Raw genomic sequence first — 57671 nt, forward strand, 5'->3', positions numbered from 1 at the left:
CAGGTGTTGCACTTCAATTTTAAATCGAGGTTATTATTTCACTATTAATCTTGATCATTATTCCAAATTTAACTCATCAAAGAAAGCATGCCCAATCTGTCCACACAACGGCGATGAGTTCTGTCGTTCAAGCACAGGTAGATGCTTATACTAGCCAGCACCCAACAATTAAATCAGTGGGTTTTGCTGAGCTCACCCGAGAAGGTTATCTTACTAGAAAACAGGTAAACCAAGCCAAAGATGAAGGCTTGAAGATTACAAACAATGAAGTCACGGAATAAATCAGCGTTTACCATGATTGAATTGATTGTTTACCTTGGAATCGTTATTTCAGTTTTATTATTGAATCTTGCCTTAATTAAGGTCGTCAATTTGAGTAACCCAGCAGAAAACGCGTTTTGGGATTCAATGGCGGACTGTTGGAATGAAATGACGGTCAAATCCCAAATCTATCACACCAGTTATCGGGTTGAGCTTAATTCTGATCGAGTGGTCTTTGTTCCAAAAAATCGACAACTAAAGGTAAAATCTTTAAGATACCCGCGTGATCTTCAAATTGCCCAATACGTTCAAATTAACGTTGCCGATGACGGCTTCGTGAGCCCCAGAACGATTCATTGGTATTCTAAGGACGGTCGGGAAAAATACCAACAAAAAATTCAATTAGGATGGAGTGGTTATCGTCTTAAGAAAATGGAATAAAAAGGGGTTTACCGCAATTGATTCATTAATTGGCCTGACAATCATTTCTGCATTTAGTTTATTTTATATTCATGTAACTACCCAAATGAATCAGAACATAGATGATTCCCAACGAACAATGATTGTGGAACGGAAAAATTATGAAAAAACGATCCAACGATAATCATTTCAAAAAAAGAAGTGGCTATTTATTAATTGAAAGCTTAGTAAGCTTGCTAATCTGTGTGTTAGCTGTTTGGACAATTACGGTAATGATCAACTACATGGGTCGGGCTAAAAATAAGCAGGTAATCGCCTTTTATGAGTATATTCAATTACTTGAATCTAGTCGCTACCAGTTTCAAATCCGGGGAATCCATTCACGAGATGTCAAGCTTTACAGTTCTGAAACCCAAAAAATTTATCATATGCAACAATATGATGACATGATCAGGATTACCGGGGCGAAGTTGGGTCATGTTCGGCTACTAAGCACAATAAAAAACGTCAATTGGTCTTATGATAGGAGGTGTCTCAAAACTATTGTTACTTTTGAAAATGGTCAGCGGTGTCTTGCGTATTCCGATCTTTCGACCAAGTAAAGGTGGCTCACTAACCGTTGTTGCCGTTATCTTTACGGGAATTCTGTTAACCTGCCTTGTTTTCCAATGTGTTTCGTACAATAAAGAAATATCGACGATTTCTGAAATAACCAATAATTACCGAAATAAACGACTTACCAGACACCCCCATAAGCAACGCAGTCATTTTCATGATGAAAAAATTGCAAATGCCCGGAACTAGGATGATGTGTGTCCTTCTATGATTGCTGATCACCATCTGCGCATCGATTAACGCTATAACAAACCGTAAAGCTCAAAATGGCTATTCAGATCTCCAACCAGCATAACGCTCCCATCGCAGCAATTACTTAGCGGAATATATAAGGGCAAACAACCGGCTGCAATCACTTCTTCGGAACTTTAGATTGGTCACTTGAGCCGGCGTGTAAAGCTTACTTGGTTTCCACAATATTTGGCAACCCGCGTTCTAATGTTTTTATAAACTTACTTGAATTGTTAAAGCCTTTTCTGGTAGTATCTAATAGTGTCCAAGTGTTGTGAAAAGGAGTTGAGAGTTCTGACTGAAGCACAAATTGAGCGTTTCTTTAACATCTTGAATCAAGCTAGTGAGCTTATTCAAAAGGCGAAGGACCAATCGTATTTAGACTCACTGATTGAAACGTTATCTGTTGTTCAGGATCAAGATGCCACAAATTTAGAGTTGTCAGATGCTGATACCCAGAAGTTGACTCATATTTGCTCAGGTTTTAATCGATCGGATTATGACTCAGAAACATTACGTAAGGGAATACAGATGGCGATACTAAAGGCCACCCGGGTAGATAATATTCAGGCGAATTACCAAATCACACCGGATACAATTGCTAACGTGATTGGGTATATCATTTCTGGAATTTTTCGGGGAACTGATACAATTAGTTTGTTGGATCCGGCGATGGGAACTGGCAATTTGCTAACCGCGCTCTACAATCAATTGCATAATACATTGAATCTAACGCCATCAATTTCTGGAATTGAAAACGACGATGCCATGTTTGAGTTGGCGGCTGATTCTGTTGAGATTCAGCACATTCATGCCGAATTATTTCACGAGGATACCATCCAAAACGTCTTAGCGCCAGTTGTTGACGTTGCAGTTAGTGATCTGCCAATTGGTTACTATCCAATTGATGAAAATGCCAAGGGCTTTGCTACCCATTCTGAGAACGGCCATTCCTATGTTCACCATTTATTAATTGAATTTGCGATGGATCACGTTAAAAAGGGTGGCTTTGGATTGTTTTTAGTTCCAAGCCAACTTTTCCAAACCGATGAGGCCAAACAGTTGTTAAAGTGGATGCAAGGCAAGGTTTACCTACAGGGGTTACTTAATCTCCCAGGAGAGTTATTTCAGAATACCGCTGCTCAAAAGGCAATTTTAATTTTGCAAAATGCTGGTCATGATGCCAAACAAGTTGACCCGGTTATGCTTGGCGAATTCCCGTCGTTTAAGGACCAAAAGGCGTTTGCACAGTTTTTAACTGAAATCGACGCTTGGGAAGCGCAAGATCTTAAATAAAATATTAGAGGAGTAATAATTTTAATTATGGGAAAATCAATCGCAATTAACGCTGGTAGTTCAACGCTTAAATATAAGTTATTTCAAATGCCGGAAGAAAAGGTCTTGTCAAGTGGGGCCATTGATCGTATCGGTCTTGGTTCTTCCGAAGTTTCAATTAAGTACGGTGATGGTAAAAAGTTTAAGGATACTGAGGACATTGATAATCACGAAGAAGCCATTCAACTGGTTTTGGACAAATTACTCAGTTTAAAAATTATCAAGGACTATAATGAAATTACTGGCGTTGGTCACCGAATTGTTGCTGGTGGTGAGCTATTCCCTGATTCAGTTGTTATCGATGATGATGTGATGAAAAAAATCGAGTCGCTGACTGATTTTGCGCCGCTGCATGAACCTGCTAATCTCTTGGGGATTAAGGCGTTCAAAAAGATTTTGCCTAACGTCATCAGTGTTGCGGTTTTTGACACGTCATTTCATACAACCCTCCCAGAAGTTAACTATATGTATAGTTTGCCTTACGAATATTACCAAAAGTATCAAGTTCGTAAGTATGGTGCTCACGGGACAAGTTATCGGTATGTTTCTCAACGGGCAGCAGCAATGCTTGGCAAGCCACTAGAAGACCTCAAGTTGGTTGTGCTTCACTTAGGAGCAGGTGCTTCAATTGATGCAATCAAGGATGGTAAATCATTCGATACTTCAATGGGATTTTCTCCCGTTGCTGGTATTACAATGGCAACCCGTTCTGGTGATGTCGATCCTTCTGCCCTCCAATACGTAATGGATAAGGCCGGCATCAAGAGTATGGATGAAATGGTTGATATTTTGAACCACAAGTCTGGGTTGGTCGGTCTCTCTGGGGTTTCCGCTGATATGCGTGAAATCGAAGGGGTTATGCACACCAATCATCGCGCAATGTTGGCCCGGGAGATCTTTAAGAACCGGATTATTCGCTATATTGGTAGTTATATTGCTGAAATGGACGGAATTGATGCATTAGTTTACACCGCCGGAATTGGTGAAAATGATATTATGATTCGTCAAGAAGTTGCTGACAAATTAGATTACTTTGGAATCAAAGTTGATCCTGAAAAGAATGATATTCGCGGTGTTGAACGTGATTTATCTGCTGATGGTTCACGAGTTAAAACACTACTGATTCCAACCGATGAAGAATTAATGATTGTTCGAGATATTGAGCGACTGCGAAAAACACAAAAGTAATCATGTATATCTCGTGTTTTGAAGCTTTAAGGATACGTTTTGGCCGTGATATTAGATCACGGCTTTTGTTTTAAAGTAGATTTAAGGCCCACTTGGTTATATAACTTAGTCAATAATGATTACCTGGGACACTGGAACCAATCACACTGCTAAAGCCCAGTCCCTTATCTGACTAAATGTTCTAAAAAGGAGGAATCCCATTGGCCGATCAACAAGATGATCAGCACCTATCTCAAGGATTAAAGAACCGCCATGTTCAACTGATTGCGCTTGGTGGCACGATTGGAACCGGCTTATTTTTGGGGGCTGGCCAATCAATTCACCTTGCAGGGCCGTCCATTATGCTGGCATACCTGATTGCTGGCTTGGCCTGCTTTCTTTTGATGCGGGCCCTCGGGGAATTATTGCTGTCTGATTTAAGCAGCAACTCATTTGTATTTTTCATCAAGAAGTACCTAGGGGATAAAATTGGATTTGCAATTGGCTGGACTTACTGGATGTGTTGGATTGCCATTGCAATGGCTGAAGTGACAGCTTCTGGTCTTTATGTCCAGTTTTGGTTTCCTGGCATCCCAATTTGGGTAACCGGATTAGTCCTATTAACCATCTTATTCGTGATTAACATTGTTGCCGTTTCTGCATTTGGAGAAACCGAGTTTTGGCTGGCAATTGTGAAAATTGTTGCGATTGTTGCCCTAATTTTGATTGGCATTGTGTTAGTGGCCATCCATTTTAAGACACCATACGGGCATGCTGAACTTAGCAACGTTGTTTCGGGTGGCTTGTTTGCAAATGGTGTTAAAGGATTTGTATTGTCATTTCAAATGGTTCTCTTTAGCTTTGCGGGTATTGAGATGATTGGAATGACTGCGTCTGAGACACAAGACCCAATGGTGACGATTCCAAAGAGTATCAATGAGGTTCCAACAAGGGTGTTGTTATTTTATATTGGATCACTCTTGGCATTGATGAGTATTTTCCCTTGGCAACACGTTTCACCAACTTCAAGTCCATTTGTCCAAGTCTTTTCAGGAGTTGGGATTAATTCTGCGGCGATGATTATTAACTTTGTCGTACTAACAGCTGCAATTTCTGCCTGTAATAGTTCATTATTTACGACGGGTAGAATGCTTTTTTCACTCACGTATGGTGGTAAATCAACCTTTAGCCGTACCGTTGGGAAATTATCTCACCGTCAGATCCCATTTAATGCCATCCTATTTTCAACTGGCGTTATTGCTGTCATCGTGTTGCTGAGTATTATGATGCCCGGAAACGTTTTTAGTTTCATATCAAGTGTTGCAACGACTTGTTTTCTGTTTGTATGGGGGATGATTGTGGTTGCTCATATCAAATATCGGAATGAAATTAAGCGAAAGGGCGATACTCCGAAATTGAAGTTTAAAATGCCCTTGTTCCCAATTTCGGATTATTTTGTCTTAGCGTTCTTAATCTTTGTTGGGGTTGTTCTCACTTTAAAAACGGATACGCTAATTGCCCTTGTGGGATCAATTGTCTGGTTAGGAGCTCTATTTGTCGCAAAGGCAATTTCCGACCGGACAAGTCGGAAGTAACTTTTTAATTACTTCATTTTCGTTGGGTGTTATGATTGACAGTATAATTAAATACTGAAAGAAGCTTTTTCATGCAATATTTTACGGCTGATACTCATTTTTTTCACGACCGTCTGCTGGGGATGAGTGATTTTGCTCCCCGGCCGTTTTTAAGCGTTGAAGAAATGAATGAAACGATTATTAATAATTGGAATAAACGGGTGAGTCCGAACGACGTGGTCTATCATCTAGGTGATATCGCTATTTTGCATACTCGTCCCGAAAAGATTGCGTTAGAAAAAATATTTGAAGTCTTAGATCAGTTGAATGGCCGCCTAGTTCTTATTAAGGGTAATCATGATTCGAGGGCATTATTTAAGTATTTGCAGCAGCATAATCATCCCGTTGGTGATCACCAAAAATTTGAATTTCATGACGTGGGCGTTTTAATAAAGATGAATCATCGCCAGTACTATATGACGCACTACCCGATGATGATGGGAATTGTCAAACAAATCATTAATTTGCATGGCCATATTCACCATTATGCAGTGCCAGTAAAGGAAAATATCAACGTTGGTGTCGATACCCCAGAAACGGATTATTTAGCTGAGAAGCCGCCGTTTGGAACACCGTTTTCTCAGGCAGAGATTGAACAAATGGTGACCCAAAAAGCGATTGATTTTGCAAAACGAAAATAGTTATAGGTGGTTATTGAATGACGGAAAAGATCACAATTTTACACACAAACGATATTCATTCCCATTTTGAGAATTGGCCCAGAATAAGACGGTTTATTTTACGAAGACGTGAACAACTTAATAAGCATCCAAACACCACTGTGCTCACTTTTGATCTGGGGGATGCCATTGACCGAGCCCATCCACTAACGGAAGTTACCAACGGGAAGGCAAACGTCGAATTGCTTAACCAAATTCATTATGATGCTGTCACCATTGGTAATAATGAAGGTTTGACTAACACCCATGAACAGTTAAATGAGTTATACACGGATGCAAATTTTGACGTCGTGCTGGCAAATATTTTGGATTCCAAGACAAGGCAGATTCCTAAATGGGCTCAGCCGTTCAAGATGATCACTACCCCGCAAAAAACTCGGGTGCTGGTTATTGGCCTCACTGCCCCCTATATTCTGACCTATCCAATTCTAGGCTGGACACCCTTATCGCCAGACACCGTCATTCCCAAAATTTTGAAGGAAAACCAGGGTCAATATGACGTTGTGGTATTATTATCGCATTTGGGACTCGACGTTGATCGTAGGCTTGCCCGTAAGTTTCCACAATTGGATATCATTATTGGTGCCCATACCCATCATCTGCTGGTTAAGGGCGAACGGGATAATACATCGTTGTTAGCAGCAGCCGAAAAATGGGGCCATTATGTTGGCGAAATTACAATTGAAGTTGATAAAAATCATCGGATAATTAAAGATCGTGCAGTTGTGACCAAGACATCAACACTTCCCGTTGATCCAGCTGACGAGGATGAAATCAACGAGTATCAGCAACACGGTGAAAAATTGTTGGCCAGAAATAAACTTGCTCGAATTAAGGCGCCAATGACGACGACACTTGTTGGCCATTCCAGACTGGTTGATGAAGGGCTCCATGCGATTATGGAGAAGGCCGAGACACAAGCTGGTATCCTTAACTCAGGATTATTTTTAACCGATTTACCGACCGGCATCGTCGACCGTAATGAACTTCATCAGATGCTACCACACGCAATGCACGTTATGCGAGTAACACTTGATGGCTATAATCTTTGGCGGCTAATTAAGGAAATGGAACGGAATCGTAACTTTCTTACTAAATTCCAGCAAAAGGGAATGGGATTTCGGGGCAAATATTTTGGTGAACTGCATTATAATGGCCTGCGTTATGATAAGCAGGCAGGGCAACTCTTCTTTAGGGAGGAGCTCGTTTCGCCAATTAAGAATTACCAAATTGCGATGCCCGATCACTATCTATTCATTCCGTTTTTTCCAACGATTTCAATTGTTGGTAAGAATGAGATTTTATACGATCAAAGTTTACGAGACGTTTTTGGGGATTATTTAACAAAGCACTATCCGCTCAACGGTTAAAAGGAGGGATATTTTGGATCGAAAACAATTAGATGAGCTTGTTGAAGCGCAAGATGAAAAACGCCGCCCCTTGGCAAGAATCTCCCAGGTTACTGAAACGGAATTTTTAATCAATGATCATAAGTATGAATTAGTGACCGATCATGCTAAGGGATTTAATTTTGATGAATTTGTTCGCAGATATAATCCAGCATTGAGTCAATTTGACTATATTGTTGGGGACTGGGGTTATGGTAAGTTGCGACTTCGAGGCTTTTATAACGATGACCGCGATGTATCAGTAGGACCGTTTGTATCTGCATTAAACGACTATATCCTTGAATTTGTTAATTTTGGGGCGCCATACTTTGTGATTCACAACTTAGAGGCCCGACCAATTGTCCGAAAATCTCGCAATACTCGCAATCGACGTCATTCAAGCCGCAATCGTAGTCACAGTAATAACAATCATCATGGTCGTAAGAATCATTCATTTGTTGAACAAAAGGTAACAACTAAACAAAAGCCGGTCCAAAAACGAAAGAAAATGGTGGTTAAAGCTGAAGAGAAATCGAATAAACACCACTTCATTATTCGAGAAAGTAAAAATTAATTGAAGGGATGAAGCTGATGAAGCAGTATAAGGGCTATTTTATCGACCTAGACGGAACGGTATATGCTGGTAAGAAAAGAATTCCAGCTGCTAAAAGGTTTGTTGAACGGCTACAAGCAGCTCAAATTCCGTTTCTGTTTGTGACCAACAACTCAACCCAACTGCCTAAAGACGTGGTTAAGAATCTAGCAGAAAATCATGATATCCATGTTAAACCGGAAAATGTTTATACTTCCGGGATGGCAACCGTTGACTTTATGAATGCAGATAGACAGCAGGATCATTCAACCGTTTATATTGTGGGGGAGCTTGGATTAAAACAGGTTATTTTGGCGAATGGTTATCAATTAGAGGCAGATAATCCGGATTATGTTGTGGTTGGCTTGGATTCTGACTTGACGTATGAGAAACTTGCAAGAGCCGTTTTGGCAGTCCGAAACGGATCAACGTTTATTGGAACAAATCCAGATACTAATATTCCAAAGGAACGGGGCATGATGCCCGGAGCAGGAGCGGTGGTCGACTTTGTTCGGTATGCGACGCAACAAATGCCAATCATGATTGGAAAGCCCAAGGCCAGAATTCTGGATAGTGCGGCGACTAAAATTGGTCTTAGTAAGGATGAGGTTGTCATGGTTGGGGATAATTATCATACTGATATTATGGCAGGAATAAATGCTGGGGTTGATACCATGTTAGTTTATACCGGGCTGTCTACAAGAAGCCAAGTTGCGGATCAACAAGTTAAACCAACCTACCAAATTGATAGTTTGGATGATTGGCGGCTTTAACGTGAAACTAACATTAAAACAAATTAGCTTTTCAATCATCATTATTTTGGGTTGCTTATCCCTTGCAATCTTTTTGACTGTGAACAGTGTTTGGCTGTTTGCGATCAATATTCCGATGTTACATTTGGTTAAAGCAACCGGTTTGGAACCAACGCAAATGTTGCATGAGTATACCCAGATAATCAAGTATCTTCAATTACCGTGGATATCGTCCTTACACTTTCATTATTTTTTCAGCTCTATGAAAGGAATGCAGCATTTTAGCGATGTTCGCCATTTAATTATGTTGAATAATTTTGTTGGTCTTTTTTTGGTTCCAATAACCGGTTATTTACTTCATCGGTTAAATAAAAAATCATTAACATGGCTGTTAATCACGCCAATTAAGGTCGTGGTTACGCTGTCGTTAATGATTATTGTGATGATGTTTCTTAACTTCGATCAGTTGTTTATTTATTTCCATGAGCTATTATTTCGAAATAATGATTGGTTATTTGATCCAAACACTGATCCAGTAATCAATATGTTACCAGACACATTTTTTCTGGAATGCTTTGGCCTGTTCTTCATCTTCTTTTGTGGAGCATTGGGCTTAATTTATTGGCTGGGGCGCCGATCGTTGGCGCGATTTGTTAAATGAAAATCAAGCTGGATCGGCCATTAATATCCATAACACTAGGTAAATGATGATGCCAGGAACGATTGGCGTTAGTCCCAAAATGACAAATAAGATTCTGACCAGGGTGGCATTCCAATTAAAATGCTCACTTAAGCCACCTAATACGCCACCAATGATTCGGTCGTCTTTTGATCTGTGAATGTTGAGCTTCATAAAAATCACTCCCTTTGATTAAAGTTAGGTACTAAGTTCACCATACCTGATTAGCTTTTGAATTTCAATTATGATATATTATGATGTTGTACAAACGAAATTGCTAGGAGAATTGTATGTTAACTATAAACGTGAATGGAAATTTAGGAAATCAAGAAGTTGTTCTTTCAGATAATACAACTGGTACCTTCACTGGCGTCCGGGTATTTGGTTCACCATTAAGTGGTAATCAAGTCGTTCAGTGGACGTTTATCTCTACTGGTCACACCCATGAAGGCTTTGTCTATGCTGGTGATCTTCACGAAGGCTTAGAAATCAAATCCATGAATGGGCATGATACTTACAAAATTCATTTTATGAGTAAATGAGCCCAATTATAACTAGCGTGTTATACATAATGAGACTGAGATGCAGACGTTTATGACGGGCTATCTGAGTCTCATTCTTTATAAAGGAGACCATCAATGACTGTTGGAATTGATAAAATTGGCTTTTTCACATCACCGTACTATATCGATATGGTGGACTTAGCAACGGCACGGAACGTGGATCCAAATAAATACCTAATCGGAATTGGTCAGAAATTACAGGCGGTTATCCCAGAGACTCAAGATGCGGTTACGTTGGCTGCTAATGCGGCGGATAGAATTTTAACCTCAGCGGATAAGGCGGATATTGACATGGTTATTTTTGGAACGGAAACTGGCGTTGATAATTCCAAAGCAGCTGCCATTTATGTCCAGGATCTATTAGGAATATCTAAGCGGGCCCGGGCGTTTGAAATTAAGCAAGCTTGTTATGGTGCGACAGCAGGCATTCAGATGGCCTATGACCATGTCTTACTGCATCCTGAGAGTAAGGTGCTGGTTCTTGCTAGCGATATTGCCAGGTACGGTCTTAACACACCAGGAGAGGTTACTCAAGGTGGCGGGGCAGTTGCGATGCTTATTACGGCTAATCCACGGATTCTGGCATTAGATGGCCAAAGTGCCTTTTATTCTGAAAATATCATGGATTTTTGGCGGCCACTTTATCGAAAGGAAGCCGTTGTTGACGGTCATTATTCAACGGACGTCTATATTGAGTTTTTTAAACGAACTTGGAAGCAATACCAGGATAAAACTGGCCGTTCATTAGCAGATTTTTCAGCTTTAGCGTTTCATTTGCCGTTCACTAAAATGGGATTGAAAGCAATTGACGCCGTGGTTCAAGGAACTGCAAGCGCCACTAAATTATTGCGACAATTTGATTTTTCAACCCAATATAATGCCGTCGTTGGCAATCTTTACACGGGATCGCTTTATTTAAGCTTGTTATCTTTACTATCTAACTCGGATAGTTTAAAGCCTGGAGATCGAGTTGGGCTCTTTAGTTATGGCTCCGGGGCTCAAGGAGAATTTTATAGTGGAACGGTTGCCAAAAACTTTGATCGCCAAGCACTGAAGAAACCGGTTGATAACTTGCTTGATGATCGGCATAAACTCAGTATTCCCAAGTACGAGAAAATGTATCAAGCCGCGATGCCAATTACCAGTGGCGACATTACTTATGACGTCACTGCTGATCAAAGCAGATATGTGTTACGAGGTAGGGCTGCCGACCGATTGGTGTATTTGGATACGGGAAAATCGGCGGAAAATAAAGCTCAATAAAAAAGAGGCTATCAGCTTTTTGCTGTAGTCTCTGCTTGTTACTAATTAATTATGAGATGTCGCTTCGGTACAAACTAACAACTTTACCCAAAATGGCAACTTTTGTTAGAATAATGGGTGGCATGGTATCATTTTCTGGTTGAAGACGATAATGATCGCTCTCTTTGAAGAAACGTTTGCAGGTTGCTTCGTTTTCGTCCGTCATTGCAATGACAATGTCACCATTATCGGCAGATGATTGCTTGCGAACTACCACGTAATCACCATTCAAAATCCCAGCATTAATCATTGATTCTCCCCTGATTTGAAGCATGAACAGCGGTTGATCACTATGGGCTAGTGCTGGTGGTAGTGGAAAATAGTCAGTCGCTTCTTGGACAGCTAGGATTGGTTCTCCAGCCGTAACGGTTCCTAGAACCGGGATCTGCTTCTGTTCTGGAGCAATCCCCAAAACATCTAGCCCGGCTGTCGTTACCTCAAGTGCTCTGGGCTTTGAAGGGTCCTTGACGATATACCCTTTTCGCTCTAAGCGGGAAATATGACCATGAACAGTTGATGTTGATGAAAGATTAACCGCTTCGCCAATCTCTCGAACGGTGGGTGGATATCCTTTCTCGTTAACTTTTTCCCAGATGTAGTGTAGAATTTGATATTGTTTATTTTCGGGATTCTTTGTCATGTTGACACCTCGTAGGTTCGTTTAATGATTGGTTTAATCGTATCATAACCCTATAAACTTTTCAAACACATGTTCGCATATTCTGGTTAAAGACGTTATAATTTCTAATTGGAGGTTTTTTTTATGAATGAAGAAGAAAAGAAAAAGTTACAATCAAAAATTGGTGATCGGGTATTAAAGGAAATTGTTCCGCGAATTAATGAGCTTGCACACAAGGCTAAAGAAGAAGGACTGACCGAGCTTGAGAAGGTTGAACAAGCTGAACTACGCAAAAAGTACGTTGCCCGCTTCCGTGATAACTTCAAGAAACAAATTGAAATGATGAAGGTCTATGACAAAGACGGTAAGGAAGTTACCTCGACGAAGGTTAAGAAGATTCAAAAGCATAAAGGCCTTCGTGATGACTAGCTGTAACCAAGTAAATGGTGCTTTTGTAGATTGGGTCTTTAATTATTACCCATTATTGTGTAGAATTATTAAATGAGATTATAAAGGAGGCCTTGTCTTGGCAACTTGGATTTGGATATTGATCGTTGTGTTGGCCTTGATCCTGGGATTGGTTGGCGGTTTTTATGGTGCTCGTAAGTATATGGAAAAGTATCTTAAGGAAAACCCACCCTTTAACGAAGATCAATTGCGACAAATGATGCTGCAAATGGGTCAAAAACCCTCACAGAAGAAATTGAACCAAATGATGCATTCAATGCAAAACCAAGCTAGTAAAAAGTAGTCGTTAGCTTGCGTAAAAAATTAAGCCCTGACACGTTTAAATGTCAGGACTTTTTTCTTTAATTGTTTTGTTCAGGTTTCTTTGAAACGTCCACGTACTTAAAATTAGGATCCACCGAATAATCTAATGCATCAAACGCGCTTTGCATTTGTTCTTCGACCTTCTTTTGACTATCGTCATCGAGTTTTGATTTCCGATCTAAATAAATTGGATCACCAAATGCAATTTTGACCGGTTTTCGCCTAAAAAGGCGCTTAAAGGTTAAGGGGCCTTGGTAGACAACTGGAACTAATGGAACGTTTGCTAATTTTGCGATTAATGCAGCGCCACCTTTGAGTTCTTCTGAATGGCGCGTTCCCGATGGAAAAAGAATGAGGGATAAGTCCGTTTTTCGGAGTTTCTTTACGGGCGTTTTGATTGCTGATGGCCCTGGGTTTTCTCGGTCAACTGGAAAAGCGTTGGCATGAACTAAAATAAATCTAATAATTGGATTTTTGAATAATTCTTTTTTCGCCATAAACGTAAATTTATTTGGGCTGGCTGCCAATGCAAAATAAATCGGATCAAACCAGGTTCGATGGGGGCCAACTAAAATAAAATTCCCTTTTGGGAGGCGATCCTTGTGTAAATAATGGGCATTTCCGTTAATTAAAAAAACCAGGAATCGAACAATGATTCTGGCAAATGAATAAAACAATCCCATTTCCTTCTTTCATAATCTGATAAAATAATATTAACGTAAACTAGAAGTGTTTGGCAAACTAAATTGCAAAGGAATAATAATGATGCAAGTTAAGTTACGTCCCGATGAGCGGATTGATCAGCTGTACAGTAAAGATATTTCGATAATTCAAAGTGATGCCGTGTTCTCATTCTCTTTAGATGCGGTCTTATTGGCAGATTTTGCTAAAACGACTGGTAAAAGAATTAAAAGAGTTGTTGATTTATGTTCTGGCAATGGTGCAATTGGTCTTTTTTTGAGCGAAAAGACAACTGCTCATATTACCATGATTGAGATCCAAGCTCGTTTGGCTGACATGGCGCAACGAAGTGTCCAGTTGAACGACCTTGAAAGTCAAATTGACGTCGTGAACGATGATTTAAAGAATGCGGCCAAATACATCGAAAAAGATTCGGTGGATGCAGTTGTTTGTAATCCGCCATATTTTGTTAATTATGAGACCAGTGAAAAAAATCCCAATAAGTATCTGGCAATTGCTCGTCATGAGATTACGACTAATTTAAATCAGATTGTTGCGGTTGCTGCTGGCCTTTTGAAAATGAATGCCAAGCTTTTTATGGTTTATCGGCCAGATCGATTAACAGATTTATTGGTAAGTTTAAGGGCTAATCGCCTGGAGCCTAAGATTCTTCAGTTTATTAGGCCACGGGTTGGCGCTGATGCTAATATGGTACTTGTTGAAGCCATTAAGGATGGGAAGCCAGATGGATTGAAAGTAGTCGCTGACGTCCTGACGTATGATGGCGATGATTATACACCTCAAGTAAAGAAGATGCTTTATGGAACCAGTAAATGATTTTTTTATGTATGTTTTATTGTGCAAAGACGGCAGTCTCTATACAGGCTTTAGTACCAACGTCGAACGGCGCTTTAGGCAACACCAGGAAGGAAAGGGAGCTAAGTATACCCGGTCACACTATCCTGAAAAGATTTTGTTTAAGCAAAGGTTCACCAATGAACACGATGCCCTAAGTGCCGAATATCATTTTAAACAGTTAACCCGTCAGCAAAAAATTCACTATCTAATTGACCAGGGAGTTCAAGTTCTGTAAGCCTTGGTGACGGTAATGATCGCCTGAAACTAAGGCGTTCGTGTTATAATTAAAACACGTTTACAAGGAGGTTATAACCGTGAAAATTATTGCTTATGGGATTCGCGCTGATGAAAAACCGTTTTTGGATAAATGGTCAGAAGAAAATTCAGATGTTGAGGTTATTTCTACTGGGAAGTTACTGGATGAAACGACTGTTGATCAAGCGAAGGGTGCCGATGGGGTTGTTACATATCAACAAAAGCCATACACTGCTGATGTACTCGACAAGCTGGGACGCTTTGGAATTAAGTATCTATCACTTAGAAACGTCGGTTTTGATAACGTTGATGTTGATGCGGCAAAGCGAAATAATATTCGGGTGACAAACGTACCGGCCTATTCACCCCAGGCAATTGCCGAGTTTACGGTCACCCAATTAATGAGATTACTTCGACGGACCAATACCTTTGATCGTAAGATGGCCAACGGCGACCTTCGCTGGGCACCAGATATTGCGGATGAATTAAATCAAATGACCGTTGGGGTTTATGCCACTGGCAGAATTGGCAGGGCCGCCATTCAAATATATAAGGGATTTGGTGCTAAAGTAATCGCTTATGACATTTACCACAACCCAGAGTTAGAAAAAGAAGGCATCTATGTTGATACGCCAGCTGAATTGTATGCCAAAGCAGACGTCATTTCACTTCATGCCCCTGCCACCAAAGAAAATGAGCACATGTTAGATGATGCTGCGTTTGCGCAGATGAAGACGGGGATATATATTTTAAATCCAGCTCGGGGAATTCTGATTGACACGGATGCGTTAATTCGCGCCCTTGATTCAGGAAAAGTGGCTGGGGCAGCCATTGATACCTATGAAGATGAAGTAGGTATTTTTAATAGTGATTTTGGCAGTTTTGATAAAATTCCTGACGAACGGTTAAAGAATTTGCTTAAGCGTGAAAATGTATTGGTAAGCCCTCACATTGCTTTTTATACAAAACGAGCCGTCCATAACATGGTCTGTTATGCAATGGATGCTAATAAGTCACTGATTAAAACTGGTAAGTCTGACAAGTTAGTTGATCTTTAGAAATAAAAATTTTAGACAGCAAAATAAAAAGTGAGCGGAGCAAAGCGATTAGAAGTCGGAGCATAAGTCTCCTCGGGTGGGAATTCCGGGTTTTGGAATTTTTACTCGAGGTGCTTATGTGCAGACTTCTGCTTTGTGCAGCTGTCCTATAAAAGAGTGACCATTAGTCGTCTTTATTAATTGTGACGATAATTTTGATTGCTGCCAATAGATGACTAGGTCGTTGATCCCAAGAATTTAAAAAATCCCAACCATTCATTTTGATCTTGGAATGGTTGGGACTTTTTAAATTCTGGAATCAAAGCATCTATTGTCACAATTCCTTGTTTTTTTAAAATAATCAGCTACTTGAAGGTCAATTAATCGACTTGAGCCGCTAAATCTAATAATAAATCTCGTAACTCCTCAGGATTCTTAACCGTTTGATCTGGGATAATATTGGGATCGCTTATTTGGCTATGGTGATTGTTATACCAAACTGTTTGCCACCCAGCTTTTTTAGCCGGGATGATATCATCAAAGTATGAACTACCGACGTACATCATTTCGTTGCCATGCAGATTGAATTTCCGGTTCATCAACGTGAAAATCATTGGATCTGGTTTCTTTGCCTGAGCGTCTTCAGATGTAATAATTTGTTCACGGTCGAACCAATGGTGAAGTTTTAGCTTCATTATTTTCGCAAGCTGAGTTTCGTTTGAACCGTTTGTAATGATTCCCAGCTTGAATTTCGTGACTAACGTATTAAAAACCGTTGTTAAACCGTCAAATAGTTGAATGCCATTACTAAAGTTGTTAAATGCAGCTAAGAAATCATTTGCGAGTGATTGGGTAATCCCAGGTAAATTAAACTCTTTAAACGTGTGGTGCAGACAGTGATAATTAATTTCAGCTGTTGATAGTTTGAACTCCGAATCAGAATTTGATTTAGCGATTGCCAACTGTTCTTGGCGGGTGTAGTTCGAAAAGACGTTATCCATTTCGTCTGTGGACAGATCGAAAGGAAATGTTTGCTTGAATGCCTTCTCAAAAGGCTGTTGTTTATCGTAAAGTGTGTCGTCAACATCGAAAACGATGGCTTTAATCATATGATTCCCTCCTTGCCACGAATTACAATTTTAACACGTTTTAATATTTTTTGACAATTTAGATAACAAAATGATGACAAATCACGGTTAATGCTTGCGCCAGCAGGAAATATTCGATATACTTTTAAAGGTGTTTTAAATACACACCTAACGTGATGTTTCAGGGAGTGCCAAGTGATTGGTTCTTGAGGCAGCTGATCGTTAGGGAGGAAAAACTATATGGAGGTTTTATTATGTCTGTAATTTCTATGAAACAATTATTGGAAGCCGGAGTTCATTTTGGTCACCAAACCCGTCGTTGGAATCCAAAGATGAAGCAATATATCTTTACTGAACGTAATGGTATTTACATCATCGATTTACAAAAGACTGTTAAGCTGATTGATGTTGCTTACAATTTCATGAAGGAACAAGCTGCCAAGGGCGCCGTTGTTCTTTTTGTTGGAACTAAGAAGCAAGCACAGGATTCAATCGCTGAAGAAGCAAAGCGAGCTGGTCAGTATTACGTTAACAACCGTTGGCTTGGTGGAACCTTGACTAACTGGGAAACTATTCAGTCACGGGTTAAGCGTTTGAAAGATCTTAAGAAGATGGCAACTGATGGGACATTTGATATTCTTCCTAAGAAGGAAGTTTCTCTTCTGATCAAGCAGCAAGACAAGTTGGAACGTTTCTTAGGCGGAATTGAAGATATGCCAAAGATTCCTGATGTGTTGTTCATCGTTGACCCTCGTAAAGAGCAAATTGCAGTTCATGAAGCAATGAAGTTGAATATTCCGATCGTTGCGATGGTTGATACCAACACTGATCCAGATCAAATCGACGTTGTGATTCCATCTAATGATGATGCCATCCGTGCCGTTCGACTAATTACGTCAACAATGGCTGATGCCATCGTCGAAGGCCGTCAGGGTGAAGATGATGTCAATGAAAAGACATTTGAAGACAAAGATGCTGACAAGAATGCTAAAAAAGAAGATTCAATTGAAGACGTTGCCCATGCAGTTGAAGACGACAATTCAAAAAAATAATTAATTAAGCACTAGGCTGACCCTATCGCTCTGGACCAATTTGGCCTTGGTGTGGGGTCAGTTTTTATTGACAATTAAAAGGAGGCCATTATAATGGCAAAAATTTCCGCATCTCAAGTAATGCAGTTACGAAAAAAGACTGGCGTTGGTATGATGGATGCCAAAAAGGCTTTAGTTGCCACTGAAGGAGACTTTGATAAGGCAATCGAAGTTTTACGTGAAAAGGGCGTCGCTAAGGCTGAAAAGAAGAGTGACCGCGTTGCAGCTAATGGATTGACAACCATTGTTACTAATGGTAATACAGCTGCAATTGTGGAAATTAATTCAGAAACTGACTTCGTTGCCAGCAGTGATCCATTTAAGCAACTTGTTAGTCGGGTAAGTGATGCAATTGTTGCTAATAAGCCAGCTGACGTTGATGCTGCTTTAGCACTAAAAACTGATAAAGGGACTGTAAAGGACGACTTGATTGAGACAACTCAGGTAACTGGTGAAAAGGTAACCCTTCGTCGTTTTGCAATTCTTGAAAAGAATGATGATGAAGTATTTGGCTCATATTTGCATAATGGTGGGTTAATTGGCGCTTTGGTTCAATTGAAAGGCGCCGATGAAGCAACTGCAAAGGATGTTGCAATGCACGTTGCTGCCACTAATCCCGAGTACCTCAATAAAGATGAAGTGCCTGCAGATCGTTTGGCTCATGAAAAAGAAGTCTTAACCCAGGAAGCCCTTAATGAAGGCAAGCCAGAGAAGATTGTTGAAAAGATGGTTGAAGGACGCTTACACAAGTTCTTGGCTGAAATTTGCTTAGAAGATCAAGAATTTGTTAAAGACCCAGACCAAACGGTTTCCAAATATGTTGCTTCTAAGAATGGGTCGATTGTTAAATTCATTCGTTACGAAGTGGGTGAAGGAATCGAAAAGAAGCAAGAAAGTTTTGAAGATGAAGTTCGGGATCAATTAAAGTAAAAAAACAAGCCCAAATAAAAGCTGAGACAGGACATTTCGTTTTGATCCCAGTTTTTTTGTATACTTACAAAGGCCCATGTGTTATTTTGGATTACGAAGCATTTTTTGATTAGGATAGCTGCGCAAAGCAGAAACTTGCACCTAAGCCGTCTTGACCAAAAATCCAAAACCGGGATTTCTGATCAAGACAACTTAGGCTCCAGCTTCTAACCGCTTTGCTCCGCTCACTAGTTTTAAATGCTAAGAATTCTTGAAAATGCCAGTTTTCTTGTTGCTAACTTCCTTAGTATGCTAAAATTGAGTGTAATGATTAACAATGGGAGGCACTTGGATGTCTAAAGTAAAGTACAATCGAATTATTTTAAAATTAAGCGGCGAGGCATTGGCCGGAAAACAAGGATTTGGGATTAACCCGCCCGTTATCAAAAACGTTGCCCAAGAGATTAAGGATATATTTGATCTCGGGGTTCAAATTGGGATTGTTGTTGGTGGCGGAAATATGTGGCGTGGTGAAGCCGGTGCCGAAATGGGCATGGAACGGGCTCAGGCTGATTATATTGGCATGTTGGGGACAACGATGAACGGCCTGGCACTTCAAGATAACTTAGAGTCATTGGGCGTGCCCACCCGCGTTCAAACGTCAATTGAGATGCGTCAGATTGCAGAGCCATACATTCGCCGGAAAGCAATTCGTCATCTTGAAAAGGGCCGGGTTGTTATCTTCGCAGCTGGTACCGGGAATCCATATTTCTCTACTGATACAACGGCTGCATTGAGGGCCGCCGAAATTGGTGCTGACGCAATTTTGATGGCCAAAAATGGGGTTGACGGAATCTATTCTGCTGATCCCCGCACAAACAAGGACGCTGTTAAATTTCAAACTTTGACATATATGGATATTCTTGAAAAGGGACTCAAGGTAATGGATTCTACTGCCAGTTCACTTTCAATGGATAATCATATTCCGCTCGTTGTTTTCAACCTTAATAACCCAGGAAATATTAGAAAAGTCGTTATCGGTGAAAGTATCGGAACGACTGTGAAGGAGAAATAACTATGGCAGATTCACAAGCAGTATTAAGTGAAGCAAAACAAAAGATGAAAAAAGCTCAGGAAGTCTTGGAACGCGAACTCGGAAAAATCCGTGCTGGCCGTGCCAATGCCAGCTTACTTAATGGGGTAATGGTTAATTACTATGGGGCACCAACGCCCCTTAACCAGATTGCATCGATTACGATTCCTGAGGCACGGGTTATTTTGATTACACCTTATGATAAATCTGCTCTTGAAGACATTGAAAAGGGAATTTATGAGGCTGATTTAGGTCTTAGTCCAGCAAACGATGGGACCGCAATTCGGTTAGCAATTCCAGCTTTAACGGAAGAACGCCGTAAAGAGGTTGCTAAACAAGTTAAAGCCACAGGTGAAGATAGCAAAGTTGCGATTAGAAACGTTCGTAGAGAAGCGATGGACACCTTGAAGCGCAGTAATAAGAATGAAGACATTACTGACGATGAACTACATCGCTTTGAAGACCAAGTTCAAAAGTTGACCGATAGCTCTATTAAAAGTGTCGACGGCATCGTTTCTGACAAGGAAGACGAAGTCATTAACGGCTAGAAGGAGAGAGATTACGATGACAGATAAAAATTCAGATAATACAAATAAAGATGACGAAGTTGCAGTCGTTCCTGGAACTGATGAATTTGCGAAGATGCTTTTTAAGCTTAACCAACCAGTAACAGCGGATAATCTTTCCGTACTTGATTACAACGGGGGTCATTTACAACCAGTTCAAGATGACTTATACGCAATGCCGGCATTTGTAACGGATGATTTTAACCTCTTTTTCATTGTTTCTCAATTAGTAGAAGAAGATTGGGTAATTGCTTTTTCCAATGCGACTATCGAAAAGGGGAATGAAATTACTGACCTATCAGAGCCAATGACTACTGGTAAGGGATTAAACATGCTCGGCCAAAAGAGCCCTGAAGATGCTAATAAGCTGCTCAAATATTTCAGCACCCTCGCAGATGCTAATCGTGGTGAGTGGCGAATGGTTGAACGTCCAGATGGTGCAGCAAACTAACAATTAAGTGCATTTTGGGATGAGTTCTTCTCATCCCTTATTTTTGCTTTAAGCTAATTTTAGGAGTGTGCCATGTTTAATAAATCAAATCAAACTAAGCCAACGTTAGATACGAATCGGATTCCAAAACACATTGCAATCATAATGGATGGCAACGGTCGCTGGGCACAAAAGCGGCATTTACCAAGAATTGCCGGTCATCGGCAGGGAATGGAAACTGTCAAAACAATTACCAAAGCTGCCAGTAAGCTAGGTGTTCAAGTATTAACGCTCTATGCATTCTCAACGGAAAATTGGAAGCGGCCCACGGATGAGGTAAGCTTTTTGATGAGTTTACCGGTCAAATTTTTTGATAATTTTGTTCCGGAATTGATTGAAAACAATGTTCAAGTAAAGGTCATGGGAGTGATTGATCAATTACCAACCCAAACGCAACGAGCTGTGCACAGGACAATTGCTGATACCAGCCAGTGTACTGGCATGATATTGAATTTTGCCTTAAACTATGGAAGTCGATTAGATATTCGAATGGCTGTGCAGCAAATTGGGAGTGAGGTTAAATCCGGACAAATTGAACCCGATAAAATTGATGATCAAATGATTACGGATCATTTGATGACAAATTTTCTGGGTAAATTGTCTGACCCAGATCTCTTAATTAGAACAAGTGGGGAAGAACGGGTTTCAAATTTCTTATTGTGGCAAATTGCGTATAGTGAATTAGTGTTTACCGACGTACTTTGGCCGGATTTTAATGAACAGACGTTAACCGATATGATTTTAACGTATCAACATCGGGATCGCCGGTACGGTGGTCTAAAAACGAGTAAATAGGAGCGAATAGTCTTGAGACAACGGGTAATAACAGCAGTAGTTGCACTAATCATTTTTATTCCAATCATCATTCTTGGACACATTTGGATTGATATTGCCGCAATGGCATTAGGAATTGTCGCGGTATCTGAAGTGTTGATAATGAAGAAACGCATTCTGGTTTCTGCCGAGTCAATTATTGCTTATCTCGGTGTCAGCGTGTTAATTTTACCGGATACATGGACGGCAATTCTACCAGGTAAGGTTGAACAAAATTTTGTTTTCTTTTTGTTTGTTCTGATGCTGTTGTTATTGACGGTGTTTAGTAAAAATCTGTTCACTTTTGATGATGCGGGTGTTATTTCATTAGGGATGCTTTATGTCGGAATGGGATTCCATTACTTTATCCTGGCTCGCGGTGTTTCGTTGATTGTGCTGCTTTACGCACTGTTCATTGTTTGGTCAACTGACAGTGGTGCCTACATTTTTGGTAGGTTATTTGGGAAACATAAGTTAGCCCCTAGAATCAGCCCTAATAAAACGTGGGAAGGTTCGGTTTATGGTTCACTTGCTGCAACGGTTATTTGTTCAATTTTTGTTTTTTTCTTCCCAATCGAAGGATACTCATTGTTGCAAATGATCATTATCACGGTTATTCTTTCGATAGCTGGCCAGTTTGGTGATTTGATCGAATCTGCGCTTAAACGATACTATGGTGTCAAGGATTCTGGTAAAATATTACCAGGTCATGGTGGCATTTTAGATCGGTTTGACAGTTTACTTTTCGTACTGCCAATGCTTCACTTAGTTGGCATCATTTAGTTTTTAGGAGGAAAGAGTCACTTGATAAGGACAATTATTGTATTCATTATCGTTTTTGGTATTCTGGTGATCTTTCACGAGTTTGGCCATTTCATAATTGCAAAACGCTCAGGGATCCTTGTCCGAGAATTTTCTGTTGGGATGGGGCCTAAAGTGTTTTATTATCGAAAAAACGGGACGACGTTTACCTTGAGGCTCTTACCGCTTGGTGGGTACGTTCGAATGGCTGGTGAAGCTGACGATGGTGAAGAAGAGTTAAAGCCCGGCACGCCGGTTACCTTACAACTAAACGATCAAAATGTCGTTACTTCAATTAATACCAGTAATAAACACTCACTATTTCAAGGAATTCCCGTTACAATAACTGATACGGATTTAGATACAAAACTATATGTTAAAGGGTACGAGAATGGCGACGAAACTCAGATTAAGTCGTACCCAGTTGATCATGATGCCACAATTATTGAAACTGACGGAACGGAACTGCAGATTGCGCCCCGAGATGTTCAGTTCCAATCAGCGCCGTTACCAAAGCGAATGTTAACGAACGTTGCCGGGGTTTTTAATAACTTTATCTTGGCGATTTTAGTTTACACAATTTTAGGGTTCGTTCAGGGGGGCGTGGCATCAAATAGTAATAAAGTTAATGTGATGCCTAATGATTCAGTGGCTAGGGATGCCGGAATGAAGTCTGGCGACCAGGTTGTCTCAATTGATGGTCATAAAACGAGTAATTGGCAGGATATGGCGATCCAGATTCAAGCCAAACCTGACAAACGAATTTCTGTTATCGTCAATCGGGATGGTCAAAATAAATCACTTTACATGAAACCAAAATCCCAGACAGCTAACGGTAAGAAGACTGGTTTCATCGGTATTACTCAAACGATGGATACCAGTTTCCAGGCTAAGATTTTGTCTGGTTTTACAACAACATGGTCAATGGGTAAAACGTTATTAGGTGCACTTTGGTCAATGGTTAGTGGTCATTTCAGCTTGAACGATCTTGGCGGCCCAGTTGCAATTTTTGCGACAACTTCGCAGGCAACCTCATTGGGAATTGCCGGTGTCTTAAGATTTTTAGCCTTCCTATCACTAAACTTAGCAATCATTAACTTGGTGCCAATTCCAGGGCTTGATGGTGGAAAATTAATCTTAAATATTATTGAAGCCATTAGGCGAAAGCCCGTTTCACAGACAACTGAAACCATTGTGACGTTAATTGGTTTTGCCTTCTTAATGCTGCTGATGATTTTGGTTACATGGAATGATATTGAGCGTTACTTCTTACATTGATTCATAATTAGAATTTAAAGGAGAATTTTTTCAATGAAGCAATCACAGATTTTAGTGCCAACACTTAAAGAAACACCGAGTGGTGCAGAGGCGTTAAGCCATCGTATGCTCGTACGAGCTGGCTATATCCGACAGGTTTCAGCTGGAATGTATGCTTACTTGCCACTCGCTTATCGAGTTTTATCAAAAATTGAGACAATTGTGCGTGAAGAAATGGCTAAGACTTCTGCACATGAAATGCTGATGCCAGACATTTTACCGGCCGATCTCTGGAAGGAGTCGGGCCGATACGATACATACGGACCAGAACTGTTTAAATTTAAAAACCGGCATGATACCGACTTTATTCTTGGGCCAACTCATGAGGAAACCTTTACTGCCCTCATTCGTGATTCAATTAAGTCGTACAAGCAATTACCATTGATCTTGTACCAAATTCAAAATAAGTATCGGGATGAAAACCGTCCCCGATATGGGCTGTTACGAAGTCGCGAGTTCATTATGAAGGATGCCTATTCATTCGCGACCAACGAAGCTGATTTGGATAACGCCTATCAAGCAATGGAGAAAGCTTATCGAAACATCTTTGACAGAATCGGTTTAAAGTATCGCGTCATTATCGGTGATGGTGGAGCAATGGGCGGTTCAGATTCCAAGGAATTTTCCGCGATGGCTGCTGTGGGTGAAGACACGATTGTTTATTCTGATGAAAGTGATTACTTCGCTAATTTGGAAATGGCAACATCGAAGGTGGTCGACGCGCCAGATGATGAAGCCGAAACTGAAATGACAAAGGTTGCCACGCCAAATGCTAAAACAATCAAAGAAGTGGCAGCGCTCTTGGATTTACCCGAAACTAAAACAATTAAGTCGATGTTGTACATTGCCGATGAAAAGCCGGTGATGGTGCTTGTTCGTGGTGATTACGATGTTAATGAAGTGAAGGTTAAAAACTACCTCAAAGCGGATTTCCTTGATTTGGCAACTGATGATCAGGCAAAGAAGTACCTGGGCGCTGACTTTGGTTCACTTGGCCCAGTGGGGGTTAGTGAAGATGTTAAGATTATTGCTGATCAGCGAGTTGCTAACATGAAGAATGCCGTTGTTGGTGCCGATGAGAACGGTTATCACTACGTAAACGCTAATTCTGATCGTGATTTTCGCATTGATGAAGTTGCTGATTTCGTTACAATTAAAGAGGGCGAGTTGTCGCCTGATGGTAAAGGAAAGCTCAAATTTACTCGCGGAATCGAGATTGGCCACATTTTTAAATTAGGAACTAGATACTCAAAGTCTTTAAAAGCGAATGTTCTTGACGAAAATGGTCGATCAGTCCCTGTTATTATGGGCTCGTATGGAATTGGAATCAGCCGGTTATTATCGGCAATTTCAGAGCAAAATGCCGATGAGAATGGGTTGATTTGGCCGGTTGCAGTTGCCCCGTATACGGTTCATGTAATTCCAATAAATGCAAAGAAACAAGTTCAAATGGATCTTGCTAATCAAATTGAATCTGATTTGACGAAAGCTGGATTTGAAGTTTTGGTTGATGATCGAAAAGAGCGGGCAGGCGTTAAGTTTGCTGACTCTGATTTATTGGGAATTCCGTTAAGAATTACCATTGGTAAAAAAGCTGATGAGGGAATTGTTGAAATTAAGATCCGCAAAAATGGCGAAACTGTCGAGAGTAAAGTTGCCGAATTAAGTGAAACGATTAAAATATTATTAAAAAATCTTGATTAACTTTGTTTGGGTGAGTACGAGAGAGTTATAAGAAAATAGTGATCTGTTTACGGATGTCATTGTTGTCAGATCAAATAAAGTGATTGGAACAGTGAGCGTTTTGATTCCAACCACTTTTTGTACTAAATCAAGGAGGATTTGTCGTGAGTTTAGATCGAAATGAATTGTTTGAAAAATTGTTACAACAACTCCAATGGCAAAAGGCGGCTACGATGCCTTATTTTCAAGGTGCCCAAATTGACCGTCTTGAAGTCCACCAGCAGAGTAATCGTTGGCAATTTGACATAACCACGCCAAGAATCTTGCCATTTGAAGTATTCACTGATTTTAATGCTCGTCTCAAGGCTGCCTTTACTGAAATCGCAAGTGTCTCCCTTAATATTTCGGCGACTGATAATAATTTTAATGAACAATTGTTGCGTCAGTATTGGCAATGGGTTGTGGTTAACAGTGGTGTGACATCACCGTTAATTAAGGAATTGTGTGAGGATAAGTCGCCCTCGATTGTCGACTCCAGAATTGAATTTGTAGCTGAAAATGATATTGTGAAGGACTTTATGACCAATACAGCCCTTGGACCAATTGAAGAAATGTATCAACAGGCCGGCTTCCCCAACTTTACAATTCATACGATTGTGGATGAAAGCACTTCCCAGCAAAACATCAAAGCACTCAAACAAAAGAACGAAGCGGCGAATGCTAAATTAGTTAAAAAGGCCAACGAAGCCATTAAAAGCAACGCTGCGAAGCCCAAACGCGCTGGTGGGCCAGCAAAGGGGATCATTGGGCGAAAAATCAAGAGTGATTTACCAGTAACTCAGTTAGAGGAAATTACGGAAGAAGAGCGTTCAATCGTTGTTTCGGGTTATGTTTTTAACAAAGAGATCCGCGAGTTGCGTTCTGGCCGGCAACTTTTGATGCTTAAAATCACCGATTATACGTCTTCAATTCAAGTTAAGAAGTTTTCTAATAAGGGTGAAGAGGCTCTTTTTGAGGGTGTTAATGAGGGCGATTGGGTCAAGGTTCGTGGTAATGTTCAAGAGGACAATTATTCTCATGAATTAACTTTGAATGCATACGATATCAACCCCGTTAAGACAGTCTCTCGTCAGGATAGTGCGCCTGAAGGTGAAAAACGGGTTGAACTCCATTTGCATACATCGATGAGTCAAATGGATGCAACTAACAATATTGCTGACTTTACAAAGCAAGCAAAAAAATGGGGGCATAAAGCCCTGGCGATAACTGACCATGCCGGGGTTCAGGGATTCCCAGATGCCTTTCATGCGGCTGAAAAGAATGATATTAAAATGCTTTATGGGGTCGAAATTAACTTGGTTGATGATGGGGTACCAATTACCTATAACGACAAGCATATTCCCTTACTTGATGCAACTTACGTCATTTTTGATACCGAAACAACTGGATTGTCGGCGATGTACGATCGTGTCATTGAGTTGTCGGCGGTCAAAATGAAGAATAGTAATGTTATCGATCAATTTGAGGAGTTTATTGACCCCGGATTTCATTTGTCTGAGCAAACCACAAACCTAACTTCGATTACCGATGATATGGTTCATGGTTCAAAGTCTGAGGAAGAAGTCTTCAAGCTCTTTAGGGAATTTTGTGGGGATGCTATCGTCGTTGGCCATAACGTTACTTTTGATATGGGCTTTATGAACAAAGGGTATCGTCGTCATGGGATGCATGAGATGGAGAATCCCATTATTGACACGCTGACCCTTGCAAGGTTTCTGTATCCAAACATGCGGGGGTACCGGTTAAACACATTGGCCAAAAAATTTGATGTTAGTTTGGAACATCATCACCGGGCAATTTATGATGCGGAGACAACGGGGCATCTAAACTACCTGTTTCTAAAAGATGCTGAGAAACGGTATGGAATTGCTTACCATGATCAACTTAACGACCATATGACTGACAACGATGCTTATCGGCATGCCCGGCCGTCTCACGCCATTTTACTTGCAAAAACGCAAGTGGGCTTAAAAAATATGTTCAAGATTGTCTCACTATCTAACGTTGAATACTTCCATCGGGTTCCCAGAGTTCCCCGTAGTCAACTTGAGAAGTTCCGGGATGGCATCGTCGTTGGGTCCGCCTGTTCATCTGGTGAGGTTTTTACTGCGATGATGCAAAAAGGAATGGATGAAGCGCGTCAAAAAGCGCAGTTCTACGATTACTTAGAAGTTCAACCGCGGCGGGCGTATGCGCCATTGATTGAGTCCAGATTAATTGCTGACGAAGATAATTTGGAAGAGATTATCACCAATATTGTCAAATTAGGGGATGAATTACAGAAGCCCGTGGTCGCAACCGGAGACGTTCATTACCTGAACCCACAAGATTATATTTATCGTAAGATCTTAATTAATTCACAAGGTGGGGCTAACCCACTAAATCGACAGGAATTACCTGATTTACATTTCTTAACAACGGATGAAATGCTTGGTGATTTTTCATTCTTAGGAGCTGATAAGGCTAAGGAAATTGTTGTTACTAACACAAACAAGATTGCCGACGAAATTGACGACGTTCATCCACTGAAAGATAAGCTATACACGCCACGAATGGCTGGAGCGGAGGATGAAATCAAGACTCGGACCATGGATACGGCTCACGAATGGTACGGTGATCCATTACCTAAGATCGTTTCAGATCGGTTAGATAAAGAATTAAAAAGTATTATTGGAAATGGATTCTCAGTTATTTATTTAATTGCCCAACGATTAGTTGCTAAAAGTAATAAAGATGGGTATTTAGTTGGGTCACGGGGGTCCGTTGGTTCTAGCCTTGTGGCCACTTTAACCGGAATTACGGAAGTTAACCCTCTTCAGCCGCATTACCGTTGTCCTAATTGTCGTCATACGGAGTTCTTCACAAAGGGTGAATATAGTTCGGGCTATGATTTACCCCGAAAGAAATGTCCTGAATGTGGAACTTTGATGATTGGCGATGGTCATAATATTCCGTTTGAAACGTTTCTTGGGTTCACTGGAAACAAAGTTCCTGATATCGATTTAAACTTTTCGGGTGATTATCAGCCAATTGCCCATAACTATACAAAAGTCTTATTTGGCGAGAAAAACGTTTTTCGAGCCGGGACAATTGGAACGGTTGCTGACAAGACGGCCTATGGATATGTAAAGGCCTATGAACGCGATAAGGGAAAAGTTTACCGTCAAGCTGAAGAAGATCGCCTCGCCAAAGGAGCGACTGGGGTTAAACGGACAACTGGGCAACATCCTGCTGGTATTATCGTTGTGCCGGACTACATGGATATTTACGACTTTACGCCGATCCAATACCCAGCTGATGATCAAGATGCTGCCTGGCAAACGACCCATTTTGATTTCCATTCTATTCATGATAATATCTTAAAAATTGATATTCTGGGGCATGATGATCCAACGATGATTCGGATGCTTCAGGATTTATCAGGAATCAATCCAAAAACTATTCCAATGGATGACCCAGGAGTGATGTCGATTTTTTCAAGTCCTAAAATACTTGGGGTCAATGAAGATCAAATTCAATCGAAAACCGGGACGCTCGGGGTACCAGAATTTGGGACCCGATTTGTCCGTGGCATGCTTGAGCAAACGCATCCAAGCAATTATTCTGAGTTGCTTCAAATTTCAGGGTTATCGCATGGAACTGATGTGTGGATGGGTAACGCTGATGAACTGATTAAGAACGGGACAGCTACCATTGCCAACGTGATTGGTTGTCGGGATAACATTATGACCGATCTCATCAACTGGGGGCTAGATTCCGAGCTTTCATTCCAGATTATGGAAAGCGTCCGTCACGGGCGCGGAATTCCTGACGATTGGCAGGCTGAAATGAAGAAAGCTAAGATTCCTGATTGGTATATCCAATCATGCTTAAAGATTAAGTATATGTTCCCACGGGCCCACGCCGCTGCGTATATCTTGATGGCATTACGAATTGCTTACTTTAAGGTTTACTTCCCGATGATTTATTATGCTGCCTATTTCTCTGTCCGAGCTGACGATTTCGATATTGTCTCAATGTGTCGGGGAAAAGAGGCTGTCAAAAATGCCATGAGACAAATTAATGATAAGGGAATGGAAGCCTCCACGAAAGAAAAAAACTTATTGACCGTTTTGGAACTCGCCAATGAGATGCTTGAGCGGGGCTATGATTTCCAGATGGTCGATCTCGCAAAATCCGATGCGAGTGAATGGCTAATTGATGGTAATACGTTAATTGCGCCATTTAATTCGGTTCCTGGGTTGGGTTTGAACGTTGCTAAGCAAATTGTAGCTGCTAGAGAGGATAAGCCATTTCTTTCTAAGGAAGATTTAGCAAAGCGTGGCAAGGTTTCCAAAACTTTGATTGATTTTATGACCGAAAACCATGTGTTAGATGGGCTGCCAGATGAAAATCAATTGAGTTTGTTTGATATGATGTAAGGCTTAGGTAAGTTAAATTTGTAATTTTTTAACCGTATGGTATACTTAATTTACTAAATAACTTGCAAGGAGTGAGCAGAAATGCTCGCTCTTTTTAATGGATAATTTTTAGGAGGCCTTTTTTTTGAGCAATGTTGTTGAAACGGTTAAACAGGTCGTCAAACCAATTTTAGATAAACATTCGTTTTACTTATTCGACGTTGAGTTTGTAAAAGAAAAAGGCGGTTGGTACCTACGCGTTTATATTGATAAAACAGGCGGGGTAACTATTGATGACTGTGTTTTAGTTAGCGATGAATTAAGTGAAAAATTAGACGAGTTAGATCCAGACCCGATCCCCCAAGCGTATTTCTTGGAGGTATCGTCACCAGGCGCTGAACGTCCCCTTCGAAATGAGGCGGAATTAAAGCAGGCAGTCGGTGAGTACATTAACGTCTCGCTATATAAAAATTTAAATGGCAGCAAGTCATTTGAGGGGACTTTAAAGACCCTCAATGATGATAAGCTAGTGATGGAAAATGATAAATGGGGCAAGCACCCAGTTGTCGAAATTCCACGAGATTTAGTTGCCAAAGCACGGCTTGCAATTAAATTCTAATCAAAGGAGACAGTAAGAATGAGTAAAGAACTTTTAGGTGCTCTTTCAGCGCTAGAAGAAGAAAAGGGTATCAAAAAAGAGGTCGTTATCGAGGCCTTGCAGGCTGCTTTAGTTTCCGCATACAAGCGAAACTATGGGCAATCGCAAAACGTCGAAGTTGATTTTGATGAGACTAAGGGAGAAATGCACGTTTATTCGGTTAAGACCGTTGTGGACGACGTGACAAACGACCAACTTCAAGTGACCCTGGATGATGCGCTTCAGATTAACAAAGGATATGAATTAGGCGATGAAATTAAGTTTGAGGTAACCCCAAAGAACTTTGGTCGAATTGCTGCTCAAACTGCCAAGCAAGTGATCATGCAGCGAGTCCGTGAAGCTGAGCGAGAAAATATTTTTGATGAATATTCTAAGTACATGGATGAGCTAGTAACGGGTACGGTTGAGCGTCAAGATACGCGGTTCGTATACGTAAATTTAGGTAAGGTTGAAGCCGTTATGGGAGCCAAAGATCAGATGCCAAATGAAGTGTATCGGCCACAGGATCGAATCAAGGTCTATGTAACGAAGGTCGAGAATGCGACTAAGGGGCCTCAGGTATTCGTCAGTCGAACTGCTTCTGGCATGTTAAAACGTTTATTTGAACAAGAGGTTCCAGAGATTTATGATGGAACTGTAGAAATTGTCTCTATTGCTAGGGAAGCTGGGGATCGAGCCAAAGTTGCTGTTCGTTCAAACAGTAGCGATATTGATCCGGTTGGAACAGCTGTTGGCCCTCGAGGACAACGGGTTCAAACGATTGTTAATGAGCTTCATGGCGAAAACATGGATATTGTTGAGTGGGACGAAGATGATGCTGCGTACATTGCCAACGCCTTAAATCCAGCCGAGGTGGTCGATGTTATTTTTGATCCTGATAACGATCGGGCATGTACCGTCATTGTTCCTGATTATCAATTATCACTGGCAATTGGTAAAAAAGGTCAAAATGCGCGTTTGGCTGCTAAGTTAACTGGCTTTAAGATTGATATTAAGTCAGAAACCGAAGCGAAAGAATTTTTGGCTAACCAAAAGGCAACAACGGAAGGCGATTCAACCGATGAAGTTGATGACCCTAATGATACTGCTGAACCTGAAGAACCAGCTGCGGATCCAGACAATCCGGATACGAATGAACCCAATGAGGATTAATTTTTAGGAGGCGATTGTATGAAAAAGCGAAAAATTCCAATGAGAAAAGATATCGTCACTGGAGAAATGGCTCCTAAAAAGGAATTAGTACGAATTGTTCGTGATTCGGCAGGGAATGTCTCTATTGATGAAACCGGTAAAAAGTCTGGCAGGGGTGCTTATATCTCAATAAATGTGGATATTGCTAAAAAAGCTAAGGCAGAGCATACTTTTGAGAAGGTCTTTTCAACCAAACTGGAAGACAATTTTTACGATGAACTAATCGCTTATGTTGATCATAAACAAGCTCGAAAAGAGTTGTTTGAAAATGGACAATAATCAGGCAATTTTAAATTTCATTGGAATTGCTAGAAGAGCGAGTAAGATAGTATCTGGGCAGGATAAATTACTTTCTGAGATAAGAAGCGGCAAAGTCCACTTTTTGTTTATCGCCTCGGATTCTGGCAAAGCGACTCAAAAAAAATTTACAGATAAGTCTAATTACTACCACGTCCCCGTGAATAACATGTACACTAAAGCAGTGCTTAGTAATGCAATCGGTATGAAAAGAACGATTATCGGAATTTCCGATCGGGGTATGGCAAAAAAATTGGTTGAGCTAACCGATAATAATAAGGGAGAGTGATGATATGGGGAAAAAGCGAATTTACGAATTAGCTAAAGAACTCAATGTCTCCAGTAAGCAAATCGTTGACCGAGCCGATAAAGCCGGCTTTACAATTAAGAATCACATGTCAACGGTTGATGATAATCAAGAAAAACAAATTAGGAAAATGTTTAGCAAGGGTGCAAGTGTTTCAAGCCACCAAGCTAGGCCGCAACCAACTAAATCGCAGCATTCAACTACTCACGTAACAAAGAAACCCGGTGAAAGTCACTCGACTTCAACCAGTAATCATGGCTCATCGAATCATTCAACTGCCCGAAATAATGATTCTCAAAATAGCAATCATAATGCGCATAGCCAACACGTGACGACGCATTCTGATAACCGTGGCGATTCAAGAAATCATAATTCGACTGCCCGTAATGATAACCGTCATACCAATAACGGCGGTCGGGCAACAACGAATTCGACTGGTAGTCGTCATAACCAGAGTCAAAATAACCACAGTAATAATCGAAATGAGACTCACAACAATAGTAATAATCGGAATGAGTCTCATAATAATTCTCGAAATAACAGCAACCGCACCACTAATAATTCGAACACAACTCGATCTAGTCGCCCTGCTACCGCTTCAACTTCAGGGTCAACTAATAATCGAACGAGTGACAATCATAGCAATAATTATTCAAATAATGCTCACCGTAATACGGGAAGTGGCCGCTTTGGCGGTAGTTTGAATCGTAATAATAATCGTGGTGGTTCAAGGAAATTCAACAAAAAGCGCAACAAGAAGCAACGGAAGCAAAAGAATCAGCGGTTGCGTCAAGTTGAACACCATGGGGCTCCTGAACGTAAAGAGCGGCCATTGCCAAAGGTACTTGAATATCAAGACGGAATGAATGCACAAGATCTTGGTAAGATTTTGCACCGTGAACCCGCTGAGATTGTTAAGAAATTATTTATGTTAGGTGTGATGGTTAACCAAAACCAGTCACTTGATAAGGATACAATCGAAATTCTAGCAGCTGATTATGGGATTACGGCTCAAGAAAAAGTCCATCAAGATTTGTCTAACTTAGATAAAATCTTTGAAAAAGAAGAAACCAATACGGATCATCAGGAATCCCGGCCAGCAGTTGTCACGATCATGGGTCACGTTGATCATGGTAAGACAACGTTGCTTGATCATTTACGGCATTCCCACATTACTGCTGGTGAAGCCGGTGGAATTACGCAGGCAATTGGTGCTTATCAAGTTCGCCACGGTGATAATTTAATTACATTCTTGGACACACCTGGACATGCCGCCTTTACTGAAATGCGGGCTCGTGGTGCGAATATTACCGACATTACCGTGTTGGTAGTTGCTGCCGATGATGGTGTCATGCCGCAAACAATTGAAGCGATCAACCATGCTAAAGCGGCAAAGACACCCATCATTGTTGCAATCAATAAGATTGATAAACCAGATGCAAATCCACAACACGTTACTGATCAATTGATGCAGTACGGTTTGATCCCTGAAAGCAATGGTGGTGACACTATTTTTGTTAATATCTCTGCTAAGTTTGGTAAGAATATTGATGAATTGCTGGATATGATTATTCTGGAAGCAGAAATGCTTGAATTGAAAGCAAATCCCGACCAACCTGGTGCTGGTTCCGTTATCGAAGCACGTTTGGATCAAGGCCAAGGACCCGTTGCAACGTTGCTTGTTCAACAGGGAACGTTACGTGTTGGCGATCCAATCGTTGTTGGAAATACGTTTGGTCGGGTTCGAACCATGACAAATGAACGTGGTCGTGATCTGAAGAAAGCCACTCCGGCAATGCCAGTTTCAATCACTGGTTTAAATGATGTGCCAGAGGCTGGTGATCGATTTGTTGTCTTCGCTGATGAAAAAACTGCTCGGTCAGTTGGTGAAGAACGGGCAAAAGAAGCACAGGTCGAAGAACGTCGTCAAACAACCCGAGTAACCTTGGACAGCTTGTTTGATTCCCTTAAAGAAGGGGAAATGAAGGAAGTCGATATTGTTATTAAAGCCGATGTTCAAGGATCGGTTGAAGCCCTCGCCAACAGCCTGCAGAAGATTGAGGTTGAAGGTGTTAAGGTTAACATTATCCACGCTGCCGTTGGTGCAATCAATGAAAGTGATGTTGCCCTTGCAGAAGCAAGTAATGCCATTATTATTGGTTTCAACGTTCGGCCAACGCCGCAAGCTAAATCACAGGCTGAAAGTGACCATGTTGATATTCGACTTCATCAAGTTATCTACAACGCAATCGATGAAGTTGAGTCGGCCATGAAGGGAATGCTTGCACCAACTTATAAAGAACAGGTTACTGGCCAAGTTGAAGTTCGAGATATCTTTAAGGCTTCTAAGGTTGGGACAATTGCTGGTGGAATGGTTGTTGACGGTTACGTTCAAAAGAATAGTAAAGTCCGACTTATTCGGGACGGTGTCGTTGTTTATACTGGTGAATTGAATAGTTTGAAACGCTTTAAAGATGATGTCAATGAGGTTAAGCAAGGCTTTGAACTTGGCTTAACGATCAAAGATTTCAATGATATTAAGGTTGGCGACGTTGTCGAAGCGTATATTATGAAAGAAGTTCCAGTTAAGTAATTTGGAGGTGTTCTCATGGCGCATTATCGCGTTGGCCGATTGGAACAAGAGATCCAAAAAGAAGTTAATGATATCTTGCTCAAACGAGTACGAGACCCACGGGTTGAAGGGGTTACTTTAACTGGGGTTGAGGTGACAGGTGATTTGCAGCAAGCAACCATCTATTACAGCATTCTCTCTGATAAAAAAGAGGATGAAGATCGCACGGCAACCGGGCTTGAAAAGGCCGCTGGGCTAATCCGTGGCGAACTTGGCCACCGGTTGAGCATTTATAAGACTCCGGAAATTAAATTTGAACTAGACACTTCTGTTCAATACGGTGACAAAATCGATCAATTGATTAATAAGTTAAAAAAGCAGGGTGAATAGCCCAAAGTAGGCCAGTGGTGATTAACTACTGGTCTTTTTTCGGTTTACTTTTGTGATATACTTTTATTACATGATTTTTTAGGAGAGTTTGAATGGATGGCGTAATTGCTTTATACAAGAAACGTGGAATGACAAGCCACGAGTGTGTGAGTGCCCTTCGGAAAATTTTACACACCAAAAAAGTGGGACACACAGGTACTTTGGATCCAAATGTTGACGGGGTGCTACCAATTTGTATTGGTCAAGCAACTAAAATTAGTGAGTTGATGATGCAATCTGGTAAAGTCTACCGGGGTGCAATTACTTTGGGGCGGGCTTATGATACTGAGGATTTAGATGGTCAGTTAATTGCGCATACGCCAATTGAAACCCCACTCACTTCGACCGAAATTGATGCGTTATTATCCAAATTGACGGGGGATATCATGCAGGTGCCGCCAATGTACTCAGCCGTCAAAGTCAATGGTCATAAGTTGTATGAGTATGCCCGCAAAGGGATGACGATTGAAAGGGCTGCCCGACCAATTCACATTGATTACTTTAAACAGATTAAACCGGCGCAATATGATCAGATAGAGCAGACGCAGACAATCTTTTTTGAGGTTGCCTGTTCAAAAGGAACCTATGTTAGAACATTAGCCGTGGACTTTGGTAAGCTGATTGAAATACCATCAGTTATGAGCGACTTAACTCGGATTAAAAGTGGTGGTTTTGATATTACACAGTGTGTGACGTTAGAAGAAGTACAGGCGGCTGCTGACAATGATGAACTAAACACCGTTTTTCGGCCGTTAAAACAAGCCCTGCAAGCTTATCCTAGTTATTCACTTGATGAAAGCCGCTGGCAAATCGTGTCTCACGGTGGTTTTTTAGATCAGTCAATTAATCCGAATCATGCGCCAATTGTGCGTCTTGAGTATGTTGGGGCTGTGAAAGCCCTGTATCAATTTGATTCAGACGTCTCTCAATATCGGCCGTATAAAATGTTTATAGCTTGAGTAAAGGGGTGATTAAAGATGAAAATAGCTAAGCTCCATTATCCCTTGGATGACTCGTTTCATGTTGATGGCAAGACGGTCGTTGCAATGGGGCTATTTGATGGGTTTCATAAGGGTCATCAGGAAGTTCTGAAACGGGCAAAGGATGAGGCTGCTAAAAGTGGGGCAACGTTTGCCGTGCTGACTTATGATCATCATCCGGCGTTGGTGTATAAAAAAATGTCCGGTCATGAGAAACGCTACCTCACACTACTAGATTATAAGATGAAATTATTTGAAGCCTTTGGCGTTGATCAAGTTTTTTTGGTTAATTACTCATATGCCTTTCAAAGTCAGAGTCCCCAGGCATTTATCACGAACTTCATTGAACGGTTTAATGCATTGGCGGTTGTTGCCGGTTTTGACCATACATATGGGGATAAACAAACGGCGACAATGGCGAATCTACCGAAATATGCAGATGGTCAATTTAAAGTCATTACCGTCCCACCCGTTGATGATGATGGAAAGAAGATTAGTTCTACCAGAATTCGAATTGAGCTTGACTCTGGAAATGTTGATGAGGTCAATCAATTGTTGGGGAGACCGTTTCAAACTGAAGGCGTTATTGTTCACGGTGAGGAACGTGGTCGTTTATTAGGATATCCAACTGCCAATGTCGAACATTCAGAATACCAATGGCTGCCAAGAATCGGTATTTACGTTGTGACTGTGACGATTGCCGGGAAGAAATATTTAGGGATGGCGTCAATTGGTAAGAATGTCACCTTTTCCGATATTCATCCGATGACTGTCGAAATTAATTTACTTGATTTTAACCAAAATATTTATGGTGAAGTTATTAAAGTTGATTGGTTACACTATCTCCGTGATGAAGTTAAGTTCCAAACACCAGAGCAGTTAATTGATCAGCTCGCTGACGATGCCAACAATACGCGTCAATATTTACAAACACATCCAACTATTTTAGATTAGCACCATTAGCACTCAAAACAAATTGTTGCTAAAAACATGCCGTAATTCCTTGACTATTGTGGAGTGGTTTGTTAAATTATAAATGTGCCTTAGCACTCGAATATATTGAGTGCTAAAAAGAGGTGATTCTGGTGCTAACGGATAGGCAAAAAAGTATTCTTCAAATAATCATTCGTGATTATACAAGAACAGGAATGCCAGTTGGTTCCAAGGCATTGGCTTCAGAGTTTCCAACCCATGTGAGTTCTGCAACGGTTAGAAACGATATGGCTGCACTTGAATCAAAGGGCTTAATTACTAAGACGCACTTTTCGTCAGGGCGGGTACCATCAATTGAAGGTTATCGCTATTACGTGGATAATTTAGTTGAACCGGATCCACTGGATGACAGTGCGGAAGATTTGATCAAAAGTTCTTTCAACAGTGAATTCAATCGAATTGATGAGATTATTCAAGAATCTGCGAAGGTTCTGTCCGATCTAACCAGTTATATGGCGTTAACGTTTAATCCAGAATCTGGAGATAACGTTACTTTGGGTGGTTTTAGGCTTGTTAAGTTAGATGATCGGCAAGTAATGGCAATCATCGTTACCAATACGGGTCATGTCGTTAATAAGATTTTTAGGCTCGCAAACGTTTCTTCTGAACAATTAGAAACGATCGTCAATATTATTAATACTGAATTGGTAGGCAAGCCGCTTAAGCAAGTTCTTGATAAGCTTAAATTTGATATCCCAATGCTCATGACCAAGTACATTCAGACTCCTGAAGGATTTTTGAAAATATTTGGTGAGATGCTTAATGAAGCGGGTCGTGATAAGGTTCATGTTGACGGTGAATTAAATCTATTACGGTTTGTTGAACGTCAAGATGTTGATCGGCTAAAGCCACTGTATAACTTACTTGGAACTGAGGATACGGTTCAAAAGATTATCAATACCAAGTCTAATGATGTTCAAGTACGAATCGGTGGTGAACTTCGGAATGACTTGTTGAAGGATTATAGTATTATCACGGGAACTTATGATTTGAACGAATATGGTCATGGTGTCATTGCAGTTATTGGGCCGACAAGGATGCCGTACTCAAAAGTTATTGGCATCGTTGGGGCTTTACGGGAAGAATTGACTAAGAAGCTGTTAGGCTATTACGATGATGACCAGGACTCGTAATGTTCACAAATTACAACCTAAGGAGGCGATTGTTTGGCAGATAATAAGGAAGATTCCACGAATAAGAATCAAGATCAGCCGGAAAAGCAATCGGCAGTGAAGCCTAATGATCAAGCGAATAAGACAGACCAAAAATCGGCTAAAGCTGCCCCTGCTGATAAACATACTGAAGAAATAACGAAGCTTAAAAAGACGGTCGTTGAACTTCAAAAAAAGTTTGACGATATGGAAAATCGGTACCTTCGGGCTGAGGCGGATATGAAAAATATTCAAAATCATGCCAAAAAAGAGCAAGCCGATTTAATCAAGTATGATGGGCAACAATTGGCCCATGATATTTTGCCCATTGTTGATAATCTACAGCGTGCCCTTGAAGTTGAAGCTACTGACGATAATAGTAAGCAACTTAAGAAGGGTGTTTCCATGGTTTATGAGCATCTCAATAAGGCACTCAAAGACAATGGCATTGAGATTGTCGATGCTTTGAACAAACCATTTGATCCGAAATTCGAACAGGCTATCCAAACTGCTGCGGCGGATGATGATCATCCGGCTGAAACTGTTGTTCAGGTTTTGCAGGATGGCTATCGTTTGAAGGATCGGGTTTTACGACCAGCGATGGTTGTTGTAGCAAAATAAATCTTTAAAGAAAAAGAGGATTATTTATGGCAAGTAATAAAATTATTGGTATTGATTTAGGGACCACGAACTCAGCCGTTGCTGTACTTGAAGGTAACGAGCCAAAGATCATTGCAAACCCTGAAGGGGCAAGAACAACACCGTCCGTTGTCGCATTTAAAGATGGCAAACCACAGGTTGGTGAAGTAGCTAAGCGCCAAGAGATTACTAACCCTAACACTGTTCGTTCAATTAAGAGTCATATGGGTGAACAGGGTTATACCGTTGACATCGAAGGCAAAAAATACACACCACAACAAATTTCTGCAATGATTTTACAGTACATTAAGGATTTTGCTGAGAACTATTTGGGTGATAAAGTGACGGATGCTGTCATTACCGTTCCTGCATACTTTAATGATGCTCAGCGTCAAGCTACTAAGGATGCTGGTAAGATCGCTGGCTTGAATGTTAAGCGAATTATCAACGAACCAACGGCGGCAGCTTTAGCATATGGTCTTGATAAACAAGATAAAGATGAAAAAATTTTGGTTTATGATTTAGGTGGTGGAACGTTTGATGTTTCCATCCTTGAATTGGGTGATGGTGTCTTCCAAGTACTTTCAACCAATGGTGATACCCATCTTGGTGGTGACGACTTTGACCAACGAGTTATTGGTTGGTTAGTTGACAACTTCAAGAAGGAAAATGGGGTTGATTTATCAAAAGACAAAATGGCTCTTCAACGTCTGAAGGATGCTGCTGAAAAAGCTAAGAAGGACTTATCAGGTGTGACTGAGTCTGAAATTAGCTTGCCATTTATTTCTGCTGGCGATAACGGGCCACTACATTTACAAACGACCCTTACTAGAGCTAAATTTAACGAATTGACTTCTGATTTAGTTGCTAAGACCAAAGTACCGTTTGATAACGCTTTGAAGGATGCTGGCTTACAAACTTCTGATATTGACCAAGTGATCCTAAATGGTGGTTCAACTCGGATTCCAGCCGTTCAAGAAGCAGTTAAGTCATGGACTGGCAAGGAATCTAACCACTCAATTAACCCTGATGAAGCGGTTGCTTTAGGAGCTGCTGTCCAAGGTGGTGTGATCACTGGTGATGTTAAGGATGTTGTCCTACTTGATGTAACGCCACTTTCACTTGGTATTGAAACAATGGGTGGTGTCTTTACTAAGTTAATTGACCGTAACACGACTATTCCTACTAGTAAGTCACAAGTGTTCTCAACTGCGGCTGATAATCAACCTGCCGTAGATATCCACGTTCTCCAAGGTGAACGACCGATGGCTGCTGACGATAAGACACTTGGTCAATTCCAGTTGACTGACATTCCAGCTGCTCCTAGAGGGGTTCCTCAAATTGAAGTTACCTTTGATATTGACAAGAACGGAATTGTTAACGTTTCTGCTAAGGATAAGGGAACTGGTAAGGAACAAAAGATCACCATCAAAGATTCGTCAGGCCTTTCAGATGACGAAATCAAGAAGATGATGAAGGAAGCTAAGGAAAATGAAGACGCAGATAAGCAACGTAAGGAATCTGCTGATCTCAATAACGAAGTTGACCAACTGCTCTTCCAGACTGACAAGACCCTTAAGGAAGTTAAGGGAAAGGTTTCTGATGACGAAATCAAGAAGGCTGAGGATGCTCGTGATGCCCTCAAGAAAGCCAAGGAAGATAATAACGTTGACGATATGAAGGCTAAAAAGGATGATCTTAATAAGATTGTTCAAGACCTTGCCGTTAAATTGTATCAACAACAAGCACCAAAAGACGGTGATGCCAAAGGAGCCCAACAAGGATCTCAAGAAGGCACATCTGATAATAAAGACGATGGTAAAGGCGGCGACGGAACTGTCGACGGCGACTTCCATGAAGTGCACGATGATAAAAAATAATCTTTAAGATTGTTATTTAAGCAAGAAGTCAAGGCCAGCCGGCTTTGGCTTTTTGTTAAAATATGGTATTCTATCAAGGATAAAGAATTGATTGAAGATGGGAGTTTCTAATGGCAAGTAAAGATTATTATGATATCCTCGGAGTCTCAAAAGACGCCAGTGACGATGAAATCAAACACGCCTATCGTAAGTTGTCTAAAAAGTGGCATCCTGATATCAACAAGGCTCCTGATGCTGAGGAGAAATTTAAGGAAATCAACGAAGCGTATGAAACACTAAGTGATCCCCAAAAGCGGGCAAACTATGATCAATACGGTTCAGCTGATGGTGCTGGTGCTGGATTTGGTGGCGGTGCTGGTGGATTTAGCAACTTTGATGGTGGCGGCGGTTTTGGCTTTGATGATATATTTAGCCAGTTCTTTGGTGGCGGCCAACGAAACGCTGATCCATCTGCGCCACGGCAAGGACGCGATTTACAGTACCAAATGACGTTGGATTTTGAAGAGGCCATTTTTGGTAAAAAGACGGTTATTAAGTATAACCGCGAAGCTCAATGTAAGACTTGTGGCGGTACTGGTGCTAAGCCAGGGACTTCGCCAGTTACTTGTTCACGATGTGGCGGCCGTGGTTATGTTACCACTGAAACCAACACACCGCTTGGCAGAATGCAGTCAAGACAGACTTGTCCTGTTTGTCACGGAACTGGTAAAGAAATCAAGGAAAAGTGTCCAACCTGTGATGGTCGTGGCCGAGTTGACGAACGTCATGAATTAGAAGTGAACGTTCCCGCTGGAATTGACGATGGTCAGCAGATGAGACTTCAAGGCCAAGGTGAAGCCGGTGAAAACGGTGGCCCTTATGGTGACTTGTACATTGTCTTTAAGGTTAAACCAAGCAAGGACTTTACCCGTGATGGGTCAACTATTTACGTTGATGAAAGAATTAGTTTTGCTCGTGCAGCTTTAGGTGGGAAAATTCAGGTAAAGACTGTCCACGGAGACGTTGAACTGAAGATTCCTGCTGGAACTCAGACTGGCACAACCTTTAGACTTAAAGGGAAAGGTGCTCCTAGATTGCGCGGTAACGGTACTGGTGACGAACGAGTGACGGTGACCGTAACGACCCCTAAGAGCTTAAATAAGGATCAGAAAGTTGCAATGGAAGCATTTGCTAAGGCTAGTGGTGAAAGTCTGGATGGCAAAGGCGGCGGTCATTTTTTTGACAAAATGAAAGATGCGTTTGACACCAAAAAATAAATGCTTTTTTGATTATCAATACGATAAATAATAATTGGGAGATTGGTGAATACCAGTCTCTCAATTATTTTAGCTAACCATCAATTTCGGCGAGGTGGAATAAACTGCTTAAACCAAAGATGGCGCTGCTTAGGATAGCTCACCACTAGTTTTTAGAGAACTTGCTAGTTGGCCTGCTTTCATTTACACTGAAATGGTTGGTATAATGAGATTTAATAAGAATGAAAGTGAGATACAACATGGATTTACAAAAAATGAAGGATCATCAAAAATATATTCGCAATTTTTCCATCGTTGCTCACATCGACCATGGGAAATCGACGCTGGCAGATCGAATTCTCGAAATGACTGATACGGTTGCCAAACGGGACATGAAGGACCAGCTTTTGGACAATATGGACCTTGAGCGTGAGCGGGGAATTACCATCAAACTTAACGCCGTTGAATTGACATATCATGCTAAAGACGGGCATGACTACGAGTTTCATCTGATTGATACCCCTGGCCACGTGGATTTTTCATATGAGGTTTCTCGAAGCTTAGCTGCTTGTGAGGGTGCCGTGCTTGTTGTTGATGCTGCCCAAGGGGTTGAAGCGCAGACACTGGCTAACGTTTACTTGGCAATTGATGATAATTTGGAAATTGTTCCGGTTATCAATAAAATTGATTTACCATCTGCCGAGCCGGAAAAGGTCCGCACCGAAATTGAAAATGTAATCGGGATCGATGCTTCTGACGCAGTACTGGCAAGTGCTAAGAAGGGCATTGGCATTGAAGATCTACTTGAACAGATTGTTCACAAAATTCCTGCCCCAGATGGTGATGTTAATGCGCCTTTAAAGGCATTGGTCTTTGATTCGGTTTATGATGATTATCGCGGTGTTGTGTTAAGTGTCCGGCTATTTGAAGGCACTGTTCAACCTGGTGATAAAATTCGGATGATGAATAGCGGCAGTGAGTATGAAGTAACCGAGGTTGGGGTTAATTCCCCTAAGCCGGTAAAACGAGATTACCTAATGTCTGGGGACGTTGGTTATATCACTGCTAGCATCAAAGACATTACCCAAACTCGAGTTGGTGATACGGTTACGAATGCGGACGACCCGGCTGAAGAGGCGCTGCCTGGTTATCGGGTGATGAACCCAATGGTATACGCTGGTCTTTATCCAACTGATAACGCCAAGTTTGATGATTTGCGTGAAGCTTTGGAGAAGTTGAAACTGAATGATGCCGCTTTGGAATTTGAACCCGAAGTTTCAAAAGCATTAGGATTTGGATTTCGTTGTGGCTTTTTGGGACTTTTACACATGGATGTTGTTCAGGAGCGGCTCGAACGGGAATTTAACCTTGAGCTAATTACAACGGCCCCATCGGTTACCTATGAGGTTGATATGACGGATGGTGAACAGAAGGAAGTTGAAAATCCTTCAGAAATGCCTGAAGTTTCCGCGATTAAACAAATTTCTGAACCATACGTCAAAGCAACCATTATGGTGCCAAATGACTATGTCGGCCCCGTCATGGAACTTTGTCAACGACGCCGTGGCGAATTTGATACAATGGAATACCTTGATGAATACCGGGTAAATGTCATTTATCATATGCCGCTGTCAGAAATTATCTTTGATTTCTTTGACAAATTAAAATCTAGTACAAAAGGCTATGCTTCCCTTGATTACGATCTGGAGGATTATAAGCCAAGTGATTTAGTAAAGATTGATATTTTGCTAAACGGTGAGCAAGTTGATGCGTTAAGCTTTATTTCGCATAGACAATTTGCTGCAACGAGGGCACGGGATATTGTTGGTAAGCTTAAAAACATTATTCCCCGGCAAAATTTTGAAATTCCAGTCCAGGCTGCAATTGGGGCGAAGATCATTGCCCGAACGAACATCAAGGCTTATCGAAAGGACGTTACCGCTAAGCTGTATGGTGGTGACCGAACCCGGCGAATGAAGTTATTGGAGAAGCAAAAGGCTGGTAAGAAACGAATGAAGGCTGTTGGGAAAGTTGAAATTCCACAGGAGGCCTTCATGGCAGTTTTGCAGACTGACGAAGAGGAAAAGGGCGACAAATAGGCGTTATCCTTGCAGAATGTCGACCATCATTTCAGTAAGTTCCCACCATTTTCCGACTAAAACACTCAAAAAATGATTGCGATTCTGGAGATGACCAATTGGTGAACTCAACATTTGAATAAATAGCAAAATGATGCTTATCCCATTGGTTTGAGGTAAGCATCATTTTTTGGGGTCAAAGTCAAATAGCCATTTAATCATTAGGCCATTGGCTTTTTATCTAATTTATGATGATAAAGTTTATCTAGTTTATCGATTTCCGATTGATCATCAAGGACATCATTGAAAAGCTGTTCAATAACTGCGGCCATTGCGGGCTCATCTGTAGGGGCATCAACTTCTTCGACCCGTTCCTGTTCAGATTCGTATAATTCTTGCAAAATATTAATAAGACGGTGGCGAAAGTGGGAAAGTTGCCCGTTTATTAAATTGGTTGTAGGTGGCACCAAGTGATAGTCGTAATATTGTTCAAGCTTTTCGACGGTTTGCAGTGACAAGTTGTTAACGGAGCGCTTGTTATTTCGCAACCTGATAATAATTGAGGAATTAACACCGGTCAGTTGTTGAATTTGATAGGCGCTATCCTTGCTATTAATGATACTTTGAATTTTATCCTTAATCGTCATATTGTTTACCCGGAATTAGTCTTTATTTTGGCAATCAATATTACCAAGTTAACTGACGCATTACCAACTTCCTATTCACCATCAGTATATGTCAGGTGTCATATAGAGTCAAACTGATAGACTTTTAAGTTAGGTCATCATTTGCTTAAAAATGCTAGATGCGGTCAGCTAGTAGGACTCAAGTGAGTGACAAATTAGATAACAAGTCACGTTAACCAATTCGCAGTTCAGTAATTAATTTAGTATCAATTAATTTCTTATCAGCATTAGTCTTTTGAATTACCCGGTTCAACTGATTATTATTAATAATATAATTATCAAGGTTATCAAAGAACTCTTTGGTTGGAACCTGAAGTAAATTACGGTCGTGAGATTGTTCAAAACTGACTTTATCGAGTACAAGGCCCTCTGGAAGTGCCGAGAAAATATTTGTAATTGCCCGAAGCGCTACTTCGCCGTTTTTCAAAATTGTGTAGTCCAAGTAATGGCGGTTAAAGCATTGATGCCCTTCAAAAATGGTGTCACTAGAATGGGCTTCTAAGACGGCTCGATAGCGAATTTCGATCGTATCTGGCCGGATTTTATTAATAAAACGAATGCGAAATAATTCCATGAACTTCCAACTCCTTTTCTTCCATCATATGATAGATAGATTAGTTAACGCAAGCGAGATTGACAACAAAATGTTTGCGTTTTCGATCACATTCAATTATTATATATATTAATTCGTTTTTTATTCGATTTGAGTTCCTTTAAAAAAACTAATAAGTGGGGAGGTGTCTATCATTGTTAAGTAGAACAAAACAATATCTTAGAAAAAATGGCTATTTTTATAAAAAAGAATATATTCGCCCCTTACTTACGCCAGATAATATTTATATTTTCCGTTTTGGTCGGGATCGTCTGGACAATCGGTTGATCATTCGATATAGCCACAAATGGACTGGCAGGCAGCGAATCAATGAGATTGATTTGCGCCTTCATAAGCAAAAACACCCCCGGATTTTTGAAAATGAGTCTGAGTTACTTCAGTACCTCGAAGGACATCTTCTAAAGCACGAGGCTAAAGTACGCGCTCGTGAAGATAAGGATAGTAAACAGCATCAAGTACCTGATGGGGCATCCAAGTAGGATGCTCTTTTTGTATTCAATCGACAAAGGAGATTAGCAATGGACTGGACAGAGGTATCAATTATTACGAGCAGCGAGGCCGTTGAGGCGGTTTCAAACATTCTAATGACTTACGGGGCATCAGGGGTTTCAATTGAGGATGCCAAAGATTTCGAAAAATTGACTGCCGGTAAATATGGGAACCATGGCGAAATTGTCGATCCCACCAGTTTGGTTCATATTGCTAATGGGGCGGTTGTTTCCGCGTACTATCCAAATAGTAAAAATATTCAAGCACAAGTTTCAGAAATAACTGATCAGGTAAAAAAGCTCGCATCTTTTGGCCTTAATCCTGGGCCAGCCGAGGTTCAACTGAGCGCGGTCGAAGATAAAAACTGGCGGACTGCTTGGGAAAAGTATTATCATCCAGTTTCTATCACCAGAACGTTAACGGTTGTTCCCAGTTGGGAGGACTACCAACCCAAAAACAAGTTGGAAAAGATCATTCGGCTTGATCCGGGAATGGCCTTTGGGACTGGAACACATCCAACGACCCAGTTGTCACTTCAAACGCTGGAAGTCGTGATGCGTGGTGGTGAAGCGGTTTTGGATGTCGGAACTGGTTCAGGGGTATTAAGTATCGCTGCTAAGCTGATGGGAGCAGCCGCTGTTCATGCCTTTGATGTAGATGAAATTGCGGTACAGTCGGCCAGAAAAAATATTGACTTAAACCCTGTTGCAAAGGACGTTCGAATTTCTGCAAACGATTTATTAAAGGGAATCCATGAGCATGTTGACATCGTTGTTGCTAATATCTTGGCTGAAATCATCGTTCCCCTTGTTCCCCAGGCATTCGATAACTTGAAGGCGGGGGGATACTTCTTGACCTCAGGAATAATTAAGGATAAGTATGAGTTGGTCGAGCAAGCAATGGTTGATGGCGGTTTTAAAGTGCTTGAGTCCATGAAAATGAAGGATTGGTTTGCCATTATTGCCCAGAAACCAAAGGATGAGGATTAATATGCAACATTATTTTTCAAATGAGCTGTTAAAAGCCGGTGATCATCTTGAGTTGCCCAAGGAAGTTAGTCATCATTTAAGCCGCGTTTTACGGGCAGAGGTGGGTGACGACATTGAACTAGTTTCCGTGGATCATGTGGTCTATGAAGCTCGAATTAATGAAATTGTCGACCAAAAAGTTTCTGTCATCATTGTTAACAAACTGTCAGTTAACGTTGAACTGCCAATTGCTGCTACAATTGTGAGCGGTCTATCCAAAAGGAACAAGCCCGAATTAATTGTTCAAAAGGCAACTGAACTTGGGGCGTCGCAAGTTATCTTCGTTCCTATGGATTGGTCAATCGTTAAGTGGGATCAAAAGAGTGCTAAGAAAATAAAACGACTAAATGAAGTTGCGTTAAGCGCAGCCGAACAGTCACATCGAAATGTTATCCCTAGGGTAAGGTATTTGCATAACCTTGCAGATTTAGTAACCGAAGACTTTGATGCCAAAATCGTTGCTTATGAAGAGTCAGCTAAATCTGGTGAGGAAGCTAACCTTGTCAAAAAAATTGGCAGCCTTCAATCTGGTGCTTCAGTTGTTGCGGTCTTTGGTCCAGAGGGCGGGGTTTCGCCCGCAGAAATTCAGATGCTAGTTCAAAATGGGTATACCACCGCTGGACTGGGCCCACGGATTATGCGCACAGAAACGGCTCCTCTGTACTTTCTATCGGCATGCTCAGTCCTCACAGAATTAACAAGGTAGCTGAATAAACCTGAAAATAATGCTAAAATATTAGTAATCACATTCACGAACCCGTCTAACGGGGAGATTGAGAGAAGAGTTGATAAGATTGGCAACTAAAGTATGGACAGCAGACGATGTCATCAAAAAAGTATCAGAATACATGAACGATGAACACGTCAAACAAGTTAAGAAAGCATACGAGTTTGCTCGGATTGCCCATCAGGATCAAAAAAGACAGTCGGGAGAACCTTACATCACCCACCCAATCCAAGTTGCCGGGATTCTAGCAGACCTTCATATGGATCCTGAGACGGTTTCCGCTGGTTTCTTGCATGACGTGGTTGAAGATACCGGAGCAGTTCTTGGCGACATTAGAGAGCTGTTTGGTGACGATGTTGCCTTAATTGTCGATGGTGTTACTAAGCTCTCTAAGATTAAGTACAAATCGAGCCAGGAACGATTAGCTGAAAATCATCGAAAACTATTACTCGCAATGTGTAAAGATATTCGGGTGATGATCGTCAAATTAGCGGACCGTTTGCATAACATGCGGACATTAAAATCTTTGCGGCCTGATAAGCAACGTCGGATTGCTAAAGAAACGCTGGAAATTTATGCCCCAATTGCTGATCGATTAGGGATTGGAACGATTAAATGGGAGCTTGAGGATATTTCGTTACGTTACCTGAATCCGCAACAATACTATCGAATCGTTCATTTGATGAATTCTCGTCGTGACCAGCGGGTTGATTATATAAAAAAGGCAATTAGTGAGGTCAAGAGCGCCATTTCGGATCTGGACATTAAGAGTGAAATCTACGGCAGACCTAAGCACATCTATTCTGTTTACCGCAAAATGGTAGAGAAGCACAAGCAGTTCAGCCAGATATATGACTTGCTTGCCATTAGAGTCATTGTCGGATCAATTAAGGATTGTTATGCCGTTTTAGGAGCCATTCATTCCAAATGGAAACCAATGCCAGGACGATTTAAAGACTATATTGCAATGCCCAAAGCAAACATGTATCAATCACTGCATACAACGGTTATCGGTCCAGAAGGCAAACCATTAGAGGTTCAGATTAGAACCGAAGAAATGCATCGGGTTGCTGAGTTTGGTATTGCTGCTCACTGGGCCTATAAGGAAGGCATTCGAAGTGAAGTAAAGGCTTCTCAAGATAACAACAAGCTTAATTGGTTTAAACAAATTATCGAACTTCAAGAAGATACTGATGACGCTGCTGATTTTATGGATAGCGTCAAAGGCGAACTTTTTGGGGATCATGTCTATGTCTTTACCCCCAAAGGTGATGTCTATGAGTTGCCAAAGGGGGCTGGCCCGCTCGATATGGCCTATATGATTCATACTGAAGTTGGTAACCACACAACCGGCGCGAGGGTCAATGGTAAGATTGTTCCCCTTGATCATCAGGTTAAAAATGGGGATATTGTCGATATTATTACCTCGACTGGGTCAGCGGGTCCAAGTCGTGACTGGCTCCCGCTGGTTCATACTAGACGGGCTCGCAACAAAATCAAGCAGTATTTCAGACAAGAAGACCGGACAAAAAACATTGAAGACGGGCGCTTGATTGTTACCAGAAAGCTTCGGGAAGAAGGATTTGACCCCCATATTGTGATGGCACCTGACAAATTAGAGACGACGGCAACCAACATGCATTATCAGCACGCCGAAGATTTACTTGCCGCAATTGGATTCGGCGATGTTCAACCCACTGGAGTTGTCAATCGTTTAACTGAGGATGTCCGGGCACAGCAAAAACGTGAACGACAGGATCAGGCTGAAAAGGAAGTCCTCGAAGGCCACCAAACAATCACCGAAAATAGTGAAACCACGAAAAAGAAGGCACGAAAGTCGTCGAATGGCATTGTTATTGAAGGTGTTGATAATTTACTGGTCAGGTTAAGTCACTGTTGTACACCAGTTCCAGGCGACCAAATTGTTGGTTATATTACGAAGGGCCGGGGCGTTTCCATTCATCGGGTTGATTGCCCAAATATTGTTAAGGCAGAGGAAAATGGCGAACGCTTAATTGAGGTTTCTTGGGCAAATGATCCAACTGATCGAACGACCTATGAAGCCAGTTTGTCAGTTCAGGGTTACAACCGCGCAGGCCTGCTGACGAATATTTTGACTGCTGTAAATAACGTTACCAAAACGGTCTCATCCGTTAATGGCCAAGTTGATCATAACAAAATGGCAACGATTAGTTTGCTTGTGGGTATTCGAAATTTGGAACAACTTGATCGCTTAATTAATGCACTTAGAAACGTTCACGACGTTTATTTGGTTGAGCGTAAATTCAGATAAGGAGTCATTGCTTTAATGAGAGTTGTACTACAAAAAGTTAAAGAAGCATCTGTCTCAATTGATGGGGCTGTTCACGGCAAGATTGGCAAGGGCTTTGTGTTGTTAGTCGGTGTTCAAGATTCTGACGGGATTGATGAAATCAATTACTTAGCCCATAAAATTCACAAACTTAGGGTTTTTGAAGATAAAAATGATAAATTAAATTTAGATATCGACACCGTGAATGGGGCAATTCTATCGATTTCACAGTTCACGCTGTATGCTGATACTAAAAAGGGTAACCGCCCAAGTTTCACGGGGGCAGGTGAACCAGCTCACGCCCAGAAAATCTATGAAACATTCAATGACACACTCAGGGATGCGGGACTAGAGGTCCAAACCGGTGTCTTCGGTGCGGATATGCTAGTAGACTTGCAAAATGATGGGCCGGTTACAATTATATTCGATACGGAAAACAAGTAGCGCTTATCCAGATTTGGCGTACGTTTAAGGCATCACCGATTAAAATTTAAATTTTAATCGGTGATGCCTTAAACGTTGATGTTACTTGCATAAAAAATATGTTTACGGTTAAAGTGGCCCTAGTTTTTACGAAGCCGGATATTTAAGCTACTGGGTTTGTTCGCACTAAAAAGGGAGGACACAAATGATCAACCAATTGTTTTGGGATTTTGATGGCACTTTATTTAATACGTATCCAAAGATGGTTCAGGCGTTTAAGCATGCGCTAATTGATTTAAATATTGATGAAGTCGAGATTGATGAGCACGATATTTATTTAACCATGAGACAACACGACGTTGGAACTGCAATCCGCAAAGCTGCTGCTTTTTATGGCATCGCGGAAAGCCAATTACGAAGTTTAAATAAAAAATATCAGACCGAATTAGTTTCAACGGCAGAACCATTTGCTGGTGCTCGTGAGGTACTTAACTTAGTGAATAAGCTTAAAGGCGCCAATTATTTGTTGACCCACCGTGATGACCAGGCTAAAACACTGCTTAATCAGTTCAAGTTAACCCAGTATTTCACGGATTATGTGACGTCAGATCAGAAGTTTCCTCGCAAGCCGAACCCGGAATCAATTAATTATTTAATCACTCATAACCATGTCGACAGAAAAAAAGCAATCATGATTGGCGACCGCAAGTTAGATGTTGCTGCGGGGCACAATGCAAATATTGCTTCGTGTTTGTTCGATCCTGATGGGATTATTGGTGACTCTGGTGATCCTGAAATCAGGGTCACCTCACTGCTTGATTTGATTCCCTGGTTATCTCAATCTTAATAGGGCTTCAAAATCTGATCAACCATGGGGCCATAGGTTTCCCCAAAAAGATTTAAATGGGCGAGCAAGTAATTTAACTGATACCAGCCGAGTCGTTTATCAACCCCAATTTTTAATGGATAGACTGAATTATAACCCTGATAAAATTCTTGGGAAAAGCCACCGAAGATTGTGGTCATTGCAATGTCTAGTTCTCGGTCGCCATAAAAAACGTCTGGGTCGATCAACATCGGTGTTCCATCTTCGGTAAAGAGGTAATTGCCCGCCCAGAGATCCCCATGGAGTAAGCTAGGAACAATTTCGTGATTTGAATAATATTTTTTGAATTGGTCGCATAATGATTGGAACTGAGAATTCCGCCAATCATTCCAGCGACCCTTTTTGATGGCCAAATCGACTAATGGTTTTAAACGCTGATCAAGGTAGAAGGTTACCCAATCAGATTGCCAGGTGTTATTTTTCGGTAACTTGCCCGCGGTAAAATTATGATCGAGACCAAATTGTTTGGCATGCTGCTGGTGAACTTTGGCGACCATTTTGCCAAGGTTAATTTGACTGCCACTGCCAGTATCGATCCACTTAAGGATAAGAAAACCATCTGAACCAATTTCCCCAGTTGCTACGACGGTTGGTGTATTGGCGACTTCGCCTAATAAATGTAATCCTTCAACTTCATGGGCGAAGAATGCTTGCCCCCGCTTAGGCTGGACTTTCATAAAATAACGGCCGCTTTTTGTTTCAAGCATGTATGAATCATTAATGTCTCCACCAGAAACGGGTTTGACGTTTGTGATGTCATCAATCGGCAACTGGGATAACCAAACTTTACTTAAGGTCATAAAACACGCTCCTTATTGATTATTATTTCGAAAATAGGCTGCCAACCCGGCAACCACATCGTTAGCATACTGTTCCTGATAAGCTTTACTTTGGATTAATTTGAAGTCTTTATTCGTATTAATGTAGCCACCTTCAATCAGAATCGCTGGGACGGCATTATCCCGAATTACCAAATAGTTGCCAAAGTCGATGCCCCGGTTGGCTAAGGGGAGATGAGCCATTTTGGTATCAATAGCGCTTGCTAAATCTTTGGAATCGCCATCGTGATAATAATAGCATGTGTAACCAGATGCTGTATTATCTTCATCAGATGAATCAAAATGGAAACTCACAAATGCATTTGCGGATGCGTTAATTGCAACCTTTGGGCGGGAATAAAGCGAAACGGTTTTATCGCGATCCCGAGTCATAATAACCTTGGTTCCCCTGGAACGTAACTTTTGAGCCACCAGCTTGGCAACAATTAATGTATATCGTTTCTCGGGCTGACCAGAAATCGATAAGGCACCAGTATCTGCGCCGCCATGACCAGGATCAAGCACCACCGTTGCTTCTGAGAGTCTGGTGACGTGTTTAATATCTGGATTGGTGACTAACCAAGAAGCAACCCAGCCAATCGTTTTATGATTATAAATTACTTTAATCCAGTCATTCTTTCGGCTGATAACTTGCAGTCGTTGTCCTTGCTTGACTTTGGCTTTCACAGAGTAAGTCACCGCTGGACCACTTCGGATGTTTAACTGGTTGACCTTGACAGTAACCGAATTGGAATAAAGGGCAACAAATAAAACGATAAAGGTGGCCATTATCGCAATTGTGGTGATTATCCAACTTTTATTTTCCCTGATCTTTTTCATTCAATGTCTTCCGTTCAATTAAATAATATTATTATAGTTGAAAAATTCCAAGCAATCTAGCGTGTTTCCCTTTTTTAATCTCCAATCGGTTCTTGACTTTTGGGTGCTAGTCAACTAATCTTAATTACAGTTAAATAGTCAACCGAATGAAAAGAACAGTAAGAGTAGTTACCAGCCAGAGAACATTCATTTGCTGAGAGAATGTGGGAATTGCTTTGAAGTGACACTTTTTGATGTAATGGTTAATAGTGATTGCTATTCGCGCGAGCGTTATCCTAGAGGAACTAATAAAGGTGGTACCGTGCGATTGCACCCTTGTCTTCGGACAGGGGTCTTTTTTTTCGGAAATATATGTGGGAGGCAACAATTAATGAAATATCAACGACCAAAGGGAACAGCTGATATTCTTCCAGACGATGCTAAGAAGTGGAATTACGTTGAAGAGACTGCCCGAATGCTATTTGAAGATTATCGCTATCATGAAATTCGAACACCAATGTTTGAAAATTTTGACGTTTTTTCAAGAACGTCTGGTGATACTTCGGATGTCGTAACAAAGGAAATGTATGATTTTGACGATAAGGGCGGTCGTCATATGAGTCTTCGCCCGGAAGGAACCGCTGGGGTTGTCCGCGCCTTTGTTGAAAATAAACTTTACGGCCCAGAACATCCCCGTCCGGTTAAGGTGTTTTACATGGGGTCGATGTTTCGTTACGAACGGCCACAGTCAGGCCGTCAACGGGAATTCCACCAAATTGGGGTTGAAGCTTTTGGTAGTAATGAGCCTGAATTAGACGTTGAAGTCATTGCAATGGGAATGGATTTGCTGAAACACTTTGGTCTTTCTGATTTGCGACTAGAGATTAATACCTTAGGAGATAAACAATCAAGGGATGCCTATCGTCAAGCATTAATTGATTTCTTAGAACCCCATTTTGATGAATTGAGTGATGATTCAAAGGTTCGTCTCCATAAGAATCCATTGCGGGTATTAGACAGCAAAGATAAGCGTGACAAAGAAATTGTTAAGGATGCCCCATCAATCCTGGATTATTTGAATGAAGATTCAAAGCGTCATTTTGATCGGGTTAAATCATTACTGGATGCCCTTAAAATTCCATATGTCATTGATCCAGACATGGTTCGGGGGTTAGATTATTACAGCCACACCATCTTTGAGATTATGGTTAATTCGAAATCACTTGGAGAGGGGTATACGACAATTTGTGCCGGCGGTCGTTACAATGGCTTAGTTGAGCAGCTTGGTGGTCCTGAAATGCCTGGAATCGGTTTTGGACTGGGGATGGAGCGGTTAATGCTCTTAATGGATGCCCAAGATGTCACTTTCCCCGTCCTTGATCAATTGGATGTTTACGTTGTTGGTATTGGTGAACAGACCAGCGTTGAAACCCTCCAAATTGTCCAAGCATTGCGGGCAAATGGATTTTCCGCTGATCGAGATTATCTTGACCGCAAACCAAAGGCTCAGTTCAAGACGGCCAATCGGCTGAATGCGCAGTACACAATTACCATTGGTGAAAGTGAATTGGAATCCAAAAAAGCGAACGTCAAGCAGATGACAAGTGGAAAAGAAGTAGCTGTACCGTTAGCTGACATTACGCAGGATTTTGATGACGTGATCAATAAATACTTTAATGATGATGAGGAGATTGATTAGACATGAAAAGAACCACATACGCAGGCCTGGTTGACGATAAGTTAATTGGCCAAGAAGTTGTCTTAAAGGGTTGGGTTCAAAAACGCCGTGATCTTGGTGGCTTAATCTTTATCGAATTGCGAGATCGTGAAGGCATTGTTCAGCTGGTGTTTAGCGAAGAATTTGGAAAAGATGCTCTTAGCGTGGCTGATAAGTTACGAAGTGAGTATGTTGTTGAAGCGAAGGGTAAAGTTGTTGCCAGAGATCCTAAAGAAATTAATTCCAAGATGAAGACTGGTAAAATCGAGGTCGATATCTCTGACGCCAAGATTTTAGCAACTGCTAAGACACCGCCATTTTATATTCAGGATAACATCAACGTTTCAGAGGATCTTAAGCTTAAATATCGCTACTTGGATCTTCGACGGCCAGAAATGCAGAAAAATATTTTATTAAGAAACCGGATTATTCAATCAATCCATAGTTTTTTTGACAGTGAAGATTTCATTGACATCGAAACGCCAACCCTAACAAAATCAACACCAGAAGGGGCTCGAGATTATCTGGTTCCTTCACGGGTTTATCCAGGTTCATTCTATGCGTTACCACAATCACCACAACAATTTAAACAGCTATTGATGGGGGCTGGCTTCGACAAATACTACCAAATCGCTCGTTGTTATCGGGACGAGGATTTGCGGGGTGATCGCCAACCCGAATTTACTCAGATTGACATGGAAATGTCGTTTGCTGACCAAGAAGAAATTGAAGACGTTACTGAGGGTTTCATTGCCAAGGTCATGAAAGACGCCATGGGGATCGATGTAAAATTACCATTCAAGCGAATGGATTGGGATGAATCCATGGCCCGGTTTGGGACTGATCAACCTGACGTGCGCTTTGGAATGGAATTGAAAGATCTTTCAGACATTATGAAAGATGTTGACTTCAAGGTGTTCTCAGGAGCCGTTAAGGATGGCGGTCAAGTTAAGGCAATTGCCGTTCCTGGCGGTGCAGACAAGTATTCTAGGAAGGACTTAGACCAATTTGCCAACTACGTGGAAAGATTTGGGGCTAAGGGCCTTGCTTGGCTAAAAGTCACTGATGATGGGTTTAATGGTCCAATTGCTAAATTCTTCAAAGATGCTGATTTACGCCAAAAGATTTTGGATAAGGCAGAAGCTAAGCCTGGTGACTTGTTATTGTTTGCGGCTGACAACAGTCGGGTAGTTGCCAATACGCTAGCATACCTACGGGTTGAAATTGCTAAAGAACAAAATATGATTGATGACTCTAAATTTGCCTTTTTGTGGATTGTTAACTGGCCATTATTCGAATGGGATGTTGATTTGAAGCGTTACGTTGCAGCTCATCATCCATTTACGATGCCAAATGAAAATGATGTTCATTATCTCATGAATGAGGGTGAAGATCCCCATAAAGCATATGCTCAAAGTTATGATATTATTCTTAACGGACTCGAACTTGGTGGTGGTTCCATTCGTATTCACACCAGGGCCCTTCAGGAAAAAATGTTTGAAGCACTTGGATTTACTAAGGAAAGTGCCGAAGCACAATTTGGTTACTTCCTAAATGCTTTAGATTACGGATTCCCGCCTCATGGTGGTTTAGCAATTGGGTTGGATCGATTTGTCAGGTTGCTTGCTGATCGTGAAAACATCCGTGATGTTATTGCGTTCCCTAAGAACTCTAAAGCCGTTGAGCCACTAACTAGCGCCCCACAACCGGTTGCCAATAAACAGTTGGAAGACTTGGGCTTGTTTGTAGCTGACCAAGATTCTAAAAAATAATTTAACTTTTATGGTAAGCATATAAGTACCTCGTATCAGTCAAAATCCTGTAATCTTTAACTATTGATTACGGGGTTTTTGATGTTATTTAAGCAGATTCAGTTTATTATTAGTTCTAAGAATGTTATTGACATGCATGAAAGGAAAATAAAATGGATGACGTTTCAAAATTAATGCGTCGACACACTTACGTCACAAAGACTTCAACTTCGCTAATTTATGCAATTTTAGTGTCAATTGCCGTGAACTTTTTTTGGACCCCGGGGCATATTTATTCTTCTGGGATAACTGGGTTTGCGCAATTATTAAACACAATTTCTTTGCGGGCTTTCCCAATCACCATTTCAACTGGATTAGGCCTATTTCTACTGAACGTACCGTTATTTTTCCTCGCATGGCGGGCAATTGGTAAGCAATTTACAATTTTTACGATTATTACCGTATTCCTATCAAGCTTTATGATTCAATTGTTAAAGCCAATTCCATTGACTCATGATCCCATTATTTGTGCAATTTTTGGTGGCGCAGTTAACGGATTTGGAACGGGTTTAGCGTTGAAGAATGGCATTTCAACGGGAGGCTTAGACATTCTTGGAATTGTTATTCGTCAACGGACTGGTAGGTCAATTGGGACAATCAACATTGCCTTTAACACGTTGATCATTATTGCCGCTGCTTTTATGTATGGGTGGCCATACGCATTTTATTCCGCGCTGAGTTTAGTGGTTAATGCAAAGGTAATGGATATGACCTACACTAAGCAGCAGCGAATGCAAGTCATGATTATTACCAATCGGCCGAACACAGTGATTGATAGTGTT

Annotated in this window: 58 protein-coding genes (1 of these 58 running past the window's edge); 50 read left to right on the forward strand and 8 right to left on the reverse strand. The window is 41.1% G+C overall.

Going from position 1 to position 57671, the window contains the following annotated elements; genetic code table 11:
• The first annotated feature begins 23 nt into the window (after positions 1–23).
• From FC98_RS15355 to FC98_RS00060, 11 genes are all read left to right on the forward strand, one after another.
• Positions 24–281: a hypothetical protein gene (locus FC98_RS15355; RefSeq protein WP_056948952.1), complete on the forward strand. Its 258-nt coding sequence runs from the start codon at positions 24–26 to the stop codon at positions 279–281.
• Positions 265–702 (forward strand): prepilin-type cleavage/methylation protein, encoded by a 438-nt coding sequence (locus tag FC98_RS00010; RefSeq protein WP_008857946.1) that lies wholly within the window; start codon positions 265–267, stop codon positions 700–702. The genes FC98_RS15355 and FC98_RS00010 overlap by 17 nt, the downstream gene beginning before the upstream one ends.
• Before the next feature lie 140 nt (positions 703–842).
• Entirely contained in the window at positions 843–1283 is a 441-nt protein-coding gene (locus tag FC98_RS00020; RefSeq protein ID WP_008857944.1) for a competence type IV pilus minor pilin ComGF, read from the forward strand.
• 529 nt (positions 1284–1812) lie between these two features.
• Positions 1813–2823, forward strand: a complete 1011-nt coding sequence (locus FC98_RS00025; protein WP_056948955.1) for a class I SAM-dependent methyltransferase — start codon at positions 1813–1815, stop codon at positions 2821–2823.
• Positions 2824–2850: 27 nt separating this feature from the next.
• Complete coding sequence (locus FC98_RS00030; protein WP_008857940.1) at positions 2851–4050, forward strand: acetate/propionate family kinase; 1200 nt, start codon at positions 2851–2853, stop codon at positions 4048–4050.
• A 200-nt stretch (positions 4051–4250) separates the two neighbouring features.
• Positions 4251–5624, forward strand: a complete 1374-nt coding sequence (locus FC98_RS00035; protein ID WP_054655481.1) for an amino acid permease — start codon at positions 4251–4253, stop codon at positions 5622–5624.
• A gap of 71 nt (positions 5625–5695) precedes the next feature.
• Positions 5696–6304, forward strand: coding sequence for a metallophosphoesterase family protein (locus tag FC98_RS00040; protein WP_056948957.1), 609 nt, complete (start codon positions 5696–5698; stop codon positions 6302–6304).
• A 17-nt stretch (positions 6305–6321) separates the two neighbouring features.
• Positions 6322–7713, forward strand: a complete 1392-nt coding sequence (locus FC98_RS00045) for a bifunctional metallophosphatase/5'-nucleotidase (RefSeq protein WP_056948959.1) — start codon at positions 6322–6324, stop codon at positions 7711–7713.
• Positions 7714–7726: 13 nt separating this feature from the next.
• The gene (locus FC98_RS00050; RefSeq protein ID WP_054655479.1) at positions 7727–8305 is read left to right on the forward strand and encodes a YutD family protein; all 579 of its coding nucleotides are present in this window, start codon (positions 7727–7729) and stop codon (positions 8303–8305) included.
• A 17-nt stretch (positions 8306–8322) separates the two neighbouring features.
• On the forward strand, positions 8323–9096 hold the full coding sequence (locus tag FC98_RS00055) for a TIGR01457 family HAD-type hydrolase (RefSeq protein ID WP_040471920.1): 774 nt from the start codon (positions 8323–8325) through the stop codon (positions 9094–9096).
• Position 9097: 1 nt separating this feature from the next.
• Positions 9098–9736 (forward strand): TIGR01906 family membrane protein, encoded by a 639-nt coding sequence (locus tag FC98_RS00060; protein ID WP_235803558.1) that lies wholly within the window; start codon positions 9098–9100, stop codon positions 9734–9736.
• 3 nt (positions 9737–9739) lie between these two features.
• Here FC98_RS00060 and FC98_RS00065 read toward each other — a convergent pair whose 3' ends face one another.
• The gene (locus FC98_RS00065) at positions 9740–9928 is read right to left on the reverse strand and encodes a PspC domain-containing protein (RefSeq protein ID WP_008857933.1); all 189 of its coding nucleotides are present in this window, start codon (positions 9926–9928) and stop codon (positions 9740–9742) included.
• 116 nt (positions 9929–10044) lie between these two features.
• Here FC98_RS00065 and FC98_RS00070 point away from each other — a divergent pair, with 116 nt between their 5' ends.
• Both FC98_RS00070 and FC98_RS00075 read left to right on the forward strand, forming a co-directional pair.
• A complete protein-coding gene (locus tag FC98_RS00070) occupies positions 10045–10296 on the forward strand; it encodes a hypothetical protein (protein WP_008857932.1) in 252 nt (83 codons plus the stop codon).
• Positions 10297–10392: 96 nt separating this feature from the next.
• Positions 10393–11580: a hydroxymethylglutaryl-CoA synthase gene (locus FC98_RS00075; protein ID WP_008857931.1), complete on the forward strand. Its 1188-nt coding sequence runs from the start codon at positions 10393–10395 to the stop codon at positions 11578–11580.
• Between the two features lie 49 nt (positions 11581–11629).
• Here the strand turns inward: FC98_RS00075 and lexA are convergent, their stop codons facing one another.
• Entirely contained in the window at positions 11630–12259 is a 630-nt protein-coding gene (lexA, locus tag FC98_RS00080) for a transcriptional repressor LexA (RefSeq protein WP_054655477.1), read from the reverse strand.
• 159 nt (positions 12260–12418) lie between these two features.
• Between lexA and FC98_RS00085 the strand changes: the two genes are divergently transcribed.
• Both FC98_RS00085 and FC98_RS00090 read left to right on the forward strand, forming a co-directional pair.
• Complete coding sequence (locus tag FC98_RS00085) at positions 12419–12667, forward strand: DUF896 domain-containing protein (RefSeq protein WP_172633928.1); 249 nt, start codon at positions 12419–12421, stop codon at positions 12665–12667.
• A 97-nt stretch (positions 12668–12764) separates the two neighbouring features.
• Positions 12765–12989, forward strand: a complete 225-nt coding sequence (locus FC98_RS00090) for a YneF family protein (RefSeq protein ID WP_008857928.1) — start codon at positions 12765–12767, stop codon at positions 12987–12989.
• Between the two features lie 58 nt (positions 12990–13047).
• On the opposite strand, the gene FC98_RS00095 is transcribed toward FC98_RS00090, so the two are convergent.
• Complete coding sequence (locus FC98_RS00095) at positions 13048–13686, reverse strand: lysophospholipid acyltransferase family protein (protein ID WP_040471919.1); 639 nt, start codon at positions 13684–13686, stop codon at positions 13048–13050.
• An 88-nt stretch (positions 13687–13774) separates the two neighbouring features.
• Here FC98_RS00095 and FC98_RS00100 point away from each other — a divergent pair, with 88 nt between their 5' ends.
• The 3 genes from FC98_RS00100 (at position 13775) to FC98_RS00110 (ending at position 15861) form a co-directional block, all read left to right on the forward strand.
• Positions 13775–14527 (forward strand): tRNA1(Val) (adenine(37)-N6)-methyltransferase, encoded by a 753-nt coding sequence (locus FC98_RS00100; protein WP_040471918.1) that lies wholly within the window; start codon positions 13775–13777, stop codon positions 14525–14527.
• Positions 14511–14783: a GIY-YIG nuclease family protein gene (locus FC98_RS00105; RefSeq protein WP_008857925.1), complete on the forward strand. Its 273-nt coding sequence runs from the start codon at positions 14511–14513 to the stop codon at positions 14781–14783. Before FC98_RS00100 ends, FC98_RS00105 begins: the two co-directional genes overlap by 17 nt.
• 79 nt (positions 14784–14862) lie before the next feature.
• Positions 14863–15861 carry a D-2-hydroxyacid dehydrogenase gene (locus FC98_RS00110; protein WP_054655473.1) on the forward strand — a complete coding sequence of 333 codons (999 nt, stop codon included), beginning with the start codon at positions 14863–14865 and terminating at the stop codon, positions 15859–15861.
• Positions 15862–16220: 359 nt separating this feature from the next.
• On the opposite strand, the gene FC98_RS00115 is transcribed toward FC98_RS00110, so the two are convergent.
• Entirely contained in the window at positions 16221–16949 is a 729-nt protein-coding gene (locus FC98_RS00115; protein WP_008857923.1) for an HAD family hydrolase, read from the reverse strand.
• Positions 16950–17182: 233 nt separating this feature from the next.
• Here FC98_RS00115 and rpsB point away from each other — a divergent pair, with 233 nt between their 5' ends.
• From rpsB to lepA, 23 genes are all read left to right on the forward strand, one after another.
• Positions 17183–17980: a 30S ribosomal protein S2 gene (gene rpsB, locus FC98_RS00120; RefSeq protein WP_040471917.1), complete on the forward strand. Its 798-nt coding sequence runs from the start codon at positions 17183–17185 to the stop codon at positions 17978–17980.
• 93 nt (positions 17981–18073) lie between these two features.
• On the forward strand, positions 18074–18949 hold the full coding sequence (tsf, locus tag FC98_RS00125) for a translation elongation factor Ts (RefSeq protein WP_008857921.1): 876 nt from the start codon (positions 18074–18076) through the stop codon (positions 18947–18949).
• Positions 18950–19280: 331 nt separating this feature from the next.
• Complete coding sequence (gene pyrH, locus FC98_RS00130) at positions 19281–20003, forward strand: UMP kinase (protein ID WP_040471916.1); 723 nt, start codon at positions 19281–19283, stop codon at positions 20001–20003.
• A 2-nt stretch (positions 20004–20005) separates the two neighbouring features.
• Positions 20006–20569, forward strand: a complete 564-nt coding sequence (gene frr, locus FC98_RS00135; RefSeq protein ID WP_008857918.1) for a ribosome recycling factor — start codon at positions 20006–20008, stop codon at positions 20567–20569.
• Between the two features lie 16 nt (positions 20570–20585).
• Complete coding sequence (locus FC98_RS00140) at positions 20586–21038, forward strand: hypothetical protein (RefSeq protein ID WP_054655471.1); 453 nt, start codon at positions 20586–20588, stop codon at positions 21036–21038.
• Between the two features lie 72 nt (positions 21039–21110).
• Entirely contained in the window at positions 21111–21872 is a 762-nt protein-coding gene (locus tag FC98_RS00145) for an isoprenyl transferase (protein ID WP_056948962.1), read from the forward strand.
• A 12-nt stretch (positions 21873–21884) separates the two neighbouring features.
• Positions 21885–22673 carry a phosphatidate cytidylyltransferase gene (locus FC98_RS00150; protein WP_008857915.1) on the forward strand — a complete coding sequence of 263 codons (789 nt, stop codon included), beginning with the start codon at positions 21885–21887 and terminating at the stop codon, positions 22671–22673.
• Between the two features lie 21 nt (positions 22674–22694).
• On the forward strand, positions 22695–23969 hold the full coding sequence (gene rseP / locus FC98_RS00155) for an RIP metalloprotease RseP (protein ID WP_056948964.1): 1275 nt from the start codon (positions 22695–22697) through the stop codon (positions 23967–23969).
• Between the two features lie 33 nt (positions 23970–24002).
• Positions 24003–25712, forward strand: a complete 1710-nt coding sequence (locus FC98_RS00160) for a proline--tRNA ligase (RefSeq protein WP_056948966.1) — start codon at positions 24003–24005, stop codon at positions 25710–25712.
• A gap of 143 nt (positions 25713–25855) precedes the next feature.
• Positions 25856–30172, forward strand: coding sequence for a PolC-type DNA polymerase III (locus tag FC98_RS00165; RefSeq protein WP_056948968.1), 4317 nt, complete (start codon positions 25856–25858; stop codon positions 30170–30172).
• A 124-nt stretch (positions 30173–30296) separates the two neighbouring features.
• Positions 30297–30770: a ribosome maturation factor RimP gene (rimP, locus tag FC98_RS00170; RefSeq protein WP_008857909.1), complete on the forward strand. Its 474-nt coding sequence runs from the start codon at positions 30297–30299 to the stop codon at positions 30768–30770.
• A gap of 18 nt (positions 30771–30788) precedes the next feature.
• Complete coding sequence (gene nusA / locus FC98_RS00175; protein ID WP_056948970.1) at positions 30789–31961, forward strand: transcription termination factor NusA; 1173 nt, start codon at positions 30789–30791, stop codon at positions 31959–31961.
• Positions 31962–31979: 18 nt separating this feature from the next.
• Complete coding sequence (gene rnpM, locus FC98_RS00180; RefSeq protein ID WP_008857907.1) at positions 31980–32279, forward strand: RNase P modulator RnpM; 300 nt, start codon at positions 31980–31982, stop codon at positions 32277–32279.
• The gene (locus FC98_RS00185) at positions 32269–32586 is read left to right on the forward strand and encodes a L7Ae/L30e/S12e/Gadd45 family ribosomal protein (RefSeq protein ID WP_008857906.1); all 318 of its coding nucleotides are present in this window, start codon (positions 32269–32271) and stop codon (positions 32584–32586) included. The genes rnpM and FC98_RS00185 overlap by 11 nt, the downstream gene beginning before the upstream one ends.
• A 4-nt stretch (positions 32587–32590) precedes the next feature.
• Positions 32591–35197 carry a translation initiation factor IF-2 gene (infB, locus tag FC98_RS00190; RefSeq protein ID WP_056948972.1) on the forward strand — a complete coding sequence of 869 codons (2607 nt, stop codon included), beginning with the start codon at positions 32591–32593 and terminating at the stop codon, positions 35195–35197.
• A 15-nt stretch (positions 35198–35212) separates the two neighbouring features.
• Positions 35213–35566 (forward strand): 30S ribosome-binding factor RbfA, encoded by a 354-nt coding sequence (gene rbfA, locus FC98_RS00195; RefSeq protein WP_008857902.1) that lies wholly within the window; start codon positions 35213–35215, stop codon positions 35564–35566.
• Between the two features lie 92 nt (positions 35567–35658).
• Positions 35659–36564 (forward strand): tRNA pseudouridine(55) synthase TruB, encoded by a 906-nt coding sequence (gene truB / locus FC98_RS00200; RefSeq protein WP_008857901.1) that lies wholly within the window; start codon positions 35659–35661, stop codon positions 36562–36564.
• 18 nt (positions 36565–36582) lie between these two features.
• Positions 36583–37539 carry a riboflavin biosynthesis protein RibF gene (ribF, locus tag FC98_RS00205; protein WP_008857900.1) on the forward strand — a complete coding sequence of 319 codons (957 nt, stop codon included), beginning with the start codon at positions 36583–36585 and terminating at the stop codon, positions 37537–37539.
• Between the two features lie 125 nt (positions 37540–37664).
• Positions 37665–38711: a heat-inducible transcriptional repressor HrcA gene (gene hrcA / locus FC98_RS00210; protein ID WP_040471933.1), complete on the forward strand. Its 1047-nt coding sequence runs from the start codon at positions 37665–37667 to the stop codon at positions 38709–38711.
• Between the two features lie 33 nt (positions 38712–38744).
• Positions 38745–39350: a nucleotide exchange factor GrpE gene (gene grpE / locus FC98_RS00215; RefSeq protein WP_008857898.1), complete on the forward strand. Its 606-nt coding sequence runs from the start codon at positions 38745–38747 to the stop codon at positions 39348–39350.
• Between the two features lie 26 nt (positions 39351–39376).
• Positions 39377–41248, forward strand: coding sequence for a molecular chaperone DnaK (gene dnaK / locus FC98_RS00220; RefSeq protein WP_056948974.1), 1872 nt, complete (start codon positions 39377–39379; stop codon positions 41246–41248).
• Positions 41249–41358: 110 nt separating this feature from the next.
• The gene (gene dnaJ / locus FC98_RS00225) at positions 41359–42504 is read left to right on the forward strand and encodes a molecular chaperone DnaJ (RefSeq protein ID WP_008857896.1); all 1146 of its coding nucleotides are present in this window, start codon (positions 41359–41361) and stop codon (positions 42502–42504) included.
• Between the two features lie 239 nt (positions 42505–42743).
• Positions 42744–44582: a translation elongation factor 4 gene (lepA, locus tag FC98_RS00230; protein ID WP_040471915.1), complete on the forward strand. Its 1839-nt coding sequence runs from the start codon at positions 42744–42746 to the stop codon at positions 44580–44582.
• Positions 44583–44782: 200 nt separating this feature from the next.
• On the opposite strand, the gene FC98_RS00235 is transcribed toward lepA, so the two are convergent.
• Together FC98_RS00235 and FC98_RS00240 are read right to left on the reverse strand one after the other, a co-directional pair.
• Positions 44783–45208 (reverse strand): hypothetical protein, encoded by a 426-nt coding sequence (locus tag FC98_RS00235; RefSeq protein ID WP_008857893.1) that lies wholly within the window; start codon positions 45206–45208, stop codon positions 44783–44785.
• Between the two features lie 211 nt (positions 45209–45419).
• Positions 45420–45821: a hypothetical protein gene (locus FC98_RS00240; RefSeq protein WP_056948976.1), complete on the reverse strand. Its 402-nt coding sequence runs from the start codon at positions 45819–45821 to the stop codon at positions 45420–45422.
• A 173-nt stretch (positions 45822–45994) separates the two neighbouring features.
• Between FC98_RS00240 and FC98_RS00245 the strand changes: the two genes are divergently transcribed.
• The 6 genes from FC98_RS00245 to FC98_RS00270 all read left to right on the forward strand — a co-directional run bounded on the left by FC98_RS00245 (position 45995) and on the right by FC98_RS00270 (position 51685).
• A complete protein-coding gene (locus FC98_RS00245; RefSeq protein ID WP_008857891.1) occupies positions 45995–46339 on the forward strand; it encodes a hypothetical protein in 345 nt (114 codons plus the stop codon).
• Positions 46340–46378: 39 nt separating this feature from the next.
• Positions 46379–47338, forward strand: a complete 960-nt coding sequence (gene prmA, locus FC98_RS00250) for a 50S ribosomal protein L11 methyltransferase (RefSeq protein ID WP_008857890.1) — start codon at positions 46379–46381, stop codon at positions 47336–47338.
• A gap of 1 nt (position 47339) precedes the next feature.
• Positions 47340–48083, forward strand: coding sequence for a 16S rRNA (uracil(1498)-N(3))-methyltransferase (locus FC98_RS00255; protein ID WP_040471913.1), 744 nt, complete (start codon positions 47340–47342; stop codon positions 48081–48083).
• Between the two features lie 142 nt (positions 48084–48225).
• Positions 48226–50397, forward strand: a complete 2172-nt coding sequence (locus FC98_RS00260) for a RelA/SpoT family protein (RefSeq protein ID WP_191981989.1) — start codon at positions 48226–48228, stop codon at positions 50395–50397.
• Between the two features lie 15 nt (positions 50398–50412).
• Positions 50413–50859: a D-aminoacyl-tRNA deacylase gene (gene dtd / locus FC98_RS00265; protein WP_008857887.1), complete on the forward strand. Its 447-nt coding sequence runs from the start codon at positions 50413–50415 to the stop codon at positions 50857–50859.
• A 184-nt stretch (positions 50860–51043) separates the two neighbouring features.
• A complete protein-coding gene (locus FC98_RS00270; RefSeq protein WP_008857886.1) occupies positions 51044–51685 on the forward strand; it encodes an HAD-IA family hydrolase in 642 nt (213 codons plus the stop codon).
• Here FC98_RS00270 and FC98_RS00275 read toward each other — a convergent pair.
• Positions 51682–52524 (reverse strand): fructosamine kinase family protein, encoded by an 843-nt coding sequence (locus FC98_RS00275; RefSeq protein WP_054654218.1) that lies wholly within the window; start codon positions 52522–52524, stop codon positions 51682–51684. The two genes, FC98_RS00270 and FC98_RS00275, sit on opposite strands and share 4 nt — an antisense overlap.
• 12 nt (positions 52525–52536) lie before the next feature.
• Positions 52537–53382, reverse strand: coding sequence for an N-acetylmuramoyl-L-alanine amidase family protein (locus FC98_RS00280; RefSeq protein WP_008857884.1), 846 nt, complete (start codon positions 53380–53382; stop codon positions 52537–52539).
• Positions 53383–53752: 370 nt separating this feature from the next.
• Between FC98_RS00280 and hisS the strand changes: the two genes are divergently transcribed.
• The 3 genes from hisS to FC98_RS00295 all read left to right on the forward strand — a co-directional run.
• Positions 53753–55060, forward strand: a complete 1308-nt coding sequence (gene hisS, locus FC98_RS00285) for a histidine--tRNA ligase (RefSeq protein WP_056948980.1) — start codon at positions 53753–53755, stop codon at positions 55058–55060.
• A 2-nt stretch (positions 55061–55062) separates the two neighbouring features.
• Positions 55063–56850: an aspartate--tRNA ligase gene (gene aspS / locus FC98_RS00290; RefSeq protein ID WP_056948982.1), complete on the forward strand. Its 1788-nt coding sequence runs from the start codon at positions 55063–55065 to the stop codon at positions 56848–56850.
• A gap of 152 nt (positions 56851–57002) precedes the next feature.
• Positions 57003–57671: the 5' portion of a YitT family protein gene (locus tag FC98_RS00295; RefSeq protein ID WP_008857881.1), read on the forward strand. The gene runs 207 nt beyond the window's last position; 669 of the gene's 876 nt are visible here — the first part of the coding sequence; the start codon lies at positions 57003–57005; the stop codon falls past the right edge of the window.

This window comes from Lentilactobacillus kisonensis DSM 19906 = JCM 15041 (assembly GCF_001434135.1).
GTDB classification, from domain to species: Bacteria; Bacillota; Bacilli; order Lactobacillales; family Lactobacillaceae; genus Lentilactobacillus; species Lentilactobacillus kisonensis.

Bases quoted from the DNA above. Each gene is read 5' to 3' on its own strand.
- FC98_RS00010 (WP_008857946.1), top strand. From the start codon at position 265: ATGAAGTCACGGAATAAATCAGCGTTTACCATGATTGAATTGATTGTT.
- FC98_RS00020 (WP_008857944.1), top strand. From the start codon at position 843: ATGAAAAAACGATCCAACGATAATCATTTCAAAAAAAGAAGTGGCTAT.
- FC98_RS00030 (WP_008857940.1), top strand. From the start codon at position 2,851: ATGGGAAAATCAATCGCAATTAACGCTGGTAGTTCAACGCTTAAATAT.
- FC98_RS00040 (WP_056948957.1), top strand. From the start codon at position 5,696: ATGCAATATTTTACGGCTGATACTCATTTTTTTCACGACCGTCTGCTG.
- FC98_RS00045 (WP_056948959.1), top strand. From the start codon at position 6,322: ATGACGGAAAAGATCACAATTTTACACACAAACGATATTCATTCCCAT.
- FC98_RS00055 (WP_040471920.1), top strand. From the start codon at position 8,323: ATGAAGCAGTATAAGGGCTATTTTATCGACCTAGACGGAACGGTATAT.
- FC98_RS00065 (WP_008857933.1), bottom strand. From the start codon at position 9,928: ATGAAGCTCAACATTCACAGATCAAAAGACGACCGAATCATTGGTGGC.
- FC98_RS00070 (WP_008857932.1), top strand. From the start codon at position 10,045: ATGTTAACTATAAACGTGAATGGAAATTTAGGAAATCAAGAAGTTGTT.
- FC98_RS00075 (WP_008857931.1), top strand. From the start codon at position 10,393: ATGACTGTTGGAATTGATAAAATTGGCTTTTTCACATCACCGTACTAT.
- lexA (WP_054655477.1), bottom strand. From the start codon at position 12,259: ATGACAAAGAATCCCGAAAATAAACAATATCAAATTCTACACTACATC.
- FC98_RS00100 (WP_040471918.1), top strand. From the start codon at position 13,775: ATGCAAGTTAAGTTACGTCCCGATGAGCGGATTGATCAGCTGTACAGT.
- FC98_RS00105 (WP_008857925.1), top strand. From the start codon at position 14,511: ATGGAACCAGTAAATGATTTTTTTATGTATGTTTTATTGTGCAAAGAC.
- FC98_RS00115 (WP_008857923.1), bottom strand. From the start codon at position 16,949: ATGATTAAAGCCATCGTTTTCGATGTTGACGACACACTTTACGATAAA.
- rpsB (WP_040471917.1), top strand. From the start codon at position 17,183: ATGTCTGTAATTTCTATGAAACAATTATTGGAAGCCGGAGTTCATTTT.
- tsf (WP_008857921.1), top strand. From the start codon at position 18,074: ATGGCAAAAATTTCCGCATCTCAAGTAATGCAGTTACGAAAAAAGACT.
- pyrH (WP_040471916.1), top strand. From the start codon at position 19,281: ATGTCTAAAGTAAAGTACAATCGAATTATTTTAAAATTAAGCGGCGAG.
- frr (WP_008857918.1), top strand. From the start codon at position 20,006: ATGGCAGATTCACAAGCAGTATTAAGTGAAGCAAAACAAAAGATGAAA.
- FC98_RS00140 (WP_054655471.1), top strand. From the start codon at position 20,586: ATGACAGATAAAAATTCAGATAATACAAATAAAGATGACGAAGTTGCA.
- FC98_RS00145 (WP_056948962.1), top strand. From the start codon at position 21,111: ATGTTTAATAAATCAAATCAAACTAAGCCAACGTTAGATACGAATCGG.
- FC98_RS00160 (WP_056948966.1), top strand. From the start codon at position 24,003: ATGAAGCAATCACAGATTTTAGTGCCAACACTTAAAGAAACACCGAGT.
- nusA (WP_056948970.1), top strand. From the start codon at position 30,789: ATGAGTAAAGAACTTTTAGGTGCTCTTTCAGCGCTAGAAGAAGAAAAG.
- rnpM (WP_008857907.1), top strand. From the start codon at position 31,980: ATGAAAAAGCGAAAAATTCCAATGAGAAAAGATATCGTCACTGGAGAA.
- FC98_RS00185 (WP_008857906.1), top strand. From the start codon at position 32,269: ATGGACAATAATCAGGCAATTTTAAATTTCATTGGAATTGCTAGAAGA.
- infB (WP_056948972.1), top strand. From the start codon at position 32,591: ATGGGGAAAAAGCGAATTTACGAATTAGCTAAAGAACTCAATGTCTCC.
- rbfA (WP_008857902.1), top strand. From the start codon at position 35,213: ATGGCGCATTATCGCGTTGGCCGATTGGAACAAGAGATCCAAAAAGAA.
- truB (WP_008857901.1), top strand. From the start codon at position 35,659: ATGGATGGCGTAATTGCTTTATACAAGAAACGTGGAATGACAAGCCAC.
- ribF (WP_008857900.1), top strand. From the start codon at position 36,583: ATGAAAATAGCTAAGCTCCATTATCCCTTGGATGACTCGTTTCATGTT.
- dnaK (WP_056948974.1), top strand. From the start codon at position 39,377: ATGGCAAGTAATAAAATTATTGGTATTGATTTAGGGACCACGAACTCA.
- dnaJ (WP_008857896.1), top strand. From the start codon at position 41,359: ATGGCAAGTAAAGATTATTATGATATCCTCGGAGTCTCAAAAGACGCC.
- lepA (WP_040471915.1), top strand. From the start codon at position 42,744: ATGGATTTACAAAAAATGAAGGATCATCAAAAATATATTCGCAATTTT.
- FC98_RS00235 (WP_008857893.1), bottom strand. From the start codon at position 45,208: ATGACGATTAAGGATAAAATTCAAAGTATCATTAATAGCAAGGATAGC.
- FC98_RS00240 (WP_056948976.1), bottom strand. From the start codon at position 45,821: ATGGAATTATTTCGCATTCGTTTTATTAATAAAATCCGGCCAGATACG.
- prmA (WP_008857890.1), top strand. From the start codon at position 46,379: ATGGACTGGACAGAGGTATCAATTATTACGAGCAGCGAGGCCGTTGAG.
- FC98_RS00255 (WP_040471913.1), top strand. From the start codon at position 47,340: ATGCAACATTATTTTTCAAATGAGCTGTTAAAAGCCGGTGATCATCTT.
- FC98_RS00260 (WP_191981989.1), top strand. From the start codon at position 48,226: ATGAACGATGAACACGTCAAACAAGTTAAGAAAGCATACGAGTTTGCT.
- dtd (WP_008857887.1), top strand. From the start codon at position 50,413: ATGAGAGTTGTACTACAAAAAGTTAAAGAAGCATCTGTCTCAATTGAT.
- FC98_RS00270 (WP_008857886.1), top strand. From the start codon at position 51,044: ATGATCAACCAATTGTTTTGGGATTTTGATGGCACTTTATTTAATACG.
- FC98_RS00275 (WP_054654218.1), bottom strand. From the start codon at position 52,524: ATGACCTTAAGTAAAGTTTGGTTATCCCAGTTGCCGATTGATGACATC.
- FC98_RS00280 (WP_008857884.1), bottom strand. From the start codon at position 53,382: ATGAAAAAGATCAGGGAAAATAAAAGTTGGATAATCACCACAATTGCG.
- hisS (WP_056948980.1), top strand. From the start codon at position 53,753: ATGAAATATCAACGACCAAAGGGAACAGCTGATATTCTTCCAGACGAT.
- aspS (WP_056948982.1), top strand. From the start codon at position 55,063: ATGAAAAGAACCACATACGCAGGCCTGGTTGACGATAAGTTAATTGGC.